This window comes from Massilia niastensis DSM 21313 (genome assembly GCF_000382345.1).
In the GTDB taxonomy this organism is placed as follows: domain Bacteria; phylum Pseudomonadota; class Gammaproteobacteria; order Burkholderiales; family Burkholderiaceae_D; genus Telluria; species Telluria niastensis.
The window spans coordinates 1-57,671 of record NZ_KB908078.1; the positions used below are offsets into that span (position 1 = coordinate 1).

Annotated in this window: 49 protein-coding genes and 1 tRNA gene (1 of these 50 running past the window's edge); 25 read left to right on the top strand and 25 right to left on the bottom strand. The window is 66.6% G+C overall.

Annotated elements, in window-relative coordinates; all coding sequences use genetic code 11:
* Positions 1-439 (bottom strand): cyclic pyranopterin monophosphate synthase MoaC (gene moaC, locus H162_RS0102345; protein WP_020651836.1); only part of this gene is annotated, 439 nt, incomplete at its 3' end.
* Positions 440-516: 77 nt separating this feature from the next.
* Here moaC and H162_RS0102350 point away from each other — a divergent pair.
* Positions 517-2,103 (top strand): M48 family metalloprotease, encoded by a 1,587-nt coding sequence (locus tag H162_RS0102350; RefSeq protein WP_026354128.1) that lies wholly within the window; start codon positions 517-519, stop codon positions 2,101-2,103.
* 7 nt (positions 2,104-2,110) lie between these two features.
* Here H162_RS0102350 and H162_RS0102355 read toward each other — a convergent pair whose 3' ends face one another.
* From H162_RS0102355 to H162_RS0102365, 3 genes are read right to left on the bottom strand one after another with little or no spacing between them, the layout of a single operon-like run.
* Positions 2,111-2,686 (bottom strand): DUF2946 family protein, encoded by a 576-nt coding sequence (locus H162_RS0102355; RefSeq protein ID WP_020651838.1) that lies wholly within the window; start codon positions 2,684-2,686, stop codon positions 2,111-2,113.
* Positions 2,687-2,694: 8 nt separating this feature from the next.
* Positions 2,695-3,705 carry a YheT family hydrolase gene (locus H162_RS0102360; protein ID WP_020651839.1) on the bottom strand — a complete coding sequence of 337 codons (1,011 nt, stop codon included), beginning with the start codon at positions 3,703-3,705 and terminating at the stop codon, positions 2,695-2,697.
* 38 nt (positions 3,706-3,743) lie between these two features.
* Complete coding sequence (locus H162_RS0102365) at positions 3,744-3,938, bottom strand: zinc-finger domain-containing protein (RefSeq protein ID WP_020651840.1); 195 nt, start codon at positions 3,936-3,938, stop codon at positions 3,744-3,746.
* Between the two features lie 205 nt (positions 3,939-4,143).
* On the opposite strand from H162_RS0102365, the gene H162_RS0102370 reads away from it, so the two are divergent.
* The 11 genes from H162_RS0102370 to H162_RS0102420 all read left to right on the top strand — a co-directional run bounded on the left by H162_RS0102370 (position 4,144) and on the right by H162_RS0102420 (position 15,280).
* Positions 4,144-4,899: an AzlC family ABC transporter permease gene (locus H162_RS0102370; protein ID WP_020651841.1), complete on the top strand. Its 756-nt coding sequence runs from the start codon at positions 4,144-4,146 to the stop codon at positions 4,897-4,899.
* Positions 4,892-5,236, top strand: a complete 345-nt coding sequence (locus H162_RS0102375) for an AzlD domain-containing protein (protein WP_020651842.1) — start codon at positions 4,892-4,894, stop codon at positions 5,234-5,236. The genes H162_RS0102370 and H162_RS0102375 overlap by 8 nt, the downstream gene beginning before the upstream one ends.
* Before the next feature lie 39 nt (positions 5,237-5,275).
* Positions 5,276-6,481 (top strand): phosphoglycerate kinase, encoded by a 1,206-nt coding sequence (locus H162_RS0102380; RefSeq protein WP_020651843.1) that lies wholly within the window; start codon positions 5,276-5,278, stop codon positions 6,479-6,481.
* A 50-nt stretch (positions 6,482-6,531) separates the two neighbouring features.
* Entirely contained in the window at positions 6,532-7,983 is a 1,452-nt protein-coding gene (gene pyk / locus H162_RS0102385; RefSeq protein ID WP_020651844.1) for a pyruvate kinase, read from the top strand.
* Positions 7,984-8,069: 86 nt separating this feature from the next.
* A complete protein-coding gene (gene fba / locus H162_RS0102390; protein ID WP_026354130.1) occupies positions 8,070-9,134 on the top strand; it encodes a class II fructose-bisphosphate aldolase in 1,065 nt (354 codons plus the stop codon).
* 155 nt (positions 9,135-9,289) lie between these two features.
* Positions 9,290-10,183 (top strand): phosphoribosylaminoimidazolesuccinocarboxamide synthase, encoded by an 894-nt coding sequence (locus tag H162_RS0102395; RefSeq protein WP_020651846.1) that lies wholly within the window; start codon positions 9,290-9,292, stop codon positions 10,181-10,183.
* Between the two features lies 1 nt (position 10,184).
* Positions 10,185-10,682 (top strand): 5-(carboxyamino)imidazole ribonucleotide mutase, encoded by a 498-nt coding sequence (gene purE, locus H162_RS0102400; protein WP_020651847.1) that lies wholly within the window; start codon positions 10,185-10,187, stop codon positions 10,680-10,682.
* Positions 10,683-10,686: 4 nt separating this feature from the next.
* Positions 10,687-11,886, top strand: a complete 1,200-nt coding sequence (locus tag H162_RS0102405) for a 5-(carboxyamino)imidazole ribonucleotide synthase (RefSeq protein WP_020651848.1) — start codon at positions 10,687-10,689, stop codon at positions 11,884-11,886.
* Positions 11,887-11,888: 2 nt separating this feature from the next.
* Entirely contained in the window at positions 11,889-12,920 is a 1,032-nt protein-coding gene (locus H162_RS0102410) for an L-threonylcarbamoyladenylate synthase (protein ID WP_020651849.1), read from the top strand.
* 262 nt (positions 12,921-13,182) lie between these two features.
* Entirely contained in the window at positions 13,183-14,544 is a 1,362-nt protein-coding gene (locus H162_RS0102415; protein ID WP_020651850.1) for an SGNH/GDSL hydrolase family protein, read from the top strand.
* 52 nt (positions 14,545-14,596) lie between these two features.
* Positions 14,597-15,280: an OmpW/AlkL family protein gene (locus H162_RS0102420; protein ID WP_020651851.1), complete on the top strand. Its 684-nt coding sequence runs from the start codon at positions 14,597-14,599 to the stop codon at positions 15,278-15,280.
* A gap of 344 nt (positions 15,281-15,624) precedes the next feature.
* Here H162_RS0102420 and H162_RS0102425 read toward each other — a convergent pair whose 3' ends face one another.
* Positions 15,625-17,727 (bottom strand): bifunctional diguanylate cyclase/phosphodiesterase, encoded by a 2,103-nt coding sequence (locus H162_RS0102425; protein ID WP_084676914.1) that lies wholly within the window; start codon positions 17,725-17,727, stop codon positions 15,625-15,627.
* Between the two features lie 334 nt (positions 17,728-18,061).
* On the opposite strand from H162_RS0102425, the gene H162_RS0102430 reads away from it, so the two are divergent.
* A complete protein-coding gene (locus H162_RS0102430) occupies positions 18,062-18,382 on the top strand; it encodes a DMT family transporter (protein WP_020651853.1) in 321 nt (106 codons plus the stop codon).
* A gap of 35 nt (positions 18,383-18,417) precedes the next feature.
* Here the strand turns inward: H162_RS0102430 and H162_RS0102435 are convergent, their stop codons facing one another.
* Together H162_RS0102435 and H162_RS0102440 are read right to left on the bottom strand one after the other, a co-directional pair.
* The gene (locus H162_RS0102435) at positions 18,418-19,626 is read right to left on the bottom strand and encodes an acyl-CoA dehydrogenase (RefSeq protein WP_020651854.1); all 1,209 of its coding nucleotides are present in this window, start codon (positions 19,624-19,626) and stop codon (positions 18,418-18,420) included.
* Positions 19,627-19,768: 142 nt separating this feature from the next.
* A complete protein-coding gene (locus H162_RS0102440) occupies positions 19,769-20,278 on the bottom strand; it encodes a flavin reductase family protein (protein WP_020651855.1) in 510 nt (169 codons plus the stop codon).
* A gap of 218 nt (positions 20,279-20,496) precedes the next feature.
* Between H162_RS0102440 and msrA the strand changes: the two genes are divergently transcribed.
* A complete protein-coding gene (gene msrA, locus H162_RS0102445; RefSeq protein WP_026354132.1) occupies positions 20,497-21,039 on the top strand; it encodes a peptide-methionine (S)-S-oxide reductase MsrA in 543 nt (180 codons plus the stop codon).
* A gap of 21 nt (positions 21,040-21,060) precedes the next feature.
* On the opposite strand, the gene H162_RS0102450 is transcribed toward msrA, so the two are convergent.
* Both H162_RS0102450 and pdxH read right to left on the bottom strand, forming a co-directional pair.
* Positions 21,061-22,269 (bottom strand): class I SAM-dependent methyltransferase, encoded by a 1,209-nt coding sequence (locus H162_RS0102450; RefSeq protein WP_026354133.1) that lies wholly within the window; start codon positions 22,267-22,269, stop codon positions 21,061-21,063.
* Positions 22,270-22,309: 40 nt separating this feature from the next.
* Positions 22,310-23,509, bottom strand: coding sequence for a pyridoxamine 5'-phosphate oxidase (pdxH, locus tag H162_RS0102455; RefSeq protein WP_020651858.1), 1,200 nt, complete (start codon positions 23,507-23,509; stop codon positions 22,310-22,312).
* A gap of 87 nt (positions 23,510-23,596) precedes the next feature.
* On the opposite strand from pdxH, the gene tcdA reads away from it, so the two are divergent.
* The 3 genes from tcdA to cysK all read left to right on the top strand — a co-directional run bounded on the left by tcdA (position 23,597) and on the right by cysK (position 26,124).
* Complete coding sequence (tcdA, locus tag H162_RS29935; protein ID WP_020651859.1) at positions 23,597-24,502, top strand: tRNA cyclic N6-threonylcarbamoyladenosine(37) synthase TcdA; 906 nt, start codon at positions 23,597-23,599, stop codon at positions 24,500-24,502.
* Positions 24,503-24,578: 76 nt separating this feature from the next.
* Positions 24,579-25,145 carry an FKBP-type peptidyl-prolyl cis-trans isomerase gene (locus H162_RS0102465; RefSeq protein WP_026354134.1) on the top strand — a complete coding sequence of 189 codons (567 nt, stop codon included), beginning with the start codon at positions 24,579-24,581 and terminating at the stop codon, positions 25,143-25,145.
* A gap of 46 nt (positions 25,146-25,191) precedes the next feature.
* Positions 25,192-26,124 carry a cysteine synthase A gene (gene cysK, locus H162_RS0102470; protein ID WP_020651861.1) on the top strand — a complete coding sequence of 311 codons (933 nt, stop codon included), beginning with the start codon at positions 25,192-25,194 and terminating at the stop codon, positions 26,122-26,124.
* A 54-nt stretch (positions 26,125-26,178) separates the two neighbouring features.
* Here cysK and H162_RS0102475 read toward each other — a convergent pair whose 3' ends face one another.
* The 4 genes from H162_RS0102475 to H162_RS0102490 all read right to left on the bottom strand — a co-directional run bounded on the left by H162_RS0102475 (position 26,179) and on the right by H162_RS0102490 (position 30,962).
* Positions 26,179-27,156 (bottom strand): cation diffusion facilitator family transporter, encoded by a 978-nt coding sequence (locus tag H162_RS0102475; RefSeq protein WP_020651862.1) that lies wholly within the window; start codon positions 27,154-27,156, stop codon positions 26,179-26,181.
* On the bottom strand, positions 27,153-27,479 hold the full coding sequence (locus tag H162_RS0102480) for an ArsR/SmtB family transcription factor (protein WP_020651863.1): 327 nt from the start codon (positions 27,477-27,479) through the stop codon (positions 27,153-27,155). The genes H162_RS0102475 and H162_RS0102480 overlap by 4 nt, the downstream gene beginning before the upstream one ends.
* 84 nt (positions 27,480-27,563) lie before the next feature.
* Positions 27,564-30,407, bottom strand: coding sequence for a M16 family metallopeptidase (locus H162_RS0102485; RefSeq protein WP_020651864.1), 2,844 nt, complete (start codon positions 30,405-30,407; stop codon positions 27,564-27,566).
* Positions 30,408-30,479: 72 nt separating this feature from the next.
* Positions 30,480-30,962, bottom strand: coding sequence for a CinA family protein (locus H162_RS0102490; RefSeq protein ID WP_020651865.1), 483 nt, complete (start codon positions 30,960-30,962; stop codon positions 30,480-30,482).
* 435 nt (positions 30,963-31,397) lie between these two features.
* On the opposite strand from H162_RS0102490, the gene H162_RS0102495 reads away from it, so the two are divergent.
* Positions 31,398-33,428 carry a sensor histidine kinase, YfiR-like protein-associated gene (locus H162_RS0102495; RefSeq protein WP_020651866.1) on the top strand — a complete coding sequence of 677 codons (2,031 nt, stop codon included), beginning with the start codon at positions 31,398-31,400 and terminating at the stop codon, positions 33,426-33,428.
* Positions 33,428-36,007, top strand: a complete 2,580-nt coding sequence (locus tag H162_RS29940; protein ID WP_020651867.1) for an EAL domain-containing protein — start codon at positions 33,428-33,430, stop codon at positions 36,005-36,007. The genes H162_RS0102495 and H162_RS29940 overlap by 1 nt, the downstream gene beginning before the upstream one ends.
* 72 nt (positions 36,008-36,079) lie before the next feature.
* Here the strand turns inward: H162_RS29940 and thiL are convergent, their stop codons facing one another.
* Positions 36,080-37,048 (bottom strand): thiamine-phosphate kinase, encoded by a 969-nt coding sequence (thiL, locus tag H162_RS0102505; RefSeq protein WP_020651868.1) that lies wholly within the window; start codon positions 37,046-37,048, stop codon positions 36,080-36,082.
* A 263-nt stretch (positions 37,049-37,311) separates the two neighbouring features.
* Between thiL and H162_RS0102510 the strand changes: the two genes are divergently transcribed.
* The 5 genes from H162_RS0102510 to H162_RS0102530 all read left to right on the top strand — a co-directional run bounded on the left by H162_RS0102510 (position 37,312) and on the right by H162_RS0102530 (position 44,192).
* The gene (locus tag H162_RS0102510; protein WP_026354135.1) at positions 37,312-39,624 is read left to right on the top strand and encodes an NADP-dependent malic enzyme; all 2,313 of its coding nucleotides are present in this window, start codon (positions 37,312-37,314) and stop codon (positions 39,622-39,624) included.
* A gap of 278 nt (positions 39,625-39,902) precedes the next feature.
* On the top strand, positions 39,903-40,943 hold the full coding sequence (gene gmd, locus H162_RS0102515; RefSeq protein WP_020651870.1) for a GDP-mannose 4,6-dehydratase: 1,041 nt from the start codon (positions 39,903-39,905) through the stop codon (positions 40,941-40,943).
* Between the two features lies 1 nt (position 40,944).
* Positions 40,945-41,886, top strand: coding sequence for a GDP-mannose 4,6-dehydratase (locus H162_RS0102520; protein ID WP_020651871.1), 942 nt, complete (start codon positions 40,945-40,947; stop codon positions 41,884-41,886).
* Positions 41,883-43,028, top strand: coding sequence for a glycosyltransferase family 4 protein (locus H162_RS0102525; protein WP_229451897.1), 1,146 nt, complete (start codon positions 41,883-41,885; stop codon positions 43,026-43,028). Before H162_RS0102520 ends, H162_RS0102525 begins: the two co-directional genes overlap by 4 nt.
* 3 nt (positions 43,029-43,031) lie before the next feature.
* A complete protein-coding gene (locus tag H162_RS0102530) occupies positions 43,032-44,192 on the top strand; it encodes a glycosyltransferase family 4 protein (RefSeq protein ID WP_020651873.1) in 1,161 nt (386 codons plus the stop codon).
* A gap of 149 nt (positions 44,193-44,341) precedes the next feature.
* Here the strand turns inward: H162_RS0102530 and H162_RS0102535 are convergent, their stop codons facing one another.
* Both H162_RS0102535 and H162_RS0102540 read right to left on the bottom strand, forming a co-directional pair.
* Positions 44,342-45,337, bottom strand: a complete 996-nt coding sequence (locus H162_RS0102535) for a response regulator (protein WP_020651874.1) — start codon at positions 45,335-45,337, stop codon at positions 44,342-44,344.
* A gap of 18 nt (positions 45,338-45,355) precedes the next feature.
* Complete coding sequence (locus H162_RS0102540; RefSeq protein ID WP_026354137.1) at positions 45,356-48,676, bottom strand: MHYT domain-containing protein; 3,321 nt, start codon at positions 48,674-48,676, stop codon at positions 45,356-45,358.
* Between the two features lie 220 nt (positions 48,677-48,896).
* Here H162_RS0102540 and H162_RS0102545 point away from each other — a divergent pair, with 220 nt between their 5' ends.
* On the top strand, positions 48,897-49,664 hold the full coding sequence (locus H162_RS0102545; RefSeq protein WP_020651876.1) for a substrate-binding periplasmic protein: 768 nt from the start codon (positions 48,897-48,899) through the stop codon (positions 49,662-49,664).
* 233 nt (positions 49,665-49,897) lie between these two features.
* Here the strand turns inward: H162_RS0102545 and H162_RS29945 are convergent, their stop codons facing one another.
* The 9 genes from H162_RS29945 to H162_RS0102590 all read right to left on the bottom strand — a co-directional run.
* A complete protein-coding gene (locus tag H162_RS29945; protein ID WP_156885445.1) occupies positions 49,898-50,734 on the bottom strand; it encodes a nucleotidyl transferase AbiEii/AbiGii toxin family protein in 837 nt (278 codons plus the stop codon).
* Complete coding sequence (locus H162_RS0102555; RefSeq protein ID WP_020651878.1) at positions 50,709-51,821, bottom strand: type IV toxin-antitoxin system AbiEi family antitoxin; 1,113 nt, start codon at positions 51,819-51,821, stop codon at positions 50,709-50,711. The genes H162_RS29945 and H162_RS0102555 overlap by 26 nt, the downstream gene beginning before the upstream one ends.
* Positions 51,822-52,192: 371 nt before the next feature.
* Positions 52,193-52,277 (bottom strand) — tRNA-Leu (locus H162_RS0102560).
* A gap of 68 nt (positions 52,278-52,345) precedes the next feature.
* The gene (locus H162_RS0102565) at positions 52,346-52,813 is read right to left on the bottom strand and encodes a hypothetical protein (protein ID WP_020651879.1); all 468 of its coding nucleotides are present in this window, start codon (positions 52,811-52,813) and stop codon (positions 52,346-52,348) included.
* Between the two features lie 237 nt (positions 52,814-53,050).
* Positions 53,051-54,772, bottom strand: coding sequence for an ArnT family glycosyltransferase (locus H162_RS0102570; protein ID WP_020651880.1), 1,722 nt, complete (start codon positions 54,770-54,772; stop codon positions 53,051-53,053).
* A gap of 114 nt (positions 54,773-54,886) precedes the next feature.
* Complete coding sequence (locus tag H162_RS0102575) at positions 54,887-55,156, bottom strand: type B 50S ribosomal protein L31 (RefSeq protein ID WP_020651881.1); 270 nt, start codon at positions 55,154-55,156, stop codon at positions 54,887-54,889.
* A 183-nt stretch (positions 55,157-55,339) separates the two neighbouring features.
* A complete protein-coding gene (rho, locus tag H162_RS0102580; protein ID WP_026354138.1) occupies positions 55,340-56,602 on the bottom strand; it encodes a transcription termination factor Rho in 1,263 nt (420 codons plus the stop codon).
* 133 nt (positions 56,603-56,735) lie between these two features.
* Positions 56,736-57,062 carry a thioredoxin TrxA gene (gene trxA / locus H162_RS0102585; RefSeq protein ID WP_020651883.1) on the bottom strand — a complete coding sequence of 109 codons (327 nt, stop codon included), beginning with the start codon at positions 57,060-57,062 and terminating at the stop codon, positions 56,736-56,738.
* A 220-nt stretch (positions 57,063-57,282) separates the two neighbouring features.
* Positions 57,283-57,671: the 3' portion of a response regulator gene (locus H162_RS0102590; protein ID WP_026354139.1), read on the bottom strand. It continues 10 nt past the right edge of the window; the window shows 389 of its 399 coding nt (coding positions 11-399); its start codon lies off the right edge, out of view; it ends in the stop codon at positions 57,283-57,285.

Here is a 57,671-nt window from a genome sequence, read left to right on the forward strand (position 1 = left end):
TCATGACCATGCCGCGGTCCACCGCCTTGCACATGTCGTAGATGGTCAGCAGGCCGACCTGCACCGCAGTGAGCGCTTCCATCTCGACCCCGGTCTTGCCGATGGTCTCGACCTGGGCGCGGCAGTGCACGCTGTTGTTCGCCTCGTCGATCTCGAAATCCACCGCGACTTTCGTGATCGGCAGCGGGTGGCACAGCGGCACCAGGTCGCTGGTGCGCTTGGAGGCCATGATCGCGGCGATGCGCGCGATCCCGATCACGTCTCCCTTCTTGGCGCTGCCCGAGCGCACCAGGGCCAGGGTGTCCGGTTTCATGCGGATGGTGCCGGCGGCCACGGCGATGCGGTGCGTGTCCTGCTTGGCGCCGACGTCGACCATGTGGGCCTGGCCGGTGGCGTCGAAGTGGGTCAAATGGTCTGCGGTCGGAGTCGAGGTGGTCATTGCAAGGTCGATATTGTCGGGTAACAAAGTGTATCGTCGAGCAGCAAGCTGTTCGCGGATGGGGGTATCATAGCACCGTGAAATCCGTCTTCCGTTCAGCCCCGGCGCGCCGCTGGCGCCCCGCATTGACTGTCCTGGCCCTGTGCACGGCGGCCGCGTTCGCCGTTGCGGCGCCGGCCGCGCCGCAAAAGCCCGACAGCACCTACCTGCCCACCCTCGGCGACACCGCGCGCGGCGACCTGTCGCCCGTGGTCGAGCGCAAGCTCGGCGAGGAAATCATGCGCGACATCCGGCGCGACCGCGATTACCTCGACGACGAGCCTATCCTCGAGTACCTGAACAATTTCGGCAACGCGCTGGTCAGCGCCGCTCCCGGCGCGCGCGGCGAAACCAATTCCGACTTTTATTTCTTCGCGGTGCGCGACGCGGCGCTGAATGCGTTCGCACTGCCGGGCGGCTTCATCGGCGCGCATTCCGGGCTGATCATCGCGGCCCAGACCGAATCGGAACTGGCGGGCGTGATGTCCCACGAGATCGGCCACGTATCCCAGCGCCACATCGCCCGCATGCTGGGCCAGCAGAAGCAGGACGTGCTGCTGCCGCTGGCGTCGATGATCCTGGCGGCGCTGGCCGCCAAGGCCAGTTCGGACGCGGCGATGGGCGTGCTGATGGGCGGGCAGGGCCTGGCGATCCAGCGCCAGCTGAATTTCAGCCGCGACGCCGAGCGCGAGGCCGACCGCGTCGGCTTCCAGATCATGGGGGCGGGCGGCTATGACACGACCGGCATGGTGGCCTTCTTCCGCCGCCTGCAAAGCGCAAGCAAGCTGTATGGCGAGCTTCCCGTCGGCCTCAGCAGCCTCAGCAGCCACCCGCTGACCCAGGAACGCATCGTCGACATGCAGGCCCGCATCCGCGAGCTGCCCAGGAAGCAGCGCGTCGACAGCCTCGATTTCCACCTCGTGCGCGCCCGCGTGCGCGTGCTGCAGGATCCGAGCGAGCAGGGCCGGCGCGAGGCCCGGACGGCCTTCGAGACCCAGCTCAAGGATGCGCACCGCCAGCAGCAGGCCGGCGCCCAGTACGGCCTGGCCTACCTGGCCCTGAAGCAGGGCGACCTGGCCGGCGCCCAGGGCTGGCTCGACAAGGCGCGCGCGACCATGAAGCCGCGCGAGGGCGTCTTCACCACCACCTCGAATGTCGGCGACGGGGCCTCGATGTTCGCCGGGCTGGCGCTCGAGATCAAGATGGCGTCAGGACAGCCTCCTGCGGTGCTCCAGCAGGCGGTGGCGGAAGCCGAGCAGGCGCGCCAGCGTTTCCCGCTGTCGCGAGCGATCGCGCACCAGTATGCCGAAGTCCTGATCGCGTCCGGCAAGCTGGACGATGCGGCGCGCTTCCTGCGTGACCAGGCCCAGCAGTATCGCGAGGAGCCCAAGCTGCACGACATGCTGGCCAAGACCTATGCGAAGCAGGGCAAGATCGCGCTGCAGCACATGGCGCTGGCGGAATCCTATGTGCTGGCCGGCGCCTTGCCGGCCGCGGTCGACCAGCTCAACCTGGCGCGCAAGGCGAGCGATGTGTCGTTCTACGACCAGTCCGTGATCGATGCGCGCGAGCGCGAATTGCAGGCGCGGCAGAAGGCGGAAAAGGAAGAAGAGAAGGAGCGCTGAGCGGGCCTCAGGAGTGCGGGCCGGGTTGCGGCGCCTTCGCAAACCCGAAGCGCTGCGGCGCCTCGTCCGCCCCGATCCGTTCCACCCCGATCCGCTTGCCGCCCCATGGCAGCGCGAGCGCACCCTTGCCGTTGTCCACCCACGCCATCACCGCCTCATCCGAAGCGGGCTGGCCGTCGAGTTCAAGGGCCCCCAGCACCTGCGCCACGTCGCGGTCGTCGAGCTGCGCGACCGTGTCGCCGCGCTGGAACAGCAGGGCGCCGCCCTCCGTCAGGAACACGCGTTCGACCTCGCCCAGCGCCTGCCCGGTCTGCAGCACCAGTCCCTGCTGGGGATCGGTGCGGGCAATGAAGGGCGTCGCTTCCAGGTTGACATACACGCGCTGCGGCCCGTTCTGGAAATACCAGTTGCCGCGCTCGTCGTGCAGGTAGTTGCGGTTGATGAAGCCCACCAGGGCGGGATTGGTCAACCGGTCGCCCGGCGCGCCGGCGCGCTGGGCCGTTTCGTCGCGCATGCGCCAGCCGCCGCGCGCGTCGAGCGCCAGCCAGCCGTAGCAGTGCGGCACGTTCGGCCACTTGGCCATTGCCTGTCTTACGATGTCGTCCATAGCGCTCCGCGGTGTTGGATGATGCGTGGTTCGGCAGCCTCCGGCGCGCGCACGCCCGCCGTGCTGTCGAAGAAGTGCAGGATGCGCTGCGGCAGCCAGTCGATCCGCCCCGGCAGCGGGCCGGCCGCGAAGCCGACATGCCCACCGTGCTCAGGATACTCCAGGGTCACCGCCTTCGACGCGCTGCTGGGCAGGTGGATGCCCGGCAGGAAGGGATCGTTGCGCGCGTTCAGCACCAGGGTCGGCACGGTGATGTCGTGCAGCACGTGGCGCGCGCTGGCCCGGTGCCAGTAGTCGTCGGTGTCGCGGTAGCCGTGCAGCGGCGCGGTCACCACGTTGTCGAATGCATACAGGTCGCGCGCCTGCAGCAGCGCGGCCTTGTCGAACAGGTCCGGGAACTGTTCCAGCTTGGCCAGGCACTTGGGCTTGAGCGTCTGCAGGAACATGCGGGTATAGAGCAGGTTGAAGCCCGCCGACAGCGCCTCGCCGCCGCGCGCCAGGTCGAGCGGGGCGGAAATCGCGCAGGCGGCATCGACGATGCCGGCGCCATGCTGCGATTCGCCCAGCCAGCGCAGCAGGGCATTGCCGCCGAGCGAGACGCCGGCGGCGTACAGGATGCCGGCATGGCGCGCGCGCAGCTTGCGCACGATCCAGTCGACTTCGTCCGCGTCACCGGAATGGTAGAAGCGCGGCGCCAGGTTCGGCTCGCCCGAGCAGCCGCGGAAATGCGGCACCGCGCCCGACCAGCCGCGTTCGGCCAGGGCCGCCATCAGCGAGCGCGCGTAGTGGCTGTGCGAGGAACCCTCCAGCCCGTGGAACAGCACCACCAGCGGCTGGCCCGGCTGGCCGTCCACGAAGTCGACGTCGATGAAGTCGCCGTCCGCGCTGGTCCAGCGCTCGCGCCGGTAGGCGACGGCCGGCCTGGCGAGGCAGGTCGCCGGGTAGATGGTCTGAAGGTGGCCGCCGGGCAGCCACCTTGGGGCGCGGTAGTGCATGATCGGCCGGCGCGGGAGGGCCGCGCCGCGGCAGTGGATCAGTGGTGCTTCAGTACGGTGCCCGGCGCCAGACGGTACTGGGTACCGCAATAGGGACACTTTGCTTCGCCGTGGTGGTCGAAGTCAAGGAAGACGCGCGGGTGCGAGGACCACAGCGGCATTGCCGGATTCGGGCAATATGCCGGCAGGTCTTTGGCCTCGAGCTCCACCACGGGCATCGTCTTTTGGTTCATCTGTTACTCTCCGTCAGGCAAGTTAGGCAAAGACAGGATTCTAACGGATTCGTCCCTCTTGCCGAAATGATCGGTAAAATAAGGAGCTGATCACAAGCAAGCCCCGCTGCGTCCTTCCCGGTGCCAACCCATAGATGCGTTTCATGCCCGACCGTTTCAAGCCTGTCGCCGCACTCGTCCTTTCCGGTCGTTGCAGGAATACCACATGATGGCCGGCGATCCGTCGAGCCAGGATGGCGCGCCTGCCGCCCTGGATGCCCACGATCCCGCCGCCTGGCGCGAAGGCTTCAGGACCGGCCTGCCGACCCTGTTCGGCATCGGCGCCTGGGGCCTGGTGGTCGGCATCGCCATGGTCAAGAGCGGCCTGAGCGTTCCCCAGGCCGTCGGCATGACCCTGCTGGTGTTCGCCGGCTCCGCCCAGCTCGCGGCGCTGCCGCTGATCGCCGCCCAGGCGCCGATCTGGGTCATCTTCGCCACCGCCTTCGTGGTCAACCTGCGCTTCGTGATCTTTTCCGCCCTGCTGGGACCGCATTTCGCGCACTTGCCATGGAGGCAACGTTTCTGGCTGGGCTATATTTCCGGCGACCTGACGGTCGCGATGTTCCTGCAAAAATACCCCACCTCCGAAAACGTGCCCGGCAAGCTGTCCTACCTGAAGGGCCTGATGTACCCGAACTGGTTCGCCTGGCAGGCCGGTTCGCTGGCCGGCATCTTCCTCGGCAGCACCGTGCCGAGCGAGTGGGGCCTGGGCTTTGCCGGCACCCTGGCCATCCTGTGCATCATGGTGCCCCTGATTATCAATAACGCCGCCCTGTGCGGGGTGGCGGTGGCGGGCGTCGTGGCGGTGCTGGCCAACGGCCTGCCGTACAAGCTGGGCCTGCTCATCGCGGTGGTGGCCGGCATGGTCAGCGCGATGCTGGTCGAGGAAACCTTCGCCAAGCGAAAGGTGCGCCATGGCTGACTGGGAAATCTGGGCCGTCATCGGCGTGCTGTGCATCGCCACGGCCGCCACCCGCAGCTCGTTCTGGATGATCGGCCACCGGGTCAGCATCCCGCCCCGGGTGCAGGAAATGCTGCGCTATGCGCCGGCCTGCGCGCTGGCGGCCATCATCGCGCCGGATATCCTGGTCGACCCCCAGGGCCGGATCGAGCTGGCGCTGGCGAACCCGAAACTGCTGGCCGGACTGGCCGCGCTCGGCTTTTACCTGTGGCGGCGCAACATGCTGCTGACCATCGTATTCGGCATGATCGTCTTTACGCTGCTGCGTGTCCTGCACGTTTTTGGCGCCGCCGGCTAATGTACAATGACGGTTTTTCACTATCCCTACTGCTGACCAATGGACGCCGTTCTCCGCTTCACCCGTCTGCAAGACCTGATCGACCGCAATGCGCTGGGCAACAAGCGCGTTTTCATCCGTGCCGACCTGAACGTGCCGCAAGATGACGCCGGCAATATCACCGAAGACACGCGCATCCGCGCCTCGGTGCCGGCGATCCGCGCCGCCCTCGACGCCGGCGCCGCCGTGATGGTGACTTCCCACCTGGGCCGTCCGACCGAAGGCGAATTCAAGCAGGAAGACAGCCTGGCGCCGGTCGCCGCGCGCCTGTCCGAACTGCTCGGCCAGCCGGTCGCACTGAAGCGGGACTGGGTCGATGGCGTCGATGTCGCCCCGGGCCAGGTAGTGTTGCTGGAAAATTGCCGTGTCAACAAGGGCGAAAAGAAAAACAGCGATGAACTGGCCCAGAAGATGGCCAAGCTGTGCGATATCTACGTCAACGACGCCTTCGGCACCGCGCACCGCGCCGAAGCCACCACCCACGGCATCGCGAAGTTCGCACCCAGCGTCTGTGCCGGTCCGCTGCTGGCCGCCGAACTCGACGCCCTGGGCAAGGCCCTGGGCCAGCCGAAGCGTCCGCTGCTGGCCATCGTGGCCGGTTCCAAGGTCTCGACCAAGCTGTCGATCCTGCAAAGCCTGGCGGGCAAGGTCGACAACCTGATCGTCGGCGGCGGCATCGCCAACACCTTCATGAAGGCCGTCGGCCTGAACATCGGCAAGTCGCTGGTCGAGAACGACCTGGTCGGCCAGGCGAAATCCATCATCGACATGATGGCCGCGCGCGGCGCCCAGGTGCCGATTCCCGTGGATGTGGTGTGCGCCAAGGAATTCGCGCCGACCGCCGTCGCCACCGTCAAGGACGTGGCCGACGTGGCGGACGACGACATGATCCTCGACATCGGCCCGAAGACCGCCGCCCAGCTCGCCGAGCAGGTGGCCAAGGCCGGCACCATCGTCTGGAACGGCCCGGTCGGCGTGTTCGAGTTCGACCAGTTCGCGGAAGGCACCAAGACCCTGGCGCTGGCCATCGCCGGATCGGAAGGCTTCTCGATCGCCGGCGGCGGCGACACCCTGGCGGCCATCGCCAAGTACCAGATTGCCGACCAGATCGGCTATATTTCGACGGGCGGCGGCGCCTTCCTCGAATTCCTGGAAGGAAAGACCCTGCCAGCCGTCGACATCCTGCTGCAGCGCAGCGCCCAGTGAGACCCTAGCGCAGCCCCAGCTGCGCTTTGTTTTTTATTACAAGGATAACCATGTACCGTGGCACCAAGATCGTAGCAACCATTGGCCCTGCTTCGACCGACTTCGATATTCTCGTCAAGATGATCCGCGCAGGCGTCGACGTCGTACGTCTGAACTTCTCGCACGGCAAGGCGCAAGACCATATCGATCGCGCTGCCCTGGTACGTCGCGCCGCCGCCGAGTGCGGCCGCGAAGTGGCCATCATGGCCGACATGCAGGGTCCCAAGATCCGCGTCGGCAAATTTGAAGACAGCAAGATCTTCCTGAACAATGGCGACCAGTTCATCCTGGACGCGAAATGGGGCGAAAACGGCGAGCTGGGCAACCAGGAACGCGTCGGCCTCGACTACAAGGCCCTGCCGCGCGACGTGCGCCCGGGCGACAAGCTGCTGCTCAACGACGGCCTGATCGTTCTGGTCGTCGACCGCATCGCCGGCCACGAGATATATACCACGGTGAAGGTCGGCGGCGAGCTGTCGAACAACAAGGGCATCAACCGCCAGGGCGGCGGCCTGACCGCGCCGGCGCTGACCGCCAAGGACATGGAAGACATCAAGACCGCGATGAGCTTCCAGGCCGACTACCTGGCCATTTCCTTCCCGAAAAGCGCGACCGACATGGAAATGGCGCGCCAGCTGGCCAACATCGCCGGCGAGCCCTTCCACCACAAGCCGATGATGATCGCGAAGATCGAGCGCGCCGAAGCGATTCCGGTGCTGCAGGAAATCCTCGACGCCTCCGACGGCATCATGGTCGCCCGCGGCGACCTGGCGGTCGAGGTCGGCAACGCCGCGGTGCCGGCGCTGCAGAAGCGCATGATCCGCATGGCGCGCGAATCGAACAAGCTGGTCATCACCGCGACCCAGATGATGGAGTCGATGATCGTCAACGCGGTGCCGACCCGCGCCGAGGTGTCGGACGTGGCCAACGCCGTGCTGGACGGCACCGACGCCGTGATGACGTCGGCCGAAACCGCATCGGGCAAGTACCCGATCGAGACGGTCGAGATGATGGCCGCGATCTGCGCCGAGGCAGAGCAATCCGAATACAACAAACTGGACGCCGATTTCATCAATGTCCAGTTCACCCGCATCGACCAGTCGATCGCGTATGGCACACTGTTCACTGCGCACCACCTGCGCGTGAAGGCCATCGTGGCGCTGACCGAATCGGGCTCCACCGCACTGTGGATGAGCCGCCACAGTATCGACACGCCGATCTTCGCGCTGACCCCGTCGCAGACGACGGAGCGCAAGGCTTCGCTGTATCGTAACGTACGGGCATTCCATCTGCTGCAAGAGGGCGGCAGCCATGCCGTGCTGCGCAAGGCCGAGGAACTCCTGATGAACGAAGGCATGGTCCGCAAGGGCGACCGCATCGTCGTTACCTGGGGTTCGCCGATGGGCCAGGCCGGCGGCACCAATGCACTCAAGATCGTGCGTGTTGGAGAAAGTTACGACTAAGAGAACCGCGAACGACCGCCGCCACTGAGCTGGCTAGCTGGTTTTTCCGGGTTCCTGACAGGTTTTTTTATTGTTTGGAGTACACCATGGCACTCGTATCATTGCGTCAACTGCTGGACCACGCCGCCGAGAACGGCTACGGCTTGCCTGCATTTAACGTCAACAACCTGGAGCAGGTGCAGGCCATCATGGCCGCCGCCGATGCCGTCAACAGCCCGGTGATCATGCAGGCCTCGGCTGGCGCACGCAAGTACGCCGGCGAAGCCTTCCTGCGCCACCTGATCGACGCCGCCGTCGAAGCCTACCCGCACATCCCGGTGGTCATGCACCAGGACCACGGGCAGTCGCCGGCCGTCTGCATGGCGGCGATCCGCTCGGGCTTCAGCTCGGTGATGATGGACGGTTCGCTCGAAGCCGACGGCAAGAGCGTCGCCAGCTATGAGTACAACGTCGAGGTCTCGAAAGAGGTCGTCAAGTTCGCGCACTCGATCGGCGTCACCGTCGAAGCCGAGCTGGGCGTGCTGGGCTCGCTGGAAACCATGAAGGGCGACAAGGAAGACGGCCACGGCGCGGACGGCACCATGACCCGCGAACAGCTGCTGACCGACGTCGACCAGGCGGCCGACTTCGTCAAGCGCACCCAGTGCGACGCGCTGGCCATCGCGATCGGCACCTCGCACGGCGCCTACAAGTTCACCCGCAAGCCGACCGGCGACATCCTGGCGATCGACCGCATCAAGGAAATCCACGCGCGCATCCCGAACACCCACCTGGTGATGCACGGTTCGTCGTCGGTGCCGCAGGAACTGCTGGCCATCATCCGCGAATTCGGCGGCGACATGAAGGAAACCTATGGCGTGCCGGTCGAAGAGATCCAGGAAGGCATCAAGCACGGTGTCCGCAAGATCAACATCGACACCGACATCCGCCTGGCGATGACGGCCGCGATCCGCAAGTACATGTTCCAGAACCCGTCGAAGTTCGATCCGCGCGACTACCTGAAGCCGGCCCGCGAAGCCGCGATGGAAGTCTGCAAGGCGCGCTTCCTGTCGTTCGGCTGCGAAGGCATGGCCGGCAAGATCAAGCCGATCACGCTGGAGAAGATGGCCGAGCGCTACAAGGCCGGCGAACTGGCCCAGATCGTCCAGTAAGCGTCGTCCGCGGCGCCAGGCGCCACCGGCTTTGACAGCGTCAAGGCCGGTGGCGCTGCAATTTGACGTAAAATTATGCATTGGGCAGGCTCCCAAGGCCTGACTTTCTCAACCGGCGGACCTCCCGCCGGTTCCGCTTTCCTGATATCCCTTCTATGAACAGCCTCTACGAATCCACTATCCAGTCCCTGCCACTGCTCGGCCGCGGCAAGGTGCGCGACAACTACGCCGTCGGCGACGACAAGATCCTGATCGTCACCACCGACCGCCTGTCGGCCTTCGACGTGGTCATGAACGAGCCTATCCCCGGCAAGGGCATGGTGCTGAACCAGATGAGCGACTTCTGGTTCGAGAAGCTCGGCCACATCGTGCCGAACCACCTGACCGGCGTGGCGCCTGAATCCGTGGTCGCCCCGGATGAAGTGGAGCAGGTGCGCGGCCGCGCCGTCGTGGCCAAGCGCCTCAAGCCGATCATGGTGGAAGCCGTGGTGCGCGGCTACATCATCGGCTCCGGCTGGAAGGACTACCAGGAAAGCGGCGCCATCTGCGGCATCCAGCTGCCCGCCGGCCTGCGCCAGGCCGACAAGCTGCCGCAGCCGCTGTTCACCCCGGCCGCGAAAGCCGACATCGGCGAGCACGACGAGAACATCTCCTTCGCCGAGATGGAAAACCGCATCGGCGCCGAACTGGCCGCCAAAATGCGCGACATCAGCATCCAGCTGTACACCGCCGCCGCCGAATACGCGGCCACCCGCGGCATCATCATCGCCGACACCAAGTTCGAGTTCGGCCTGGACGACAACGGCGTGCTGCACCTGATGGACGAAGTCCTGACCGCCGACTCGTCGCGCTTCTGGCCGGCCGATTCCTACGCACCGGGCATTTCGCCGCCGTCCTTCGACAAGCAGTTCGTGCGCGACTACCTGGAAACCCTGACCTGGGGCAAGACCGCTCCGGCGCCGGCCCTGCCGCAGGACGTGATCGACAAGACCCAGGCCAAGTACTTCGAAGCGATCGAGCGCCTGACCGGCGAAAAGCTGAAGGCCTGACATGAGCGAACAAGTGAAACCGCTGGTCGGCGTCATCATGGGCTCCTCGTCCGACTGGGACGTGATGCAGAACGCGGTCGCCATCCTGAAGCAGTTCGGCGTGCCCTTCGAGGCGAAGGTGATCTCGGCCCACCGCATGCCGGACGAGATGTTCAGCTACGCCGAACAGGCGCGCGAACGCGGCCTGCGCGCCATCATCGCCGGCGCGGGCGGCGCGGCCCACCTGCCTGGCATGGTGGCCGCCAAGACCATCGTGCCGGTGCTGGGCGTGCCGGTGCCGTCGAAGTACCTGCGCGGCGAAGACTCGCTGCTGTCGATCGTGCAGATGCCGAAAGGCGTGCCGGTGTCGACCTTCGCGATCGGCGAAGCCGGCGCCGCCAACGCGGCGCTGACCGCGGTGGCCATCCTGGCCGCCACCGACGATGCGCTGGCCGCCCAACTCCTGCAGTTCCGCGGCGAGCAGACCGCCGCCGCCCAGGCCATGACTCTCCCGGTTTGATCGTATGAGCGACACCTTGCAAGTATCCCCGCTGCTCCCGAACGCCAACCCGTCCGCCTGGCTGGGCGTGATGGGCGGCGGCCAGTTGGGGCGCATGTTCGCCCACGCCGCCCAGGCGATGGGCTACAAGGTCGCCGTGCTGGAACCGGCGCAGGACTGCCCGGCAGGGCAGGTCGCCGAGCGCCTGGTCACGGCCGGCTACGACGACCAGGAGGGCCTGGAGGAACTGGCCGGCCTGTGCGCCGCCATCACCACCGAGTTCGAGAACGTCCCGGCCGGCAGCATGGCCTGGCTGGGCGAGCGCAGCTTCGTCGCCCCGGCGGCGTCCTGCGTCTCGATCGCCCAGGACCGCATCGCCGAGAAACGCTTCTTCGTCGACTGCGCGCCGCATTCCGGCGTGATGCCGGCGCCGCACAAGACCATCGCCTCGCACGCCGACATCGACGCCGTCGGCGACGACCTGCTGCCGGGCATCCTCAAGACGGTGCGCATGGGCTATGACGGCAAGGGCCAGGTCCGGGTGCGTTCGCGCGAGGACCTGCGCGCGGCGTTCGACAGCATGAACGGCGTGACCTGCCTGCTCGAGAAGATGCTGCCGCTGGCCTACGAGGTGTCGGTCCTGACCGCACGCGGCGCGGATGGCGCATCGGTGGTCTACCCGATCGCCGAGAACGTGCACCGCGACGGCATCCTGTTCACCACCACGGTGCCGGGACCGAACGTGTCCGAGGCCTGCGCCCGCAAGGCGCAGGACGCGGCGCGCGCCATCGTGTCCCAGCTCGGCTACGTGGGCGTGCTGTGCATCGAGTTCTTCGTGCTCGAGGACGGCTCCCTGGTGGTCAACGAGATGGCTCCGCGCCCGCACAACAGCGGCCACTACACGATCGACGCCTGCGTCACCAGCCAGTTCGCACAGCAGGTGCGTGCGATGGCGCGCCTGCCGCTGGGCGACGTGCGCCAGCATTCGCCCGCCGTGATGCTCAACATCCTGGGCGACGTCTGGTTCGAGGAAGGCGGCGACACCCCGCGCGAGCCGGCCTGGGACAAGGTCCTGGCGCTGCCGGGCGCGAACCTGCACCTGTACGGCAAGGACGACCCGCGCCGCGGCCGCAAGATGGGCCACGTCACCTTCGTGGCGCCGACGCTCGCCTCCGCGCAGGACAGCCTGCGCGCGGCCTGCGCCATCCTCGGCATCGCGGAGTAGGGATGGACGAGCAGCAGATCGACCCGGCCGCCATCGCAGCAGCCGCACGCGCGCTGGAGCAGGGCGCGCTGGTGGCCTTCCCGACCGAGACCGTCTACGGCCTCGGCGCGGACGCCGAGAACCCGGCCGCGGTGGCGGCCATCTACGCGGCCAAGGGCCGTCCGCAGGACCATCCGGTGATCGTGCACCTGGCGCCCGAGGCGCCGCTCGATTACTGGGCCTGCGACATCCCGGCGGAAGCGCGGGCGCTGGCCGGCGCCTTCTGGCCCGGCCCGCTGACCATGATCCTGAAGCGCGCCCCGAACATCCCCGCCGCCGTCAGCGGCGGCCAGGACACGGTCGGCCTGCGCTGCCCGTCGCACCCGGTCGCGATCGCGCTGCTGCGCGCCTTCAAGGGCGGGCGCGGCGGCGTGGCGGCGCCTTCGGCCAACAAGTTCGGCCACGTCAGCCCGACCCTGGCCCAGCACGTGCGCGACGAGTTCGGCGCCGACGGATCGGTCGCCATGGTGCTCGACGGCGGCGCCTCGCAGGTCGGCATCGAATCGACAATCGTCGACCTGTCGCGCCTGGCCACGCATGGCCCGGTGCTGCTGCGTCCCGGGCACATCAGCGCCGAGGCGATCGCCGCGGTGATCGACCAGTTGCCGGCCGCGCCCGACAAGGCCGCGCCGCGCGCCTCCGGCACGCTCGAATCGCATTACGCGCCGCACACGCCGGTGGCGATGCAGGACAGCGCCACCCTGCGCCAGACCCTGGCCGATCTCCGGCGGGCGGGACGCAAGGTGGCCCTGATCCACTACACCGACATGCCGGCCACACATGCCGCGCTGGGCCTGCCGGCCACCCCGGATGGCTTCGCCCACGCGCTCTACGCGGCGCTGCGCGCCATGGACGGGCAGGGCGCCGATGTCATCCTGGTCGAGGCCCCGCCGCAGGACGGCGCCTGGCTCGGCGTCAACGACCGCCTGCGCCGTGCCGCGCACGGTTCGACCGGCATCGTGCACGGTCTGCTCAACAATCAAGCCAAGCCTTGATCTTCCTCAGTCAACCGGGTTGACGCAGCGCATACGCCCTGTATTCATGGGGCGTATGCGCCACACACTGTCTACTTTTGGCAAGCGTGAGATTACTATAGCTCTTCCTTTCCAGCACATCTGTCGGTTCTGGGAGGGGGGGGCCGAAGTACCGGTTTGGCAAACAATTTTGCTATACAAGCGAACTGGACACTGGCAAACTTGGTGGCGACTCGAATAGCACGGGCGTTCGTTTCACTATAATTCAATGTTAGGAGACACAATGCGTCAAACCAAACTCGCGCTGGCCTTGTTGACGGCAGCAGTGCTGGCAGCGTGCGGCGGCGGCACCAGCCCCAAGGGCGGCGACCAGACCACCAAGGTCACATTCAGCAACCAGGTGTCGTTCGGCGACAGCCTGTCCGACGTCGGCACCTATGCGGTCGGCGCGGTCAAGACCGCCGGCGGCGGCAAGTTCACGATCAACGGCGACAGCACTTCCAGGAACCCCGAGTTCACCGGCAAGGTGTGGGTCGAGTTCATGGCAGCCCAGCTGAACTTGCCGGCGCCTTGCGCCGCCCAGACCGGCCTGGAAGGCGACCCGGCGCGCGGCTTCTCGGTGCCGATCACCAACCACGCCAACTGCTTCAACTACGCCCAGGGCGGTTCGCGCGTGACCAATCCTATCGGGCCGGGCAACAAGGCCACCGGTTCGCCGATCGGCGAGATGACCCTGCCGCTGGTGTCGCAGGTCGCCAACCACCTGAGCAAGACCGGCGGCAAGTTCAGCGGCACCGAACTGGTGACCGTCCTGTCCGGCGGCAATGACGTGCTGATGCAGATGGCGGCGATCGCGGACGCCGGCACGGCGGCCGGCGCCCAGGCTTTCGCCACTTCGCTGACCCTGCAGCTGGCGGCCGGCGCGACCAATCCGCAAACCGCGGCCCAGGCCATCGGCCTGGCGATCGCGACCGAAAACGCCCGCCCGGGCAAGACCGACCAGAGCGTGGTGGCGGCTGCCGTGACCGCCGCCGCCAGCCAGCCGGGCAACCAGGCCGTCGCTGCGCCGGCCGTGCACCTGCCGATGGTCGCCAAGGCCCAGGCCGACGGCACCGCCGCCGGCACCAGGGCCGCCGGCGAGTTCGCGGCCGCGAATGCGACCCGCCTGGTGACCGAAGTGGGCCTGGCCGGCGCGCAGATGGCGGCGCTGGTGAAGACCCAGATCGTCGACAAGGGCGCCAAGTATGTCGTGGTCGCCAACCTGCCGGACGTGGCCAGCACGCCGGCCGCCAAGTCGCGTCCTGCGGAAATCCAGCAGCTGGTCGCCGCCATGGTCAATGCCTTCAACACCCAGCTGAAGGCCGGCCTGGGCGCGGACGATCCGCGCGTCCTGTACTCCGACCTGTATACCGTCAGCAACGACCAGGTGAAGAACCCGGCCCCGTACGGCCTGACCAACACTGCGGTTCCGGCCTGCGCGCCGAACGCGCTGGGCACGACCTCCCTGATCTGCACCGCCAACACCGCGTCGGCCGGTGACGTGAGCCATTACATGTTTGCCGACACAGTCCACCCGACTCCGTTCGAGAACAACCTTGTGGCGCGCTATGTTCTGAAGGACATGGCGATCAAGGGTTGGCTGTAAGGCTGCGGGCCCGTCCGCCAGGACGGGCCATCACATTGAATCAGGAGAGAAAATGAACGTTCGTTTCAACAGCATCGTGAAAGTGCTGGGCGTGGCAGCCGCGCTGGCCTGCGCGTCAAGCGCGTCGGCCCAGTCGGCCGGCCAGTGGACCGCCAAGTTCGGCGTCAACCAGCTGACCCCGAAGGTCGAGAGCGGCGACATCACCGCGCCCGCGCTGCCGGGCACCAAGGCCGACGTGGACAGCGACATCCAGCCCGTGCTGGTCTTCGCCTACGGCCTCACCGACAACATCTCGGCCGAGGCGGCCCTCGGCACGCCGTACAAGCACAGCATCACCGGCGCGGGCGCGATCGCCGGCACCGGCGAGCTGGCGACCGTCGAGGCGCTGCCGCCGACCCTGTTCCTGCAGTACCGCTTCTTCGAGCCGAACGCGATGTTCCGTCCCTTCGTCGGCCTGGGCGCGACCTACGCCTACTTCATGAAGGAACGCGGTTCGGGCAAGCTGACCGCGGTCACCAACCCGGGCCGCGGCGTGCCGACGAGCTTCAGCATCGACAACAAGTTCACCTACACGGCCCAGGTCGGCGTGGCGATGAACTTCAACGAGCGCTGGTTCGGCGATGTCTCGGTCACCAAGACCCGCCTGCGCACCGATGTGTCGTTCTCGACCGGCCAGACGCAGCACATGCAGCTCGATCCGGTCGCGGTGATCCTGGCGGTCGGCTACAAGTTCTGATCCAGGCAAGGCTGCCGCACAGGGCCCGCTTCAGGCGGGCCTTTTTTCAGGTTCAGGGTCAGGTCTGTCATTCGGACACCGAGCGAGCACCTTTGCGATATCTCAAAATGCTGGTTTGTTTATCCCAAACTCGCCAATGCTCGACTCACCGTTGTCACCGAAACCCGCGCGCAATGGACAATGTCGAAAAGAGGAAAAAGTCTCAGCTTACTTAAAACCGTTCTGAGATTTCGCAAGGGTTGTGTGTCCATGTCCGAATGACAGACCTGACCCTGAATGTCAATCTCTCAAGTTCTGATCCAGGCAAGGCTGCCGCACAGGACCCGCTTCAGGCGGGCCTTTTTTCAATGCAGCCCGCGCGCGTACTGCGCGAAATGCTCGGCGCTGAGCGCGTGCTGGAACAGGAAGCCCTGGTAGATGTAGCAGCCGGCGTCGGACAGGAACTGGCGCTGGCCGGGCGTTTCGACGCCTTCGGCGATCACCTGCAGCCCCAGGCTGTCGCCCAGCGCGATGATCGAGCGCACGATCGAGGCGTCGTTCTGGTCGGTCAGCACGTCGCGCATGAAGGAGTGGTCGATCTTCAGCTGGTCGAGCGGCAGCTTGCGCAGGTAGGCCAGCGACGAGTAGCCGGTGCCGAAGTCGTCCAGCGAGAACGACAGGCCGCGCCGCTTGAGCGTGGCCATGGTGTGCGCGGTCTGGGTGAAGTCGCTCACCACCAGGCTCTCGGTCAGCTCCAGCTTCAGGCCCGAGGGCTGCACGCCGCTCTGCTCGAAGATCCGCTGCATCATCGGCACGAAATCGGGCTCGGTGAACTGGCGCGCGCTGACGTTCACCGACAGGGTCAGGCCCGCAGTTTCCGGCGAGCGCTGCCAGTGCGCCAGCTGGTTGCAGGCGGTGCGCAGCACCCAGGCGCCGATATCGATGATCAGGCCGCTTTCCTCGGCGGCGCGGATGAATTCGGCCGGATACATCACCTTGCCGTTCGGCAGGCGCCAGCGCAGCAGGGCTTCGGCCCCGATCACGTGGCCGGCGCGGTCCAGCTGCGGCTGGTAATGCAGGACGAATTCGTTGTGGCGCATGGCGCGCCGCAGTCCGTTCTCGAGTTCGGCGCGCGCCGACCAGGCCGCCTGTATTCCCGGGTCGTGGAAACGGAAGGTATTGCGCCCCGACGCCTTGGCCTGGTACATCGCCGCATCGGCCTGGCGCAGGGTCGATTCGACGGTGTCGGTGCTGCCGCACAGTGTCGCCACGCCGACGCTGACCGACAGCGTGTAGTTCAGGTCGCCCAGCTGGAAGGGCGCCGCCATCGCCGCCACCACCTTGGCCGCCACCGTCTCGGCCTGCGCGGCGGCCGCTTCGCGGTTGTCCTCGAGCGGCTGGATCAGGATCACGAATTCGTCGCCGCCCAGGCGCGCCACCATGTCGGCCTCGCGCACGCAATGTTCCAGGCGGCGCGCGACCGCCTGCAGCAGCAGGTCGCCGGCCGCATGGCCCTGGGTGTCGTTGAGGAACTTGAAGTTGTCGAGGTCGCAGAACATCAGGGCCCCGCACTTGCGCGTGCGCGCGCTGCCGAGCAGGGCGCGGCGCAGGTGGTCGAGCAGGTTGGCGCGGTTCGGCAGGTCGGTCAGGGGATCGAAGAAGGCCAGCCGGAAGATCTTCGCTTCATTGTGCTTGCGCTCGCTGATGTCGGTGCCGATCACCAGGATCTTCTGGCAGGCGCCGAGCGCCTCGTCGGGCGCCAGCAGGGTCCAGCGGGTGTCGGTGTCGACCGCCGAGCCGTCGCGCCGCACATGGGTCAGCTCGCCCGACCACACGCCGTTGGCGAGCGTGGTCTCGTAGGCGGCGTGGTAGGCGTGGAGGTCGTCCGACAGCAGCTCGCTGAACTTCTTTCCCTTGGCCTCGGACGCGCTCCAGCCGTACAGGCGCTCGGCGCCGTGGTTCCAGTAGGTGATCCGGGAATACATGTCCATCGCGACGATCGCATCGCGTGCGCGCTGCAGGAAGGACGCCTGCTCCAGCACCATCAGGTCGGCCTGCTTGATGCGCGTGAAATCGCACATGTAGCCTTCCAGCACGCCCGGTCCCGGGGCGTTGGGGTTGAGCGCGCCCTGTTCGCAGATCCACTTGATCGTGCCGTTGGTACAGCGGATCCGGTAGGTCATCTGGAATGCGCGCCCGTTCTCGATCGCGGCCGCGACGGCGCGTTCCACGCCGAGGCGGTCCTCGGGATGGATCAGGCTGGCGTACGAGAGGCCGGGACGGGAAGTGAAGGTGCTGGCCGAGTAGCCGGTCAACCTTTCGATGCCGTCGCTGACGAATTCCATGGTCCATTCGCCATCGTTCAGGCAGCGGTAGGCGGCGCCGGGGAGATTGCTGAGCAGAAGCTCAAGCGACAGCGCCCTCGTACTTTCCGGTACGGACGCGTCCGGTGCGGGCGGTGCATTCATCATGTCTCGGGAACGAGCAGGCGAGTTACGGCCGGGTTATGTAGAACGAATACCGATGGTATCCCAAAAGTCGTAGCGCGTAATGGCCGCGCGATTGAAAACAATGGAGATTGTCAGATTAACCATGGCATGGCAGCTGGCGCCACGGCCGGACCGTGTCGGCCGGCTTGCTCGACGAGCAGATGGCGCTGGCGGGCGGCAGCAGCAAGTCGTTCACCGTCCAGTTCCAGTGGGAAGTCTGGAGTCGGGGTAGAATGACGGCTTCCTGGAGGACGACCTCCCCCTGTCGCAGGGTATTCGCTCGGGACGGCCCGCTTTTGACAGGAGGGCCGTCATGGCTTGGCTGATGCTGGTTGTCGCAGGATTCTTCGAGGTGGTCTGGGCGTATGCGATGAAGCGCTCGGATGGATTCACCCAGCTTGTCCCGTCCGTCATTACCCTGGTCACGATGGTGGCCAGTTTCGTCCTGCTGTCGCTGTCGATGCGCAGCATTCCCCTTGGGACCGCCTACACGATCTGGACCGGCATCGGCGCCATCGGCGCCTTCGTCGTGGGGATCGTCGCGCTCGGCGAGCAGCTCAGCGCCATGCGCATCGCCGCCGCGGTGCTGATCGTGAGCGGGCTGGTGCTGATGAAGCTGTCATCGGGGCACTGAAGCAGCCGGCCGGCGCCGGCTGCGTCGAATGGGGATCAGAACGCGGCGATGCCGGTCTGGGCGCGCCCGAGGATCAGCGCGTGGATGTCGTGGGTGCCCTCATAGGTGTTGACCACCTCGAGGTTGACCATGTGGCGGATGATGCCGAATTCGTCCGAAATGCCGTTACCGCCGAGCATGTCGCGCGCCACGCGGGCGATGTCCAGCGACTTGCCGCACGAATTGCGCTTCATGATCGAGGTGATCTCGACGGCGGCGGTGCCTTCGTCCTTCATGCGCCCCAGGCGCAGGCAGCCCTGCAGGCCGAGGGTGATCTCGGTCTGCATGTCGGCCAGCTTCTTCTGCACCAGCTGGTTGGCGGCCAGCGGCTTGCCGAACTGCTGGCGGTCCATGGTGTACTGGCGCGCGGTGTGCCAGCAGGCTTCCGCCGCGCCCAGCGCACCCCAGGCGATGCCGTAGCGGGCCGAGTTCAGGCAGGTGAACGGACCCTTCAGGCCGCGCACGTCCGGGAACGCGTTTTCTTCCGGGCAGAACACCTCGTCCATGACGATTTCGCCGGTGACCGAGGCGCGCAGGCCGAACTTGCCGTGGATCGCCGGCGCCGACAGGCCTTTCCAGCCCTTCTCGAGCACGAAGCCGCGGATCGCGCCTTCATCGTCCTTGGCCCAGACCACGAACACGTCCGCGACCGGCGAATTGGTGATCCACATCTTCGAGCCGCTCAGCGAGTAGCCGCCGTCGACCTTGCGCGCGCGGGTGACCATCGAGCCCGGGTCGGAACCGTGGTTCGGCTCGGTCAGGCCGAAGCAGCCGATCCATTCGCCGGTGGCCAGCCTGGGCAGGTACTTCTGGCGCGTCGCTTCATTGCCGAACTCGTGGATGGGAACCATGACCAGCGAGGACTGCACGCTCATCATCGAACGGTAGCCGGAATCGACGCGCTCGACTTCGCGCGCGATCAGGCCATAGGCCACGTAGTTCAGGCCCGGGCCGCCGTACTGCTCGGGAATCGTCGGACCCAGCAGGCCGAGCTCGCCCATCTCGCGGAAGATCGAGCTGTCCATCTTCTCGTTGCGGAACGCCTCGAGGATGCGCGGTTGCAGCTTGTCCTGGCAGTAGGCGGCAGCGGCGTCGCGCACCATGCGCTCGTCGTCGGTCAGCTGGCTGTTCAGCAGCAGCGGATCATCCCAGTGGAACTGGGCGGGGCCACCAAGGGCTTTGCGGGACGAATCGGAACGGTTCATTGTTGAAAATCCTGTCTCTGGGTTCTAGTTCGATGGCGGGCGGCGTTCGCCGCGCCGGAATCTGACCATGATAGAAATGCACCCGTGGCGCATCTTTTAAATCTGCGACAGGCATTTTCAACTTTGTCCGGGGACGGAAAGCTCAGCGCCCCGGCGTGCAGCCGAACCTGCCCGCATGAAAGAGGAGCGAGGGCTGCGGATGGAACTGGCATTCCTCGACCTCGCCCACGAAGATGACGTGGTCGCCCTCGGGATAGCGGCTGCGGTTGTGGCATTCGAACCAGGCCGACACGCCTTTCAGGATCGGCTGGCCGGTGCGCGACAGTTCGTAGTCGGCGCCCTCGAAAGGATCCGGGTTGCGGCGCGAGAAGCGCATGGCCAGCTCTTCCTGGCCGGCCGCCAGCACGTTGATCACGTAGTGGGAGTTGCCGCTGAAGATGGGCAGGCTGGCGCCGCCCGCGCCCAGGCTCCACAGGACGAGCGGCGGATCCAGCGACACCGAGTTGAAGGAGCTGGCGGTCAGGCCGCGGAAGCTGCCGTCGACCAGGCGCGTGGTGATCACGGTGACACCGGTGGCGAACTGGGACAGTGCGTGGCGGAAATGCGTCGAATCGAAGCCGCGAATCGTGGCGCGGGGAGAACGTGTATTCATTGGTACCCTGGAAGTTGGCGCCATTATGCCATCGCCCAGGCATCCATTGCCGCGCTACTCGGGTTTGGACGCACAAAATGCTACAAGGTATGCAATCTTGACCATGGCCGGTTGTCGCGCGGATGTCACGCTGCCGCCGGTCACTGCTTGTTCACTGCAGAACATACGCGTTTGCGATACATTAAGAGGTATCGCGTACTGTCAATGTCAGGTGAACAATGAGCGATCAGTCAGGAACCGAAGTGGCCATCCTTGGCGGCGGATGCTTCTGGTGTCTGGAGGCCGTTTACCTCGAAGCGCGCGGCGTGACGCGGGTGGAGTCCGGCTACATGGGCGGCCACGTGCAGAACCCGAGCTACGAGCAGGTGTGCACCGGCGCCACCGGCCACATCGAGGTGGTGCGCCTGGAGTTCGACCCGGCAGTCATCAGCTACCGCGACATCCTCGAGATCTTCTTCACGATCCACGACCCGACCACGCAGGACCGCCAGGGCAACGACGCGGGGCCGCAATACCGCTCGGCGATCTTCTTCTGCTCGCCGGAACAGGAAGCCACCGCGCGCAAGGTGATGGCCGAAATGACCTGCGTCTGGGACGCGCCCATCGTCACCCAGCTGCGGCCGCGCGAGACCTGGTACAAGGCCGAGGCCTACCACCAGGATTACTTCGCCCAGCATCCGCTGCAGGGCTACTGCGCCTTCGTGGTGGCGCCGAAGGTGGCCAAGTTCCGCAGCACCTTCGCCGCCCACCTGAAGGACTGAGCGGCGCCTGCCCGGCCCGCATCACGCGTACATGTACCTGCGCGACCACGGCAGCTGTTCCGGGTCGCTCCCCGCCTTGCCGCACACGATCTGGTAGAGGCTGATGCGGTCGTGCGCGAACGCATAGGCGCAGCCGGCCAGGTACACGTGCCAGATGCGGAAGCGCTTGGCGTCGGTGAGCGTGCGGATGCGCTCGGCGTTGTTCTCGAAATTGTCGGTCCAGATCGCGCAGGTGCGCGCGTAGTGGCGGCGCAGGTTTTCCACGTCGCGCACTTCCAGGCCGCCTTCCTGCATGGCCCGGATCACGGTGGACAGGTGCGCCAGCTCGCCGTGCGGGAACACGTATTCGTCGATGAACTGGCCGCCGCCGTAGGGCGAGGCGCCGTTGTCGACATTGGTGGTCGTGATCCCGTGGTTCATCACCACGCCGTCGCGCGCAAGCAGCGCGCGCACCTGCGAGAAATAGTCCGGCAGGTGCTGCACGCCCACGTGCTCGAACATGCCGACGCTGGTGATGCGGTCGAAGCTGCCCCCGACGTCGCGGTAGTCCTGCAGCCGGATCTCGATGCGGTCCCGCAGTCCGGCGCGCGCGACCCGCTCGCGCGCCAGCGCCGCCTGGTTCTCGGACAGGGTGATGCCGATGCAGCGCGCGCCGAAGCGCTCGGCCGCGCGCAGCACCAGCGCGCCCCAGCCGCAGCCGATGTCGAGCAGGGTCTGGTCCGGGCGCAGGTCGATCTTCTTCAGGATGTGGTCGATCTTCCTGGTCTGGGCCGTGGCCAGGTCCTCGTCGCCGTCCTCGAAATAGGCGCACGAGTAGACCATGCCCGGATCGAGCCAGGCGGCATAGAACTCGTTGGAGACGTCGTAGTGGTAGCGGATCGCCTCGGCGTCGCGCTCGCGCGTGTGGGTCAGCCGGAACTTGTCGCCCAGCCGGCTGCGCGGGCGCTCGGTGGCGACGCCGGACGCCGCCAGGGCGTTGCCGACGTCGATGATGTCGGCGGCGCGGCCCTTGACCTCGATCGCGCCTTCGACATAGGCGCGTCCGAGGCTGTACAGGGAAGGAGAGCGCAGGTAGCGCAGCGCTGAGGGGTCGGGTACGCGGATCGTGACGCGCGGCGTTTCGGACGACAGCTCGAACTGCTCGCCATTCCACAACTCCACACGCAAGGGCAAGGACAGTTTGCTGCGCAGGCCTGCGCTCCAGGCCGAAAACTTGATCTGGTCGAACACGGTCACCTCCCGAAGTGGCGGCCGGCGCAACGCTGCCGGCCTAGGGTTGCAATCGCTGGCGTGTCCAGCTGCCGTCCGCCTGCCGCTCGTACACGATGCGGTCGTGGAAGCGCGAACGCCGTCCCTGCCAGAATTCGATACGTTCGGGGATCAACCGGAAGCCGCCCCAGTACGCGGGACGCAGCGGATCCTCGCCAGCCTGCCGTGCCACCGTCTCGTAGTTTTCCTCGAGCGCGGCGCGGCTCGCGATCGGGGCGCTCTGGCGCGAGGCGGTTGCCGACAGCCTGCTCTTCAGCGGACGGCTGCGGAAATACCTGTCGCTTTCATCGTCCGAGGTCCGTTCGACGCGTCCTTCGATGCGTACCTGGCGTTCCAGTTCACTCCAGAAGAATAACAAAGCTGCAAAATTATTGTCAGCTAATTCCTGGGCCTTGCGGCTGTCGTAGTTGGTGTACCAGGTGAAGCCGCGCTCGTCGAACTGCTTGACCAGCACGATGCGCGAGCTCGGACGTCCATTCGCGGCGACGGTCGCCACGGTCATCGCGTTCGGTTCGTTGACCTCGGCCTTGAGCGCCTGTTCGAACCATTGCGTGAACTGGAGCATCGGATCGTCCAGCACCTCGTGTTCGTTCAGGCTGGCCTGGCCGTAATCCTTGCGCAGGTCGGCCACCGCCTGGCCCACCGCGGCCTTGTTCGATTCCGGCACGCCCAGCTGGGCGCGGCGGCGCTGCATCGCCGCGCCCAGCTGGGCCATCTGGGCCGGCGAGAACAGGCGCAGCGCCATCGGCGCGATGACGCTTTCCTCGCGTTCCATGTGCGAGGTGTAGCGCTGCACGAAGCGCTGCACGGCGCTGGCCGACAGCACCGCCGCCGCGCCTTCGGCGATCGCCGTCAGCTGCTCGTGCAGGTCCTGCCACATCGCGTCCATGTCCTTGTGGTCCTGCAGGATCACCGGCGCCAGCGCCTGCAGGGTGGCGGCGTCCTCGCCCTGGGCCACCGCGCGCAGCATCGGGATCAGGTCCTGCTCCTCGTCCTCGTGGTGCAGGTGGGCCGCTTTCTCGAAATACTTCAGCACCGCCGCGGCGGCCTGGCGCGCCTGCTCGTCGGCGCCGTGCTCGGGCAGATGGGACAGCAGTTTTTCCAGCGTGGCAAGCTGTTTGCGGATGCGCCCGTGGCAGTGCTTGAGCACGGCGATCGGCTGGTCGAAATCGGGGGCGGCGTCGTGGAGGAGATTGTTCATTGGCGTTTTTTTGACACGCGAAAATATTTGCTTGACGAAGAGTTATTTTAGTGCAGATGCGAAAGTTCCGTCCGCTACAATGTGAGCATGAATACGATCAACACTCATGTCTTTGCGGCAGCGCTGGAAGAGGAAGTGGACTTTGCGCGCCGCTTCGGGGGCATTGCTCGCCTGTATGGCGAGCGTGCACTGGAACGTTTCCGCGCGGCGCACGTTTGCGTGATCGGCGTCGGCGGCGTCGGTTCGTGGATCGTGGAAGCGCTGGCGCGCAGCGCCATCGGCCACCTGACCCTGATCGACCTCGACAACGTGGCCGAATCGAACATCAACCGCCAGATCCAGGCGCTGTCGTCGACCGTCGGCATGCCGAAGATCGAGGCGCTGAAGGAGCGCATCGCGCAGATCAACCCGTTCTGCAAGGTGAGCCTGGTCGAGGATTTCATCGATCCCGACAACATCCCGGCGCTGGTGGCAAACCAAGGCTTCGACTACGTGGTCGATGCGATCGACAGCGTCAAGCCGAAGGCCGCCCTGATCGCCTGGTGCAGCGCCAACGGCATGCCGCTGGTGACGATCGGCGGCGCCGGCGGGCAGATCGATCCGACCAAGGTCGAGATCCGCGACCTGGCGCGCACCGAGCAGGAACCGCTGCTCAAGAAAGTGCGCAAGATCCTGCGCGCGCAGTACGGCTTCGCGCGTGGCGAAAAGAACAAGTACCACATCGACGCGGTGTTCTCGATGGAGCCGCTGCGCTATCCGGAAGCGGGCGACGCCTGCGCGGTCGATCCGAACAGCATCACGGGCCTGAATTGCGCCGGCTTCGGCTCCAGCATGGTGGTCACCGCGACCTTCGGCATGGTGGCGGCGGGGCACATCCTGCGCAAGATGGCCGAGGCCGCGGTAGCCGACGCGAACGCGGAAGCGCTGAATGCGGCCGCGCTCGATGTCGCGGCAGCCGCCGCCGCGGTAGCCGGAGCCGCGACGACGGTCTGAAGTAGTGCAAACTGTGCAACGCGGAGAGGCCTTGCTATCATAGGATCAGTCGTTATCCTTTTGATGGAAGAACCCTATGATTCGTCGATCCGCATTCATGGCCCTGCTGCTGGCGGCTGCCGCCGTCCACGCCCAGGAGGGCGCGCAGGAGGCCGGCAAGCCGGCCACCCAGCCGCCGCCCGAGGCGCAGCAGCCGGCCACTCCTCCCGCCACCCCGCCCACCCCCACGCCTCCTTCGACTCCTTCGACCCCGGCCGCCGAGACCCCGCCGGCCGTGCAGGCCGCGCCTGCGCCGCAGGTCGAGATCCTCGACCGCGTGGTCGGCAAGGGCAAGGAAGCTTCGCTGGGCAGCAATGTCGTCGTCAACTACACCGGCTGGTTCCACAAGCCGCTGGCGCCCAAGCAGCGCGGCCGCAAGTTCGATTCCTCGCTGGACGCCGGCCGCACGCCGCTCGAGTTCCAGCTCGGCGCGGGCAAGGTCATCAAGGGCTGGGAGCAGGGCGTGGCCGGCATGAAGGTGGGCGGCAAGCGCACCCTGATCATCCCGAGCGCGCTGGCCTACGGCAAGCGCGGGGCCGGCGGCGGCGTGATCCCGCCCGATTCCGACCTGATCTTCGACGTGGAACTGCTGGATGTGAAGTAGGTGAAGTAAATCAAAAAGTAAACTGTTCGACAACCGGGAGCCTGGCATGAGAATCGCGAACGACGTCACTGAACTGATCGGCAACACTCCTCTGGTACGCATCCGCAGGCTGGGCGCCGGCAGCGGCGCCGACATCCTCGGCAAGCTCGAGTTCCAGAACCCGGCGCACAGCGTCAAGGACCGCATCGGCCTGGCCATGATCGAGGCGGCCGAGGCGGCCGGAAAAATCGGTCCGGATACGACGATCGTCGAACCCACCAGCGGCAACACCGGCATCGCGCTGGCGATGGTGTGCGCGGCGCGCGGCTACCGCTGCAAGCTGGTGATGCCCGAGACCATGAGCAGCGAGCGGCGCATGCTGCTGCGCGCCTATGGCGCCGAGCTGGTGCTCACGCCCGGCAGCGAAGGCATGATGGGCGCGATCCGCCGCGCCGAGGAGCTGGTGGCCTCCGACCCGCGCTGCTTCATGCCGCAGCAGTTCAACAACCCGGCCAACCCCGAGGTGCACCGCAGGACGACCGCCGAGGAAATCTGGCGCGACACCGAGGGCAAGGTCGACATCCTGGTGGCGGGGGTGGGCACGGGCGGCACGATCACCGGCGTGAGCGAAGTGATCAAGCCGCGCAAGCCCGGCTTCCAGGTGATCGCGGTGGAGCCGGAAGCCTCGCCGATGCTGTCGAAGGGCACCAAGGGACCGCACCCGATCCAGGGCATCGGCGCGGGCTTCGTGCCGCAGGTGCTCAATACCCATGCCTATGACGAAGTCATCTGCGTGAGGAACGAGGATGCCTTCGAGACCGCCCGCGCGGCGGCGCGCGAAGAAGGGCTGCTGGTCGGGATCTCGTCGGGCGCGGCGCTGTGGGCTGCCGTGAAGGTGGCCAGGCGGCCGGAGAATGCCGGGAAGATGATCGTGACGATCATTCCGTCGTTCGGCGAACGCTATCTCAGCACCGCCTTGTACGCCAATCTTGCCGGGTGATGTGCAGGTGGGCGGGTAGTCCCGCCCACGCCGGGTCGCCGGCGCCCCGGCCAATCAGTGCGCATGCTCCTTCAGCGCGCAATGATGGTGCGTGGTCCCTTCCTCCACCTGCAGGGTGCAGTGATGGATCGCGAAATCCTCGCGCAGGCGCTCCACCATCGCGTCGATCACCTGGTCCCCCGGATACCCGCCCGGCATCACCACGTGCGCCGTCAGCGCGGTCTCGGTGGTGCTCATCGCCCAGATATGCAGGTCGTGCACTTCCGACACCCCCGGCCACCCGGCCAGGAAGGCGCGCACCGCGCCCGGGTCGACGCCGGGCGGCACCGCCGCCATCGACAGCTGGACCGATTCGCGCAGCAGCGACCAGGTGCCGGCCACGATCACGACCACGATCACCAGGCTGACCGCCGGATCGATCCAGTGCCAGCCGGTCGCCATGATCGCCAGGCCCGCCACCACCACGCCCAGCGACAGCGCGGCGTCGGCCGCCATGTGCAGGTAGGCGCCGCGCACGTTCAGGTCGTCCTTGGCGAGGCGCATGAACAGCCAGGCCGAGAAGCCGTTGACCGCCACGCCGACCGCGGCGACGACCGACACCGTCAGGCCGGCCACCGGCGCCGGCTCGGTGAAGCGCTGCACCGCTTCCCATGCGATCGCGCCGCAGGCGACCATCAGGAGCAGGCCATTGGCCAGCGCCGCCAGGATCGAGGAGCCGCGCAGCCCGTAGGTATAGCGTCCATGCGGCGCGCTTTTCGCGAGCAGGGCCGCGCCCCAGGCCAGCAGCAGTCCCAGCACGTCCGACAGGTTGTGGCCGGCGTCCGCCATCAGGGCCGTCGAGTGCGCGATGAACCCGTAGGTGAATTCGATCGCGACGAACAGCAGGTTCAGCCCGATCGCCAGCCCGAATGCGCGGCTGTCGGTGCCCGGCGCCGGCATGTGGTGGTGGTGGTGGTGGCCGAGCCCGTGGTGGTGGCCATGATCGTGGTCGTGACCGTGATCGTCGTGGGCGTGTGCGTGGTCGTGGGTCATGCGTCCAGTCCGTTGGCGGGTTCGGCGATGTGCTCGAACATGTTGGAGAGCAGGCTGCTGATGTGCGCATCGGCGGCCGAATAGAACACCTGCTTGCCCTGGCGCTCGGCCTTGACGATGCGCGCGGCGCGCAGCAGGCGCAGGTGGTGGCTGACCAGGGAGCTGGACAGGTCGAGGGCGGCGGCGATGTCGCCCACCGCGGTCGGCTGGGCCAGGCAGGCCAGCACGATGCGCAGGCGGGTCGGGTCGCCCAGCAGGTGGAACAGGTCGGCCAGCTGGTCGACCGCTTCCTCGGCAGCCAAGGGAAGGGATTCGATCGTCATGAGTATATTCAACGTTTGAAGACTTGTTCACATGTTAGATGAATTGGCCGCGACCGGCAAGCGGCGTGCGCCGCCCGTGTCGTGTCAGCGTCCGCTGCGGCCGGCCGGCTGGCCGCCCTGGTCGTGCAGCAGCTGGCCATCGTTGTCGCGCAGCTCGGCCTGGCCCAGGCCGAGCGGCTGCAGCTGGGGCAGGATCTTGCGGCGGTCGCCCACCGCCACCACGGTCATGCGCGCCGGGTCCAGGTAGCGGCGCGCCACGTCCTGCACCTGGGCGGCGCTGACCTCGGCGAAACGGCGCGGCAGGGTGTCGTAGTAGTCGGCCGGCAGGCCGTAGACATGCAGTTCGGCCAGGCTGGCGACGATATCGCTGTTGGTTTCGAACTCGCCCGGCAGCGACAGCACCTGGGCGTCGCGCGCCGCCGCCAGCTCGGCCGGCGGCAGGGGCTGTTCGCGGATGGCGCCCAGCTCGCGGAAGATCTCGCGCACCGAGGCGCCGGTGGCGTCGAGGCGCACGCTGCCGGCGATGACGAAGGGCCCCGGCGTGCGGTCGTAGCGGAAGTCCGAGAAGATCCCGTAGGTATAGCCCTTGTCTTCGCGCAGGTTGTTGTTGAGCCGGCTGGAGAACATGCCGCCCAGCGCGCCGTTCATGACCTGCAGCGCCGCATAGTCGGGGGTGTTGCGCGCCACGCTGACGCTGCTGACGCGCAGCGCCGTCTGTCCGGCGCCGGGCTGGTCGACCAGCACCAGGCGCGCGCGCGTGCCGTTCGGCGCGCCGCCGCCGCCGGACGGCGCCCGGTCCTTTTCCCAGCCGCCGAAGCGGGCCTGGGCCAGCGCCCGCAGCTCGCCCTCGGCGATGTCGCCCGACACCACCAGCGCCGCGTTGGCGGGCACGTAGTGGTGGCGCCAGAAGTCCTCGATCTCGTCCCGGGTCGCGCTGCGGATCGCCGGCTCGGTGCCGAGCTGGCCATAGCCCTTGGGGTGCCTGGCGCCGAACAGCGCGCCGGCCGCGGCGACCGCCGCCACGTCTTCCGGATCGTCGCGCTGCTGCATCAGCTCTCCCAGCCGGCTGGCGCGCTGGCGCTCCACCTCGGCATTCGGGAAGGCCGGATGCAGCACCATGTCGGCCATGATCTCGAGCGCCTGGGCGAAGGTGGAGCGCAGCGACACCAGCGACACGGTGGAGGCGTCGATGCCGGTGTCGGTGTCGATGAAGGCGCCCAGCTGCGCGATCTCGTCGGCGATCTGGGGCGCGCTGCGGGTGGCCGTGCCTTCCTCCAGCATCTGGGCCGTGAAGCCGGCCAGTCCCGGCAGCCGGTCGGGATTGGCGGCGCTGCCGCTGCGCACCACCACCTGGGCCGACACCAGCGGCAGCGCCGGGTTGTAGTGGTGGATCACGGTCAGGCCGTTCGGCAGCTTGAAGCTGTTCCCACGGGGCAGGCTGAAACGCGGCGCCGGGCCGGGCTTGGGCGGCCTGGCGCGCCAGGCTTCGTCGGCATTGACCGGCGCGCCCGTGGCGGCGGCCTGGGAGGTCTTGGGCGCCGGCAGGCGCGGATCGTTGACCACCGGCGTGCCCGGGATGCCGGTGACGACCGCGCGCGCGCTCTGCTTCAGCCAGGCCTGCACCGCGCGCTGCACGGCGCGGGCGTCGACGCGGCGCACGCGCTCGATGTCCCTGGCCAGGTAGCCCGGGTCGCCCGTGTACTGGTTGTAGTGGTTGAGCTGGTCGGCCAGCCCGTCGCCGCCCAGCTTTTCGATCGACGCCAGCAGCGCGGTCTCGATGCTGTTGCGGGCGCGCTCGACTTCCTGCGCGGACGGAGCGTGGTCGCGCAGCTTGGCCAGCTCGGCGTCGATCGCCGTCTCCAGCTCGCGCGGCGTGTGCCCGGCGCGCGCGGTGACGTCGATCACGAAGGTCGAGGTGAGACCGTAGGAATTCTGGGCCGCGTCGACGTCCTGCGCGATCTGGCGCTCGTAGACCAGCGACTTGTACAGGCGGCTCGACTTGCCGCCGCCGAGGATGTGGGCCGCCACCGCCAGCTCGGCGTCGCCGGCCTGGTAGGCGGGCGGGGTGAGCCAGCCCATGTACACGCGCGGCAGCTCGACCCGGTCGCGCACCACGACCCGGCGCTCGCTGGTGATGGGCGGCGTGGCCACGTTCGGGCGCGCCACCGGCGGGCTGCGTTTGAAGCTGCCGAAATAGCGCTCCACCAGCGCGCGCACCCTGGCCTTGTCGATGTCGCCGGCGATGACCAGGCTGGCGTTGTTCGGGCCGTAGTAGCGGGCGAAGAAATTCCGCACGTCGTCCAGCCGGGCTCCCTGGATGTCGGCGTGCGAACCGATCACCGAGGCGTAATACGGATGGCCCTTGGGGAACAGCGCGTGCGCCAGCGCTTCCTCGACGATCCCGTAGGGCTCGTCCTCGACGTTCTGGCGCCGCTCGTTGCGCACCACGTCCTGCTGGTTCGACAGCGCCTTCTGGTCGAGCACGTCGAGCAGGTAGCCCATGCGGTCGGCATGCACCCACAGCGCCAGTTCGAGCTGGTTCGAGGGCACCGTGTCGTAGTAGTTGGTGCGGTCGTAGTCGGTGCTGCCGTTGCTGTCGGTCGCGCCCGCGCCCTCGAGCAGCCGGTCGGCCAGCCCGCGCGGGATGTGGCGGGTGGCGGCGAACATCATGTGCTCGAACAGATGGGCGAAGCCGGTCAGTCCCGGCGCCTCGTCGGCCGGCCCGACGTGGTACCACAGGTTGACCGCGACGATCGGCAGGCGCCGGTCCTCGACCAGGATCACCTGCAGGCCGTTGGGCAGCGTGTATTTGTCGAACGCGACGGCCGGCAGCGGGGCGGGGCCGCCGCCCTGGGCCAGCGCGACGACCGGCAGGCAGGCGAACAGCAGCGGGGCCAGCAGCGGCGCCAGCAGGGAGGGGAGTCTCATTCGGCTTTCCGGGTGGCGCGCGGACGCCGTCGCGCGGCGCACGCGCCATCGGCCCCGCGCACAGGTTCGCGCCTACTCGATGAAGCGCAGCAGTCCCTGCAAGGCGTGCGCGACGGTCTGCTCGCGGATCGACTGGCGGTCGCCCGAGAGCACCAGCCGCTCGGTATAGGTGGTGTCGCCGCGCGACCAGCCGAAGCACACCGTGCCGACCGGCTTGCCCGGCACCGCGCCGGACGGGCCGGCGATGCCGGTGGTGGAGACCGCGACGTCGGCATTGCTGTTGGCCACCGCGCCCTCGGCCATGGCGCCCGCCACTTCTTCGCTGACCGAGCCGAACTGCGCGATCAGGGCGTCCGGCACGTTGAGCAGTTCGGTCTTGGAGAGGTTCGAATAGGTGACGAAGCCGCGCTCGAACCAGCCGGTGGAGCCGGCGATTTCGGTGATGGCCTGCGACACGCCGCCGCCGGTGCAGGATTCGGCGGTGACCAGCAACAGTCCCTTGGCCTCCAGGGCCCGGCCTACCTTGGTAGCAAGATCGATCAGTTCGTTCGTCACGTGAGGCTCCTTTCGCGTGCTGGCCAGGCCGGCGGTGCGCCGGCGCACATGGTCGGCGGACGGGCTTGTCCGCGTACGGTCCATTCTAGCGCGACGCGGCCCTTCGTGGCGCGGCAAAGTTTCAAAAATTGCTATTCAAATCGTGGGAGACGGTTTACAGTGCTGCCGCCATGCCGGTCGTCCCATGGGGAGTCCCGTAGAGCGCACAGGAATTGTTCCGTGCGACATGATGCGCAATCGTGCTGCTATGCTGGAATGCCTGTTGGGCGCAAGCATGCGCGCCCGTTTCTGTATTTTCGTAGGATCTGAACATGCCGCACGAACCTATCGCGCGTGACCGGACGGGGCCGGCACGGCCGTGAGGACCCCTGTCGCCGCCAGGCGGGCCCCGCATGCGCCATGCGCCCGGACACCGGGGCCGCCCGTGGAGCCGGCATGAGCGGCCAGGAATCAATCCGCAAGAAGCTGGTGGCGGTGGTGATGGCGACGACCCTCACCGCGCTGCTGGTATCGATCGCGATCGTGATCGGCTATGACCTGCGCAGTTACCACCGCACCCTGGTGAGCGACATGACGACCCAGGCCGAGCTGGTCGGCCACATGACCTCGGCCGCGCTGACCTTCGACGATCCGCGCCTGGCCAACGAGAACCTGGCGCTGCTGCGCACCCGACCGCTGGTGCGCGCGGCCGCCATCTACGACGCCTCCGGCGCGCTGTTCGCCTCGTATGCCGCGGCCGGCGAGGGCGGCCGGATCGCCCGGCGCCTGACTCCGGACACGGTGCGCAGCGGCGACGGCGACCTGGTGGTCCAGCAGCGCATCGTCGAGAACGGCGATGCGCTCGGCACCGTCGTGTTGCGCGCCGAGAACCGGCTGCTGGCCCGGACCCTGGACTATCTCGGCATTGCCGCCTTCGTGACCCTGGTGGCGATGGCGATCGCCTACCTCGTGATGTGGCGCCTGGGGCGCACGCTGACCGCCCCGATCCTGGCCATCGCCGGGATCGCGCGCGAGGTGGTCGAGACGCGCGACTATTCGCGCCGCGCGCCGCGCATCAGCAACGACGAGGCGGCCGAGCTGGTCGACTCCTTCAACGCCATGCTGACCGAGATCGAGCAGCGCACCCGCGAGCTGGAGGATTCGAACAGCGCCATCGCGCGCGAGGGCCAGGAGCGTTCGCGCGCCCAGCAGGAAGTGATGCGCCTGAACGAGCAGCTCGAGCAGCGCGTCGACGAGCGCACCATGCAGCTGGCGCTGGCCAACGCCGAGCTGGCCAACGCGATCGAGACGGCGCGCAACGCCAACCAGGCCAAGTCGGCCTTCCTGTCCTCGATGAGCCACGAGCTGCGCACCCCGCTCAACGCGATCCTCGGCTTCGCCCAGATCCTGACCTCGGAAACGCTGCCCTCGACCCTGGAGCAGAAGAAGGAATTCGCCAACCACATCCTGAAGTCGGGGCGGCACCTGCTCACCCTGATCAACGAGATCCTCGACCTGGCCAAGGTGGAGTCGGGCACGGTGACCCTGTCGATGGAGCCGGTGGCGCTGGCCGACACCCTGGCCGAGTGCCGCAGCATGGTCGAGACCCTGGCGGCCGGGCGCGGGGTGCGGGTGCTGTTCCCGGACGTCGACGGCGCGGTGGTGCTGGCCGACCGCACCCGCCTCAAGCAGGTGATGCTCAACCTGCTGTCGAACGCGGTCAAGTACAACCGCGAAGCGGGCGCGGTGGTCGTCACCTGCGAGCAGGCCGCGCCGGAGCGGGTGCGCCTGTCGGTGCAGGACACCGGCCACGGCCTCAATCCCGAACAGGTCGCCAGCCTGTTCCAGCCCTTCAACCGGCTCGGCCAGGAGGCCGGGGCGCAGGAGGGCACCGGCATCGGGCTGGTGGTCACCAAGCGCCTGGTCGAACTGATGGGCGGCCAGATCGGCGTCACCAGCAGCCCGGGCGTGGGCAGCGTGTTCTGGATCGAGCTGGCCAGCACCGCGCCGCTCGCCTCGGCGCTGGCCGAGCGCGGCCCCGAGGCGGTGGCGGCGGCGCCGTCGGCGCCGCCCGAGGGCGAGCCGCACCTGCTGCTGTACGTCGAGGACAACCCGGCCAACCTGCGCCTGGTCGAGGAGATCGTGCGCTTCCGCAGCGACCTGCGCCTGCTGTCGGCGCCCGACGGCCATCTCGGCCTGTCGCTGGCCAGGGCGCACCGTCCCGAGCTGATCCTGATGGACCTGAACCTGCCGGGCATGAACGGGATCGAGGTGCTCAGGCAGCTGCGCAGCGATCCCGTCACCGCGGCGATCCCCGTGATCGCCCTGACCGCCAACGCCATGCCGCGCGATATCGAGCGCGGCCAGGCGGCGGGCTTTTTCCGCTATCTCACCAAGCCGATCGACATCGACAAGTTCACTGAAGCGATCAACAGTACGCTGGCGCACCTGCATGAACGCGGTGCCCAGGCCGAAAGGAAGGATTGATGATCTCCCTGTCCGACATCCGGCGCGCGCGCATCCTCGTCGTCGACGACGAACCGGTCAACGTGCAGCTGCTGGAGTACCTGCTCAAGACCACCGGCTACGAGAACGTGTACAGCACCAACGATCCGCGCCAGGTGGTGTCGCTGCACCTGAAGCACCGCTTCGACCTGATCATCCTCGACCTGCACATGCCGGGAATGGACGGCTTCGACGTGATGGAAGCCCTCAAGCCGCTCGAGAGCGACTCGTGGCTGCCGGTGCTGGTCGTGACCGCCGAGCCGGACAAGAAGCTGGCCGCGCTGGAGGCGGGCGCGCGCGACTTCATCGGCAAGCCTTTCGACACGGTCGAGGTGATGACCCGCATCCGCAACCTGCTCGAGGTGCGCCTGCTGCACCGCGAATCGCAGGACTACGGCAGCGAGCTGGAACGCGAGGTGCGCGAGCGCACCGCCGAGCTGGCGCGCTTCCGCGGCGCGATGGACGCGACCCCGGACGCGATCTTCCTGGTCGATACCGCCAGCATGGCGATCGTCGACGTCTCCGACGGCGCCTGCCGCATGCTGGGCTTCTCGCGCGACGCATTGATGCGCATCGACCCGGTGGCGCTGGGGCTGACCTCGCGCGAGCAGCTCGAGCGCCACCTGGCCGGCGGCGCCGGGCAGGGCGGCAAGGCGCCTGAAACCGACATCGTCGAGACCGAGCTGCTGCGCGCCGGCGGGCAGGGCTCGGTGCCGGTCGAGATCAGCTGGAAGCTGCAGGACCTGGGCGCCGGCCGCATGCTGATCGCGGTGGCGCGCGACGTCAGCGAGCGCCTGCACGCGGCCGAGCGGCTGCGCCATGCGGCCAACTACGACGCGCTGACCGGCCTGCCCAACCGCACCCTGTTCTTCGAGAACCTGGACGGAGCGATCGAGCTGGCGCAGGACAAGAACTGGAGCGTCGCGGTGCTGTGCATCACGCTGGACCGCTTCAAGGTGGTTAACGATTCGCTCGGCACCGCGCTCGGCGACGAGCTGCTGCGCCAGTTCAGCACGCGCCTGGTGCGGGTGGCGCGCCTGCGCGACACGGTCGGGCGGCTGGGCGGGGACGAGTTCGCGCTGATCCTGACCATGTCGCGCGACCAGCAGGAAGCCGTCCACATCGCCAACGAAGTGCGCGAGACCCTGCGCATGCCGTTCGACCTGCACGGCCAGGCGGCCGTGCTGACGGCCAGCATCGGCATCGCCATGTACCCGGACGACACCACCGATCCGGGCGCCCTGGTCAAGTACGCCGACACCGCGATGGTGCGCGCCAAGGAGGCGGGGCGCGACGGCTACCGCTTCTTCACCGCCGGGATGAACGTGCAGGTGCTGGCGCGCCTCGACCTGGAACTGGCGCTGCGCGGGGCGCTCGAGGGCGGCCAGTTCGTGCTGCACTACCAGCCCAAGCTGGAGCTGAACACCGGCCGCATCTCGGGCGTGGAAGCGCTGCTGCGCTGGCACCGTCCCGGCTATGGCCTGGTGTACCCGGCCGAATTCGTGCCGGTGATGGAAGAGACCGGGCTGGTGGTGCGGGTCGGCGAATGGATCATCGACGAGGCCTGCCGCCAGATGGCGGAATGGAACGAGGCCGGGGTGCGCGACGTGCGGGTGGCGGTGAACGTGTCGAGCCGCCAGTTCGCCGAAGGCGACCTGGAAGCCGTGATCAAGGACGCGCTGGCGCGCCACGGGGTCGAGCCGGGACAGCTGGAGATGGAGCTGACCGAGAGCGCGCTGATGATCAATGCCGAGCACACCACCGAGGTGCTGGAGCGCCTCAAGAAGCTCGGCATCCGGGTGGCGATCGACGACTTCGGCACCGGCTATTCGAGCCTGGCCTACCTGAAGCGCTTCCCGATCGACAAGCTGAAGATCGACATCGCCTTCGTGCGCGACATCATCAACAACCCGGACGACGCGGCGATCGCGCTGGCCATCATCAGCATGGCGCACAGCATGCACATGCAGGTGATCGCCGAAGGGGTGGAGACGCGCGCCCAGATGGCCTATCTGCGGCGCCACCATTGCGACGAGATCCAGGGCTTCCACTTCGCGCGCGCGCTGCCGGCCGACCAGCTGGGCCAGCTGGTGCTGGACAACCGCGCCCAGCCCGACAAGCCGCCGGCGGCCGACGACAAGGTGCAGACGCTCCTGATCGTGGACGACGACGTCAACGTGCTGACCGCGCTGCACCGGCTGTTCCGGCGCGAGGGCTACCGCGTGCTGACGGCGTCCTCGCCGGCCGAGGGTTTCGAGCTGCTGGCGCTGTACCGGGTGCAGGTGATCCTGTGCGACCAGCGCATGCCGGTGATGAGCGGGACCGAGTTCCTCAGCAAGGTCAAGGAGATGTATCCGGATTCGATCCGCATCATCCTGTCGGGCTACACCGGGGTGGAGTCGGTGCTCGACTCGATCAACCGCGGGGCGATCTACCGTTTCTATACCAAGCCGTGGAGCGACGCCGAACTGCGCGACAATGTGCGGCATGCGTTTCGCCATTACTGGCTGACGTATGGGCCGTATGACGACCGCAAGGTGCCGCGCGAGGGGGATGCGTAGTGGTGTGAGCTTGCGGTAGCTGCAGGGTGGGCGGCTATGCCGCCCACCCTAACGGCATCAGGGTCGCGCGTATCAGGCGGCCACGAAGTGATCCCAGCCGCGCAAGCCGAGATCCAGCGGGGCGCCCGATGCATCGACCATCCGCAACCCCAGCGCGACATCGATCGTCCCGACCCGCGTCACCGCCGTCCCCGTTTCGGCGCCCGCCGCCAGCACGGCCGCCCGCGCATGCGCCGGCGCCGTGAAGCACAACTCATAATCATCCCCGCCCGCCGCCGTGAAGCGCCGCCGCAGCTCCAGCGGCTGGCGCGCCAGCACCGGCCCCGCCGGCAGCGCATCGACATCGAGCGTGGCCCCGACCCCGGACGCCGCCAGGATATGCCCCAGGTCCCCCACCAGCCCGTCCGAGATGTCGAGCGCCGCATGCGCGGCCGGCGCGCCGGCCAGCGCCAGTCCCAGCGCCACGCGGGGAGAGGGCAGGTGCATGCGCAGCGCCGCCTGGGCGTGCGCCTCGGCGTCCAGTCCGACCTCCCCCAGGCTCCCGGCCAGCGCCAGGCGCGCATCGCCGAGCGTGCCCGAGATCCAGATGTCGTCTCCCGGCCGCGCCGCATCGCGCCGCAGCGCGTGGCCGGGAGCCAGTTCGCCGAACACGGTGATGCAGATATTCAGCGGTCCGCGCGTCGTGTCGCCGCCGATCAGCTCGCAGTCGAAGGCGTCGGCCAGGGCGAACAGGCCGGAGGAGAATCCTTCCAGCCAGTGCGGATCGGCCCTGGGCAGGGCCAGCGCCAGGGTGAAGGCGACCGGGCGCGCGCCCATCGCCGCCAGGTCCGACAGGTTCACGGCCAGGCTCTTGTGTCCCAGCATGCGCGGGTCGGCGCCGGCAAAGAAATGCCGGTCCTCGACCAGCATGTCGGACGAGATCGCGATCTGGCGTCCCGGCGTCGGGGCCAGCAGCGCGCAGTCGTCGCCGATGCCGAGCGCCGCCTTGCCGGGCCGGACGCGCTGGAAGTATTGTTTGATGAGGTCGAATTCGGAAAGCATGGGCGCAATTGTACCGTCCGCCCCAAGCCACCGCCCGCCCCGAGCCACCGTCCGCTCCAAACTGGTGCATCCGGCGTCCGGGAAGCCGAGCATGGATTGGTTTGGTGCATGGCTGGCGTCGCCGCACCAATTTAGCATCAAATACTATGCCATTGGTCTTGACAAATCAATTCGGCATTGGCTTGTTGAAAATACGTAGACTTTGACAAGTTCTCGTCTGATAGAATCGTAGGTCCCATTTGCAATAATGAAGGCTGCCCGGCATGGATTCGTCATCTGATAAGAAAGAAGAATTACGTCAACAACTGCGTGCTGCAGCGCTCGAATATCACCAGATTCCCCGGCCCGGCAAAATCAGCGTGACGCCGACCAAGGGACTGCTGAACCAGCGCGACCTCGCCCTGGCGTATTCGCCGGGCGTGGCGGCGCCTTGCGAGGAAATCGTCAAGGATCCGGCCAACTCGTACAAATACACGGCGCGCGGCAACCTGGTGGCCGTCATCAGTAACGGCACCGCCGTGCTGGGCCTGGGCAACATCGGCCCGCTGGCGTCCAAGCCTGTCATGGAAGGCAAGGGCGTGCTGTTCAAGAAATTCGCCGCGATCGACGTGTTCGACATCGAGATCGCCGAAACCGATCCGGACAAGCTGGTCGACATCATCGCCTCGCTCGAGCCGACCTTCGGCGGCGTGAACCTCGAGGACATCAAGGCGCCCGAGTGCTTCTACATCGAGCGCAAGCTGCGCGAGCGCATGAAGATCCCGGTCTTCCACGACGACCAGCACGGCACCGCGATCATCGTCGGCGCCGCGATCCTGAACGGCCTGAAAGTGGTCGGCAAGAGCATCAAGGAGTGCAAGCTGGTGGTGTCCGGCGCCGGCGCGGCCGCGCTGGCCTGCCTCGACCTGATCGTCGACCTCGGCTTCCCGATCGAGAACATCTTCGTCACCGACCTGGCCGGCGTGGTCTACAAGGGCCGCACCGAACTGATGGATCCGGACAAGGAGCGCTTCGCCCAGGACACGCCGCATCGCAGCCTGGCCGACGTCATCCCGGGCGCCGACATCTTCCTCGGCCTGTCCGCGGGCGGCGTGCTGAAGCAGGACATGGTCGCGAAAATGGGACCGAACCCGCTGATCCTGGCGCTGGCCAACCCGACCCCGGAAATCCTGCCGGAAGACGTGAAGGCGGTGCGCAGCGACGCCATCATCGCCACCGGCCGTTCGGACTATCCGAACCAGGTCAACAACGTGCTGTGCTTCCCGTACATCTTCCGCGGCGCGCTCGACTGTGGCGCGACCACCATCACCCGCGAAATGGAAATCGCGGTGGTGCATGCGATCGCCGACCTGGCGCACGCCGAGCAGTCGGACGTGGTCGCCACGACCTACGGCATCTCGAACCTCTCGTTCGGTCCGGAATACCTGATCCCGATGCCGTTCGACCCGCGCCTGCTGACCCACATCGCCCCGGCGGTGGCCAAGGCGGCCGAGGAGTCGGGCGTGGCGTCGCGTCCGATCGAGGACCTGGCGGCCTATGCGCTGAGCCTGCAGCAGTTCGTGTACCGCAGCGGCACCTTCATGAAGCCGCTGTTCCAGATGGCCAAGAGCGCCCCGCCCGAACTCAAGCGCATCGTCTACGCCGAAGGCGAGGAAGAGCGCGTGCTGCGCGCGGTGCAGGTGGTGGTCGACGAGAAGCTGGCGCGCCCGATCCTGGTCGGCCGCCCGGCGGTGCTGGAAAAGCGCATCGAGAAATTCGGCCTGCGCCTCAGGATGGGCGAGCATTTCGACATCATCAACCCGGACTTCGACGAGCGCTACCGCGATTACTGGCAGGCCTACTACCAGATCGGCATGCGCAAGGGCGTGACCCAGGACATGGCCAAGCTGGAAATGCGCCGCCGCCACACCCTGATCGGCGCCATGATGATCCACAAGGGCGACGCCGACGGCATGATCTGCGGCACCTATGGCACCACCCCGCTGCACCTGCACTATATCGACCAGGTGCTGGGCAAGCGCGCCGGCAGCAAGGTGTATGCGGCGATGAACTTCATCATCACCCAGGACCGCCAGCTCGCCATGGTCGACACCCATGTCAACGTCAACCCGAACGCCGAGGAACTGGCCGAGATCACGGTCATGGCGGCCGAGGAGATGGAGCGCTTCGGCATCTGTCCGCGCGCGGCGCTGCTGTCGCACTCGAACTTCGGCACTTCCGATACCGAGTCGGCGCAGAAGATGCGCGCTGCACTTGCACTGGTGCAACAGAAGAAGCCGGACCTGGAAATCGATGGCGAGATGCATGGCGACATCGCCCTGGACTCCAAGGCGCGCGCCAAGATCATGCCGCACTCGACCTTGAAGGGCGATGCGAACCTGCTGGTGTTGCCAAATATAGACGCTGCCAACATCTCCTATAACCTGCTGAAGACGGCTGCCGGCAACGGCATCGCGGTCGGTCCGGTGCTGCTCGGCTGCGCACGTCCGGTCCACATCCTGACCCCCTCGGCGACCGTGCGCCGCATAGTGAACATGACCGCGCTGTGCGTGGTCGACGCGGTCTCCCAGCGCTGAGTGTGACAGCCTCCGGCATGGCCTCCTGCGCCATGCCGGTTGTTTCTCCGGAAGCATTGTCACCAGCGGTCACAATTTGTCGCGCCACACATACACTGGTAACAAACCGTAAGCAGCTACCGCGCGCGACTGCTTTCAAGGCATAATGTCACAATAAAGTGTTGCTTTAATTGCACGAATTTCTAAGGTGCAAAGGGCACATCTCTCCTCTCTGTTACAATCCGGGCTTGTCACAATTGTCTGGCTGCCTGCGAGACCACCTTCAAGAATCCACGAACATGCAAACAAAACGAGCCCTCATCACCGGGATTACCGGCCAGGACGGCGCCTACTTGGCGCAATTGCTTCTGGAAAAAGGCTACCATGTGACCGGCACCTACCGCCGCTCCAGTTCCGTTAACTTCTGGCGTATCGAGGAACTCGGCGTCGCAAATCATCCGAACCTGTCGCTGGTCGAATACGACCTGACCGACCTGTCGTCGAGCATCCGCCTGGTCGACAGCAGCAAGCCTGACGAGGTCTACAACCTGGCGGCCCAGAGCTTCGTCGGCGTGTCGTTCGAGCAGCCGGTGGCGACCGCGTCGATCACCGGCCTGGGCGCGGTCAACCTGCTCGAGGCGATCCGCATCGTGAATCCGAAGATCCGCTTCTACCAGGCGTCGACCTCGGAAATGTTCGGCAAGGTGCAGGCCGTCCCGCAAATCGAGGACACCCCGTTCTACCCGCGCAGCCCGTATGGCGTGGCCAAGCTGTATGCCCACTGGATGACGGTCAACTACCGCGAGTCCTACGGCATCTTCGGTTCGTCGGGCATCCTGTTCAACCACGAGTCGCCGCTGCGCGGCCGCGAGTTCGTGACCCGCAAGATCACCGATTCGGTGGCCAAGATCGTGCTGAACAAGCTGGACGTGCTGGAACTGGGCAACCTGGACGCCAAGCGCGACTGGGGCTATGCCAAGGAATACGTGGAAGGCATGTGGCGCATCCTGCAGGCGGCGCAGCCGGACACCTTCGTGCTGGCGACCAACCGCACCGAGACCGTGCGCGATTTCGTGACCATGGCCTTCAAGGGCGCGAACATCGGCATCGAATGGAGCGGCAGCGCCGAGAACGAAATCGGCCGCTGCGACCGCACCGGCAAGGAACTGGTGCGCGTGTCGCCGAAGTTCTACCGTCCGGCCGAGGTGGACCTCCTGATCGGCGACCCGGCGAAAGCCAGGCGCGAGCTGGGCTGGGAGCCGAAGACCACGCTCGAAGAGCTGTGCCAGATGATGGTCGACGCCGACCTGCGTCGCAACGAACTGGGGTTCTCGTTCTGATATGGACCGCATGGCAACGGATGATATTCTCGCCGTCAGCGGCGGGAAGGAAGGCGAGGGCCGGCGCGCGCTCATCACGGGCCTGCGCGGCTTCACCGCCCGTTACCTTGCGCAGGAGCTGAGCGCCGCCGGATACCGGGTGTTCGGCACCGTGATGCCGGGCGACGAGCTTGGCCCCGACATCCACCCGGTCGACCTGTGCGACCGCGCCGCCGTCGCCGCGATGGTGGAGGAGGTGCGGCCCGACGTCGTGGCCCACCTGGCCGGCATCGCCTTCGTGGCCCACACGAACGTGGAGATGATCTACAAGGTCAACGTGGTCGGCACCCGCAACCTGCTGGAAGCCCTGGCCGCGGGCCAGCACCGGCCCACCAGCGTGCTGCTGGCTTCCTCGGCCAATATCTACGGCAACGCCAGCGTGCCCGTCATCGACGAGAGCGTGGCGCCGGCGCCGGCCAACGACTACGCGGTCAGCAAGCTCGCCATGGAGTACATGGCGCGCCTGTGGATGGACAAGCTGCCGATCACGATCGCGCGTCCGTTCAACTACTCCGGCGTGGGCCAGTCCGAGAATTTCCTGCTTCCCAAGATCGTCTCGCATTTCCGCCGCAACGAGCGCCGCATCGAACTGGGCAACCTGGCGATCGCGCGCGACTTCTCCGACGTGCGCATGGTGGCGCGCAGCTACCGCCGCCTGCTGGCGGTGGCGCCGGCCGGCGAAGCATTCAACGTCTGCTCCGGCACCTCGCATTCGCTGGCGAACCTGATCGACATGATGAGCGAGATCGCCGGCTACCACATCGACGTCCAGGTCAACCCGGCCTTCGTGCGCGCCAACGACGTGCTCCAGCTTAGCGGCAGCAACGGCAAGCTGGCCGCCGTGATCGGCCAGCTCGATCCGACGCCGCTATCCGACACCCTGCGCTGGATGTACCAGGCGTGAGCAAGGGCGGTCTCACTGTCGGACTCGGGACGACGATGATCGAACCGGGCCTGACCGGAGGCCGCCTGGATGGGATCGGCGTCTACACCTCCGCGTTGCTGCGTCACCTGCCCCGGGCCGGCTGCGCCATTCAACCCTATTCGTGGCCGCGCCCCGGCAGTAAGGGGGCCGGCATCGGTGTCGGCCGGCCGATGCCGCAGTCCTTCGAAAAGGCTTCGCTGGTCGACCTGGCCACGCCGGGCATGCACCGCGTCCACATGCCCGTCGACCTGTTCCACGTCACCGACTACCGCGTGGTGCGCATGGACTGCCCGGTGGTGGCGACCCTGCACGACGCCTTGCCGATCAAGTATCCGGAATGGTGCAACCCGCGCCTGCGCAGCCTGAAGAACTGGCTGCAGCGCAAGGCGGCGGCCAAGGCCGACCATGTGATCGCGCTGTCGCAATTCGCGATCGCCGAACTGGTCGAATGCTTCGGGGTCGACGAACGCCGCGTGTCGGTGGTGCCGTGCGGCGTCGACGACGAATGGCTGCAGGCGCCCGAGCCAGGCGCGGTGGCGGCGACCCTGGCCGCCCATGGGCTCGCGCCGGGTTACTTCCTGACCGTCGGCACCCTGCAGCCGCGCAAGAACGTCGGACGCCTGCTCGAGGCCTGGCGCCTGCTGCCGGACGCCGTACGCGCCGAGCGCGCGCTGGTGATCGTCGGCGCGCGCGGCTGGCGCTGCGAGGAGCTGGTGGCCCGGATCGAGGCGGCGATCGCCGCCGGCGAGAACGTGGTCTGGCTCGACTGCCTGACCGACGGCCAGGCGCTGCGCCATATCTACGCGGGCGCGGGCGTGTTCGTCTTTCCTTCGCTGTACGAGGGCTTCGGGATCCCGGTGGTGGAGGCCTTCGCCTCGAACGTGCCGGTGGTGTCCTCGAACGCCAGCTCGCTGCCCGAGGTGACCCGGGGTGCGGCGCTGGACGTGGACCCGCTCGACACCGGCGCGCTCCGCGATGCGATGCTGGCCCTGGCGCGCGATGGCGCCGAACGCACGCGCTGCATCGCGCTTGGGCGCGCGCGCGCCGAACAACTGACCTGGCAGGCGACTGCGCGCCTGAGCGCGGAAGTATACCGTGCCGTCCTTTCGCAACAAGCCTGAACTATGCGCGTCCTACACTTCTACAAGACATATTATCCGGACTCGGTGGGCGGCATCGAACAGGTGATCCGCCAGCTGTGCGTCGGTACCGGCCGCCTCGGCGTGTCCAACACCGTGCTCTCGCTGTCGCGCCACGACAAGCTGGTGCCGTTCGAATTCGAAGGCCACCAGGTGCACCGCGTTCCGCTGAACGTGGAGATCGCCTCGAACGCCATCTCGCTGCAGTCGATCGGCGCGCTGGCGCGCCTGGCGCGTCAGGCCGACATCGTGCACTACCATTTCCCGTGGCCGTTCATGGACCTGGCCCACTTCATGGCGCGGGTGCGCAAGCCGAGCGTGGTGACCTACCACTCCGACATCGTGCGCCAGCGCCACCTGCTGCGCCTGTACCAGCCGCTCAAGCACCGCTTCCTGGAAAGCGTGGACACGATCGTCGCGGCCTCGCCCAACTACCTGGCCTCGTCGCCGGTGCTGGAGCGCTACCGCGACAAGACCCGCGTGATCACCTACGGCCTGGACAAGAACACCTATCCGCAGCCCGATCCCGACCGCCTGGCGCACTGGCGCGCGCGCGTGGGTCCGAAGTTCTTCCTGTTCGTGGGCGTGCTGCGCTACTACAAGGGCCTGCACGTCCTGCTCGAGGCGGCGGCCGGCACCGATTTCCCGGTGGTGATCGTGGGTACCGGGCCGGTCGAGCAGGAGCTGAAGGAGCAGGCCGCGCGCCTGGGCCTGAAGAACGTGCTGTTCACCGGCGCGCTGGACGAGCCGGACAAGATCGCGCTGCTGACCCTGTGCTACGCGATCGCCTTCCCGTCGCACCTGCGCTCGGAGGCGTTCGGCATTTCGCTGCTCGAAGGCGCGATGTACGGCAAGCCGATGATCTCCTGCGAGATCGGCACCGGCACCACCTATATCAATATCGATGGCGATACCGGCCTGGTGACGCCGCCGTCCGACCCGGCGGCGCTGCGCGCGGCGATGCGCATCCTGTGGGACAACCCGGAACTGGCGCGCCAGATGGGCCGCCGCGCCGAGGCGCGCTACCAGGAAGTGTTCACGTCGGAGCAGATGGCCGCCGACTACACGGCCCTGTACCACGAGCTGGCCACCGGCCGCGTCACCCCGGGCGAACCGAGCGCGCCGCTGGCGCCGGCCCAGGCCTGAGCGTTTTCCAGGGCCGAGGACCGTCGTAGGGTGGGCGGGTTTTCCCGCCCACGCGGCGATGGTTGGCGGCGAGGTCATCGAGCCCGATATCGGCACCGATAACGATCACCGCGTGGGCGGAGAATCCGCCCACCCTACATGACTGTCAGTCAGGGGTGCTCGGCCCAGCGCGCCTGGATCGCGCGGATCGCCGGCATCTGCTCGGTGAACAGGTCGACCAGGGCCGGATCGAAGTGGCGGCCTTTCTGCTGGTGCAGGAAATCCAGCGCCTCGTCCTCGCTCCAGGCCTTCTTGTACGGGCGCACCGAGGTCAGGGCGTCGAACACGTCGGCGATCGCGACGATCCTTCCTTCCAGCGGAATCGCATCTCCCGCCAGTCCGTTCGGATAGCCGCTGCCGTCATACTTCTCGTGGTGGGTCAGCGCGATGTTGCGCGCCAGCGCCAGCATGCCGCCGCTGTGCTCGCCGATGATCTCGGCGCCGATCGTCACGTGGCTCTGCATGATCTTCCATTCTTCCGGGTCGAGCGCGCCGGGCTTCTGCAGGATGCGGTCCGGGATGCCGATCTTGCCCACGTCGTGCATCGGCGCGGCGTGCAGCAGGTCGTCGGCCTCGACCTCGCCCATGCCGGCGGCGATGCCGAGCACGCGCGAGAAGTGGCTCATGCGCAGCACGTGCAGGCCGGTCTCGTTGTCCTTGTACTCGGCCGCCAGGCCCAGGCGCTGGACGATCTCGAGGCGGCTCGCACGCAGCTCCTCCATGCGCACCAGCGACAGGTGGGTGCGCACCCGCGCGCGCACGATCGGCGGGCTGACCGGCTTGGTGATGTAGTCGACCGCGCCGGCCTCGAAGCCTTCCAGTTCGTCGTCGGCCTCGGTCAGCGCGGTCACGAAGATCACGGGGATCGCGGCCGTCGCCGGGTTGGCCTTGAGCGCGGCGCACACTTCGTAGCCCGACATCCCGGGCATCATCACGTCCAGCAGCACCAGGTCGGGAGACTCCTGGCGCGCCAGCTCGAGGGCGCGCGCGCCGTCCTTGGCGAACAGCAGGCGATAGTGGTCCTGCAGGATCTGGCGCAGCAGCTGGAGGTTGGTGGCTTCGTCGTCGACCGCCAGGATCAGCGGCCGGGTGTTCGGTTGGGGCATGCGGGTTTCCTGTGTTGCTTATTCTTCGAGCGCGGCCATGACCGCCTCGAGGTGCCCGAGGGCGAGGTCGAAGTCGAAGTCGGCGATCGCCACCTGGACCTGGGCCACGCGCGGCGCGCTGGCGTGGCCGGCCAGGGCCGCCGCCAGGCTGGCCAGCGCGGGGTCGTTCAGGGCGCCGCGGCGCAGCGCTTCCAGCAGCACGCCGCCGGCGCGGCGCGCGCGCGCCAGGTCGACCGTGACGGCGGGCGCGCCCGGCGCGGCGGCCTGCGGGATGCCGGCGCCGATCGCGGCCAGCGCCTCGGCCAGCGCCCGGGTCGAGGCCTCCAGCGCGGCGCTGGCCCTCTGTTCGTCGGTCGGCACCGCATTGGTCGCCTGTTCCAGGGTCGCCAGGGCGTCCGACAGCTGTTCCAGCCCGACGTTGGCGGCCACGCCGCGCACCTTGTGGGCCAGCATGCGCAGTTCCAGGTGCGAGCCGCCGGCGGCGTGCACCTGCAGGGTCTCGCCCAGCGCGCCGTACTGGCGGCCGAAGTGTTCCAGCGCCTCCAGGTAGGCGTCTTCCTTGCCGCTCCAGCGGTGCAGGCCGGCGCGCCGGTTCAGCACTTCGCGCGCCAGGCCCGCGATGCCCGGCCCCGCCGTGCTGTCGCCCTGCTGGGCGATGCCGAGCACGCGCGCGATCTCGTGCGACAGCGCGAACCAGTCGACCGGCTTGCTGGCGAAACCGTCCATGCCGGCGTCGGCGCTGGCCTTGCGGTGCTCGGCCAGCACGCTGGCGGTCATCGCGATCACCGGCACGCGCGAACGGCCGTCGGCCAGCTCGTGGGCGCGGATCCGGCGCGTGGCGCTCAGGCCGTCGAGGGTCGGCATCTGGAAGTCCATCAGGATCAGGTCGAACTCCTGGCTGGTCGCCAGCTCGACCACGGCGGCGCCGTCGGTCACGGCGGTCATCGTGTGGCCGCGGCGCGCCATCAGGAGCTGCATCAGTTCCAGGTTCTGCGGCACGTCGTCGGCCACCAGCACGCGCAGCGGCGGCAGCACGGCGGCGCTGCGCACGCGCGGCGCCTGCTGGACCAGGCGGGCCAGCACCAGCGGCACCCGCACGTGGAAGGTGGTGCCCGCGCCAAGCACGCTCTCGGCCCAGATCCGGCCGCCCATCAGCTCGACCAGCTGCTTGCAGATCGTGGTGCCCAGGCCGGTGCCGCCGAAGCGGCGCGTCATCGAGGCGTCGGCCTGGGTGAAGGGTTCGAAGATCGCCGACAGGCGTTCCGGCGCGATGCCGATGCCGGTGTCGCTGACCGCGATGCACAGCTGGTCGCCTTCGGCCGACACCTTCAGGCCCACGGTGCCCCTGGCGGTGAACTTGATCGCGTTGTCGATCAGGTTGGTCAGCACCTGGCGCATGCGCAGCTCGTCGCCGCGCAGGCCGGTCGGCAGCGCCGGGTCGTAGTTGATGTCCAGGTGCAGGCCCTTGGCGCGCGCGTTCGCGGCCAGGGTCGAGGACAGCTCGTCGATCAGCGAGAGCAGGTTGTAGTCGTTCTGCTCCAGCTCGACCGCGCCTTTTTCCAGCTTGGCGGTATCGAGGATTTCATTGAGCAGGCGCAGCAGCGCCTTGCCGGCGCTGCGGATGGTGTCGATGTGGCGGCGCTGTTCCTTGTCCAGCTCGCCGTCCAGCAGCACGTCGGTGAAGCCCAGGATCGAGTTCATCGGAGTGCGGATCTCGTGGCTCATGTTGGCCACGAAGGTGGCGCGCGCGGCGGCCGCCTGCTCGGCCTTTTCCTTGGCCTCGCGCAGCGCTTCCTCCATCTGGCGGCGCTCGGTGATGTCGAGGATCACGCCGTCCAGCCATTCGACCTCGCCGCCCTCGTTGCGCACGCCGGTGCCGTTTTCCCACAGCCAGCGGGTGCCGCCGTCGGCGTGCAGCAGGCGGTACTCGACCAGGTAGGGGCGGTCTTCGTGCAGCGCGCGCTCGACTTCGTCCGACACGCGCCGGCGGTCGGCTGCGTGGATCAGCGCGCCGAAGCTGCGGCGCGGCGGATTGCCGAGGAAATCGGCGGCCGGGAAACCGGTGACGCGCTCGACGGCGTCGCTCATGAACACCATCGGCCATTCGCCGTCGATCAGGCTGCGGTAGGAGATGCCTGGGATGTTGCCGATCAGGGAGCGGAACTGCTGTTCGCTGGCGCGCAGCGCCTGCACCATCGCGCGGCGTTCGCTGATGTCGGTGATGAAGCACACGAACAGGTCCTGGTCGCCGAGCTTCGCATGGCCGAGCGCGCGCCGCACCGGCACCTGGCTGCCGTCCTTGCGCAGGCCGATCACTTCGCTGCTGCGCGCGTCCGGATCGAGCTGGCCGTCGCGCAGCACGGCCAGCAGGCCGTCCTGCGCCGAGTGATCGCGATCGGCGATCAGGACGCTGATGCTGCGTCCCACGATCTCGTCGCGGCGCCAGCCGAAGATGCGTTCGGCCGAGGCGTTGAATTCGGTGATGGTGCCTTCGCGGTCGACCGTGACGACGCCGTCGACGGTGGTGGTCAGGAGCGCGCGCATCCAGGCTTCGCTGCGCGACAGGTCGAGGTACATCTGGCGGTAGCGCAGCAGGCCGTTGGCGGCCACCACGAACAGGGTGAAGGCGACGGTGATGACGGTGATCGCCAGCGCCAGGAAATCGGAATTCGAGCCGCCCTGGCCGTCGGGGGCGGCCTGGCCGGCGAAGCGCGCCGCCGCCATGCCGGTGTAGTGCATGCCGGCGATCGCGCAGCCCATCACGACCGCGGCGATCAGGAGGCGGCGCGATTCGCTGAGCGACTGGAAGCGCGACAGGCCGAAGCGCACCCCGAGCGCCAGCGTGGCGAGCACGACCGCGACGACGATGGACAGGGCGAACATGGCGGGATCGTAGTGCAGGGTCAGGCTCATGCGCATGCCGGCCATGCCGGCATAGTGCATCGCGCCGATGCCCGCGCCGACCAGTACGCCGCCCACCAGCAGGCCGTTCCTGCCGAGTTCCTTGCGCGAAATGAGCGACAGCGCAACGGCGGATGCCGCGATGCTGGGCAGGCTGGACAGGATCGTGGTCAGCGGATCGTAGACGACCAGGGTGCACAGGTTGAACGCGAGCATGCCGATGAAGTGCATCGCCCACACGCCGGCGCCGAGCGCGAGGCTGCCGGTTCCCAGCACGATCATCCGGTGGGCGCGGCTGGCGCTGGCCTGGCCGGCGATCTGCAGCCCCATCCATGAGGAAAAGATGGCAATCAGCAGCGACAGGGCAACCAGGCGCGGTTCATAGACGCCGTAGGTCAACAGGGACGGATCGGTCGGTACTGAAAATAGTTGCAACATGTTGAATTGACGGGCGATTTGCCTTGGGATGGCTTGGCAGTATCTCACTTTCGTTCTGGAAAATGTTGTTGAGTCCCAGAAGCTTTACATTTGACATGCATAATTGTCGTGAATGCGCCACCATCAAAGCACGCGTTGCAGAAAAATTGCCCTGAAGCTAAGCTAGCCATGAAGCCAAGCAAGCTTGCCGCGACAGGGTGTGGCATTGGAAGGGGTGTGCATGTTCAAACGACTCGTTACCGTCGTCATCGCGCTGGGCATGGCGCATGCGGCGCCGGGTGTCGCCGCGCCGGATACGGCGTCGGGTGTCGCCACGCCCGGTACGGCTCCGCGCCTGTACCTCACGACCGAGGCGTCGGCGCCGTCGAGCATGCTCGACAACGGCCGGGTGACCGGCATCGCCACCGACAAGGTGCGCGAAGCGATGGCCCGCGCCGGCGTCACCCATGACATCGCACTGCTTCCCTGGAAGCGCGCCTACACCGCGGCGCTGCAGCGGCCCGACGCCTGCGTGTATTCCACCACCCGCACCCCCGAGCGCGAGCACCTGTTCAAGTGGGCCGGCCCGACCGACACCGCCCAGTGGGTCCTGATGGCGCGCGCCGACCGCAAGCTGCGGCTCGACAGCCTGGAGCAGGCGCGCGGCCTGCGCATCGGCACCTACAACGGCGATGCGCGCGACCAGTACCTGCGCGCGCGGGGCTTCCAGGTCGACGCCGCGCCGAACGACCTGATCAATCCACGCAAGCTGCTGCTGGACCGTATCGACCTGTGGGCGGCCAGCCTGCGCGGCGGCAGCGACGTGCTCGCGCGCCATGGCTGGGAGTCGCGGATCATCCCGGTCCATGTGTTCAAGCGCATCGAGCTCTACCTGGCCTGCAACCGGGCCGTGCCGGACAGCGTGGTCGCGCGCCTGAACGCCGCGTTCGCGGAGATCGCGCGCGACGGCACGGGAAGGCGCATCGAGCGCAGCTACGACAGGAGTTAGGTCGGACGCGCCAAGCAATTGCCGGCTGGCGCTTCATGTTATCTGCCGGAACAACAAGAACCCGTGCTCTCGATGAAAGGCACGGGTTTTGTCTTGCGTTCGGTGCAAGCGGACTGAGCAAAGGACAAGCAAATGCTATTCGCTGCAAAGTCGGGATGAATATTCGTTCTCAGCCTTATGTTCCGTGAGTGGGCCCCATAGACGCAGCAAAGCAAGCGTAATTTTTGCTTGGACTAGATTGTAAGATTTTTCAAAAAATTCTCGAGCAGTGTTTCGATGTTCTGCATCGAAAGCGCCGACCCCTGAACCATTTGCCCAATGAAGCGGTCCTTCTTCATCGGTTCTCTGGTGAAAATTGTGCAAACCTGTCCGCACGTCGCGGCTGATACCTCTCTGCGGGCATCGCGCCCCAGAAGTCCAGCGCCTGCGAGTTCAACGTCGTATTCCGCGGCCTCCATCAGGTCCAATCCGTCAGAATACAGGCGGTCTATTTGGCCAGCCTGATGATAGTTCCGCATCAAGTACAACACGTCAGTCGCGTGCTTGTCGTTTGAGGGTTTGTCATTCCACGCCAGTAGCTTCAGGATCGCGATTGCTGGAACAGATGCGACGCGGACCGAAAATCCAGTCTCAATCTCGACCAACGGGGCCGATTCAAATGCATCCTTGTATCCGGCGACGTTCATTACGAAATCGCCGCTGGGAGGCCATGCAATTTCGCCGTTCTGTTCCACACCGTCGAAGGGGACCAAGTCGAGCGGGTAGATCACGTTTTTCTTATAGATCAGCCGATGTTCCTGATTGCCAAGCTCGAAATCACCGATGGCGAGCAACGCCTGCTTGAGTTGGGTAAATCCGTCCCAATCCGCGACGCCAACCGCGAAGTCCACATCCTTCGTGGCTCTCGTGCGCTCGATGCCGTGTACGTGCCAGAGCAGCGTATCTCGTGCAGCGGCGCCGATCAAGAAGAAGTCCAGGTCGAGCTTGTTAGCGACGTTGAAGACGTGACGCATGATCGCGACCATCTCCTCCGGCAGCGGGCGTTCAGGACTGACTTTGTACTCGTTCACAGATCACCTTTCTTAATTGTTGTGCAATTTCCAGGTTCCGGCTATTCGAACTCGAAATCAGGTCGGCGTAAATCAGCGGGTCTGGAGCGCAGGGAAAGGATTGCAGTGCCAGGCTGTTCCAGAACATATCGACGATTTCGATTGGCCCGTCAGGATCTGCGCGCAGCTTGAGAGCCTGCACCAGCTCTGGCATCACGCGGGGGTCTCGCATGTTCACGTAAAGTGTCAGCTCACCAGGCGCAATCGAATATCCAAGTTTCGACGCTGCAGCCTCGCTACCGATCGCGATAGGCGTTTCGGCACCAGGCGCGGCCTGGTGGGGCTGCTTGCTGAAGAGCTGCAAGTGTGCGCCGGCGGTACCGCCGAGCTCGACCTCGTACAGCGCGGGCGACACGTGGCGCAGGGCGTACTCCATCGAGGGCGGCCGCATACGGCGCTTATGAAGTTTCGGGCGGATGCGTGCCAGATAACCTTCCGTCCAAACGTCCAGCCAGCGCTCTGGTCTCGACAACACACGGCGTCTGGAGCGGGTAGCGGCATGGAAGCCGAGCTCGCGCAAGGTTTCCAGCGCTTTCCCCGCCGCGCCGTGTGAAATTCCTGCCGCCTCACCGATTTCCCGCACGGGCTCGTTGAGAAGCTGAGGACGCGTCAGTATGGCAAGCATTACCCGCAGGGTAGCCGGCGTCACGGTCGGGTCCTTGAACGAGATATTTTGCGCTTCTCCTTTTTGCCCAAGGATAAACACGAGGAGCTTTTCATCCTTCAGGAAGCAATTGCCGGCGGCGTCTGCGAACATGACATTGTTCTCTCGACAGTACTGCGCGAGTTCAGCAGATAGTTGTCCGGTCCCGAGCACCACGTCGGGTGCGTGCCGCTGCTTAAAACCCAGAATTTGATCTCGGCGGTCGACGGTTGCCTTCACGTCGATTGGCAATAGCAGCGGCTGTTCGGTACTGGTAGCAATCTGCAGGACGTCGTCAAAGGGCTCGTCCTCGCCTCCAGGGCCGCGCAGCTCCACGATCAGTCCGGTCGATCGACGCAGGCTGTCAACAATTTCGTGAAGAAGGTGATCTTCAATTTTTAGCATGGATTGTCCAAATATTGAATTATGTCCACGTAACGTGGACTTTCATTATGTGGTTACGTCCACATAGATGCAAGTGTCCACGGTACGTGGACAGGCCTTACTAGGGTGTTTTGGTACCGAGTAGCCCGATGTTGCCTCCTGTGGTGGTCGGGCCATCGTGGCAAAGTGGGTTTGCGGCATTGGTGAGCCTCAACTCGCGGGCAACTATGCGGAATACGCCTGACGGACGCGAAGCTGAATGCGGCGATGCTGTCAATAGTGGCGGGAAGAGGTGCTACTCCCTGGTGTTGTGGATTGCCCGAATTTCCCAGAGAGGGCCGAGGGGCTTAAAGGAGAAGCGGGGAGATTACGGGTGTTGCGCTGCTGGTGGGTGGTGCCTCCGGCCGGAATCGAACCGGCACGCCTTTCGGCGCTTGATTTTGAGTCAAGTGCGTCTACCAATTCCGCCACAGAGGCCCAATAGCAGGCGCGCATCTTAGCACATGCCTTGCGCAACTGACCAGTAGGCCTGCAAAAATGACACGCTAGCGTGCGATCCGGTGCTGCAGCAGGCGCAGGCTGCCGACCGGGCCGATCACTTCCAGCGCATGGGGCCGCACCGCGACCGTGATCGCGCCTTCCTGGGCGCGCAGCCATGGACGCGGCCGGTGGTAGCGGATGCTGGCGTTGTCGCTCACGCTCTTGCGGTAGCCCAGCGCGGCCATCGCTTCGTCGAGGGTGCCGATCATGTAGTGGGCGTCGAAGCGGGTGCGCATCTCGAAGCGGCCCGGGCCGAGCATCCAGACCGGCATCAGCCCGCCGGCCAGCGCCGGCAGCACGATGTAGGGCAGGGGCGTGCCCGGATCGATCAGGTGCAGGACCAGCACGAGCACGGGCAGGCCGGCCAGGAGCGTCAGCGCCCAGGGAAGCGACTGGCGCCAGGTGCTGAGGCGCCTGAGGAAGCCGGGTCGTTCGCGGATGCGCACAATTTCAGAAAAGGTAACGCTCTTCATGATGGTCTCCTCACCGCGCGTGAAGGGCTGGGCCACTTGTCGTAATTCATTATTGTGACGAGCGCGGCCGGTGCAAAGTTGAGTCCGCTCAAAAGTGCCGGTTGTAGGGGATAGATTCTCACATCGCGCCGACATGCCGCGCACTGGTGAATGGAAAGGGTTCGTGTCCAAATAAAACAGGCCGCACGGAAATTCGTGCGGCCTGCCTGGCTTGCCGATGCGCTGTTCGCAGCGCCGTCAGCGGGGACGGCGGAACAGGCGGAAGCGCTCGTCGCGGTCGGAGGCGCGCCGTCCTTCCCATAGCGGCACCGGGTTGCGCACGCCGTACTTGCGCATCATCTCGGCGTCGTCGCGCGTCTTCACGCTGTCCTGCAGCAGCACGTAGTCGCAGCTGCCGCCGGCCAGGCTGACGAAAGGCAGGCGGCCGTAGAACGCCAGCGAGGCGCGCTGGGCCGGGCCGACATTGGTGTCGATGCAGCCGGTATCGGCCGGCAGGCGCGCGGCGATCTGCTGGGCCACGCCGGCATAGCTCTTGCTGTAGTTGAGGTCAGGCAAGAACAAGGTCATCAGGAGCACCCACAGCAGGATCAGGCCGCCGGACGACAGCACCACGGCGCGCCACAGCACCGAGGGCTGGCGCGACAGGCGCCAGTGCACCAGCATGACCCAGCCGATGCTGGCCGCGGCCGCCACCATGAAGGCTACGATGCCGACCTCGGGCTTGAAGCCCGGCACCAGCTTGAGCGCGTTCTTGGCCAGCTGCGCCGGCCAGCCGGTCAGCTTGGCGATCCAGAACAGCCAGACCAGGGCGCCGAGCATGGTCAGCACCATCACCGAGAACCAGTCGATCGCATTGATCGAGCCGCGCTTCATGGTCGGCAGGCCGAACGCGGCCATCAGCGCCAGCGGCGCCAGCATCTTGAGGAAGTCGCCGTTCTCGGGCTCCGGGTCGCACAGCAGCATCAGGGTCAGCGCCAGGAAGAAGAACACCGGCAGCACGATGTGCAGCAGGCTGTTCTGGCGGCGCCAGGCCCAGACCGCCCAGATCGCGAACGGCCAGGCCGGCCAGAAGAACCAGATGCCGATGCGGAAGAAGGCTTTCACCGAGGTCCAGCTCGGCAGGCCGAACTGGGCCGCGTTCCATTCCATCCAGTCCGCCGCCGGCGACATGCCGTAGGGCTCGACAATCATCGCCGGGAGGAACCAGGCCAGGCTCAGGCCGAAGGCGACGGCGATCGCGATGCCGATCTGGCGCAGGGTGGCGCCGGTGGTCAGGTCCAGGTAGCGGGTGCAGGCGAACAGCGCCGCGATCAGGGCCACCGGGGCCAGGAAGCCGCGCGTCAGGGTCAGGGCGCCCAGCGCGACGCCGATCAGCACGGCGTTGCGGGTGCTGGTGTGCTCGACGTAGCGCACCGCCCGGTACAGGAAGTAGGACAGCAGGGCGCCCTGCAGGGTCGGCGCCAGGGTCAGGTGGCTTTGCAGCAGCAGGCCGAGGCAGCCGAGGTAGATCAGCACCGCGGTGTCGCCCAGGGTGCGGCCGTAGTCGTCCGGCTCGGGCTGGCCGCCGAAGGCCAGGCGCAGCGGCTGGGCCTCGGCGCGGCGGCCCAGGTGGAAGGCGGTGTACCACAGCGACACCGCGCCCATCACGAAGATGCCGATGGTGGAGACGCGCGCGGCCAGCACGTCGCCCAGGATCCAGCCGAACAGCTTGATGCACAGCGCGCCCAGCCAGAAGGCGAGCGGGCCTTCCTCGGCGTTGGCCAGGCCGGCGATGTTCGGGTACAGCCAGTCGTGCAGCCCGCCGTGCGCCATGGTCCACATGATGCCGAAGCTGCCGGCGTCTTCCTTCCACAAGTCGCGGCCGATCAGCCCGGGCAGGATGTACAGCATGCCCAGCGCGAGCAGGGCCCAGCGGGGCAGCGCCAGGGTGGCGGCGGCGGGAAGGCGGACTGGTTTCATCGATAAGTCTGATGCGTGAAAATAATCGCGTAGTATAGCCGCGAAAAAAAAGAAGCCGGCGAAGCGGCTTCTTTTGTGGAAACCCAAAGGTTTCCGATCGATGCTGTGGGCTGATTAGCCGTTGGCGACCGAGGTCTTCGAGCCGACCGAACCGAACTTCTGGCGGAACTTCTCGACGCGGCCAGCGGTGTCGACGATCTTGTGCTTGCCGGTGTAGAACGGGTGCGATTCAGCGGACACCTCGATCTTGATCAGCGGGTATTCTTTGCCTTCGTGGGTGATCTTTTCGCGGGTAGCGATGGTCGAACGGGTCACGAATTTGAAATCGCAGGACAGGTCGTGGAACACGACTTCACGGTAATCTGGATGGATATCGGTCTTCATAATTGCCTCTGATTGAGTTGGTAGCCAAACAGCACTTCGTCGGTCGCCTTGCTTCTTGACCCGATTGCCGATCACTTGCCAGGGGTTGACTGAACCGGCGATTATAAGGCGATTCGGTGTTCCAGGCAATGTAAACGAAAAAAGGCGGCCCGAAGGCCGCCCTGGCGCGAGCGCTGCGTGGCCTTAGCCGCCGCGGCGCATCATGTCGAAGAATTCGACATTGTTCTTGGTCGCGCGCATCTTGTCGAGGATGAACTCCATCGCTTCGATCTCGTCCATCGAGTACAGCAGCTTGCGCAGGATCCAGATCTTCTGCAGCTGGTCCGGCTTGATCAGCAGTTCCTCGCGGCGGGTGCCCGACTTGTTCAGGTTGATCGCCGGGTAGACGCGCTTCTCGGCCAGGCGGCGCTCCAGGTGCACTTCCATGTTGCCGGTGCCCTTGAATTCCTCGTAGATCACGTCGTCCATGCGCGAGCCGGTCTCGATCAGCGCGGTCGCGACGATGGTCAGCGAGCCGCCTTCCTCGACGTTGCGGGCGGCGCCGAAGAAACGCTTCGGACGCTGCAGCGCGTTGGCGTCGACACCGCCGGTCAGGACCTTGCCCGATGCCGGGATCACGGTGTTGTAGGCGCGCGCCAGGCGGGTGATCGAGTCCAGCAGGATCACGACGTCCTTCTTCATTTCGACCAGGCGCTTGGCTTTTTCCAGCACCATCTCGGCGACCTGCACGTGGCGGGTGGCCGGTTCGTCGAAGGTCGAGGCGACCACTTCGCCGCGCACCGAACGCTGCATCTCGGTCACTTCCTCGGGACGTTCGTCGATCAGCAGCACGATCAGGGTCACGTCCGGGTGGTTCGCGGTGATCGCGTGCGCGATGTGCTGCAGCATGACCGACTTGCCCGACTTCGGCGAGGCGACCAGCAGGCCGCGCTGGCCCTTGCCGATCGGCGAGATCAGGTCGACGATGCGGCCGGTGATGTTCTCGGCGCCGTTCATGTCGCGCTCCAGGCGCAGCGGCACCTGCGGATGCAGCGGGGTCAGGTTCTCGAACAGGATGCGGTGCTTCGAGGCTTCCGGCGACTCGCCGTTGACCTTGTCGACCTTCACCAGTGCGAAGTAGCGCTCGCCATCCTTCGGGGTACGCACTTCCCCTTCGATCGAGTCACCCGTATGCAAGTTGAAGCGGCGGATCTGCGACGGCGAGATATAGATGTCGTCGGTCGAGGCCATGTAGCTCGCGTCGGGCGAGCGCAGGAACCCGAAGCCGTCCGGCAGCACCTCGAGCGCGCCGTCGCCGAAAATCTGTTCGCCAGACTTCGCGCGCTTCTTCAGGATCGCGAACATCAATTCTTGCTTGCGCAGGCGGGCTGCGTTGTCGATATCGAGGCCGATCGCCATTTCCAGCAGTGCGGAAACGTGCATCGCCTTCAGTTCAGATAAATGCATGTGTGTGGGTGTCCCGTGACGGGAAAGTAAAGGTAGGGGAGGGAACTGCGTGGGTTAATTAGCTCGGAAGGGCCGGTGGCCGTCCCGTCCAGGGATGACGGCAGCGCGGGCGCGCTGCCGTCGCTAAATCGTATCAGATGTTGCTGTCGATGAAGGAGGTCAGTTGGCCTTTTGCCAGTGCGCCGACCTTCTGGGCTGCGGCCACACCATTCTTGAACAGGATCAGCGTCGGGATGCCGCGGATGCCGAACTTGGCCGGTATGGCCTGGTTCGCGTCGACGTCCAGCTTGGCGATCGTCAGCTTGCCTTCGTATTCCTTGGCGACTTCTTCCAGGATCGGGGCGATCATCTTGCAGGGGCCGCACCACTCGGCCCAGAAGTCGACCAGGACCGGGCGCTCGGACTTGAGCACGTCGGCTTCGAAGGTTGCATCGCTGATGTGTTTGATGTTTTCGCTCATGTTTTCCTCAATGAGAGGTAGGGATCAATTAACGCCTGGAGACCATAGTCCTTGGAAGTCTCAACCGGCTGCCGTGCACTGCTAAATATTGCTGCTTCACAATGGTGGAGGCACTGTGCGCAAAAATCAATAAGGAAGAACGGCTAGAGGATGTCAGGCGGGGAATGAGGCGAATAATACCCCATTTTTTTAAAAAGTGTTCATCGGTTTGTACAAAATCTCAACATTCCAGCGCGCGCCGCAATTGCTCGGTGCCGATCGGCTTGCGAAAGCCTCCCGAGACCCGCAATCCGAGGGCGCGCGCCAGCTCGCCGGCGGCCTCGCGCAGGCTGTCGTCGAGGGCCGACAGCAGGATCACCCGGCCGGAAAATCCCTGGCCGGCGGCGGCCTGCAGGAACTCGATGCCATCCATCTCGGGCAGCATCAGGTCGCAGATCAGGATGTCCGGCGCATGCTCGTCCAGCCGCGCCAGCGCGCTGCGCGCGTCGAGCTCGGTGGCCACATGGTAGTCGCCGATCCCGGCCAGCATCTCTTCCAGCACCTCGAGCACGAAGCGGTCGTCGTCGAGCACGAGCACGCGCTGGGACGAGGAGGGCAAGGCGGTGGGGG

Coding starts and splice junctions, on each gene's coding strand:
- H162_RS0102355 (WP_020651838.1), bottom strand. CDS start 2,686: ATGGCCAAGTGGCCGAACGTGCCGCACTGCTACGGCTGGCTGGCGCTC.
- H162_RS0102360 (WP_020651839.1), bottom strand. CDS start 3,705: ATGCACTACCGCGCCCCAAGGTGGCTGCCCGGCGGCCACCTTCAGACC.
- H162_RS0102365 (WP_020651840.1), bottom strand. CDS start 3,938: ATGAACCAAAAGACGATGCCCGTGGTGGAGCTCGAGGCCAAAGACCTG.
- H162_RS0102370 (WP_020651841.1), top strand. CDS start 4,144: ATGATGGCCGGCGATCCGTCGAGCCAGGATGGCGCGCCTGCCGCCCTG.
- H162_RS0102375 (WP_020651842.1), top strand. CDS start 4,892: ATGGCTGACTGGGAAATCTGGGCCGTCATCGGCGTGCTGTGCATCGCC.
- H162_RS0102380 (WP_020651843.1), top strand. CDS start 5,276: ATGGACGCCGTTCTCCGCTTCACCCGTCTGCAAGACCTGATCGACCGC.
- pyk (WP_020651844.1), top strand. CDS start 6,532: ATGTACCGTGGCACCAAGATCGTAGCAACCATTGGCCCTGCTTCGACC.
- fba (WP_026354130.1), top strand. CDS start 8,070: ATGGCACTCGTATCATTGCGTCAACTGCTGGACCACGCCGCCGAGAAC.
- H162_RS0102395 (WP_020651846.1), top strand. CDS start 9,290: ATGAACAGCCTCTACGAATCCACTATCCAGTCCCTGCCACTGCTCGGC.
- purE (WP_020651847.1), top strand. CDS start 10,185: ATGAGCGAACAAGTGAAACCGCTGGTCGGCGTCATCATGGGCTCCTCG.
- H162_RS0102405 (WP_020651848.1), top strand. CDS start 10,687: ATGAGCGACACCTTGCAAGTATCCCCGCTGCTCCCGAACGCCAACCCG.
- H162_RS0102410 (WP_020651849.1), top strand. CDS start 11,889: ATGGACGAGCAGCAGATCGACCCGGCCGCCATCGCAGCAGCCGCACGC.
- H162_RS0102415 (WP_020651850.1), top strand. CDS start 13,183: ATGCGTCAAACCAAACTCGCGCTGGCCTTGTTGACGGCAGCAGTGCTG.
- H162_RS0102420 (WP_020651851.1), top strand. CDS start 14,597: ATGAACGTTCGTTTCAACAGCATCGTGAAAGTGCTGGGCGTGGCAGCC.
- H162_RS0102425 (WP_084676914.1), bottom strand. CDS start 17,727: ATGAATGCACCGCCCGCACCGGACGCGTCCGTACCGGAAAGTACGAGG.
- H162_RS0102430 (WP_020651853.1), top strand. CDS start 18,062: ATGGCTTGGCTGATGCTGGTTGTCGCAGGATTCTTCGAGGTGGTCTGG.
- H162_RS0102435 (WP_020651854.1), bottom strand. CDS start 19,626: ATGAACCGTTCCGATTCGTCCCGCAAAGCCCTTGGTGGCCCCGCCCAG.
- H162_RS0102440 (WP_020651855.1), bottom strand. CDS start 20,278: ATGAATACACGTTCTCCCCGCGCCACGATTCGCGGCTTCGATTCGACG.
- msrA (WP_026354132.1), top strand. CDS start 20,497: ATGAGCGATCAGTCAGGAACCGAAGTGGCCATCCTTGGCGGCGGATGC.
- pdxH (WP_020651858.1), bottom strand. CDS start 23,509: ATGAACAATCTCCTCCACGACGCCGCCCCCGATTTCGACCAGCCGATC.
- tcdA (WP_020651859.1), top strand. CDS start 23,597: ATGAATACGATCAACACTCATGTCTTTGCGGCAGCGCTGGAAGAGGAA.
- H162_RS0102465 (WP_026354134.1), top strand. CDS start 24,579: ATGATTCGTCGATCCGCATTCATGGCCCTGCTGCTGGCGGCTGCCGCC.
- cysK (WP_020651861.1), top strand. CDS start 25,192: ATGAGAATCGCGAACGACGTCACTGAACTGATCGGCAACACTCCTCTG.
- H162_RS0102475 (WP_020651862.1), bottom strand. CDS start 27,156: ATGACCCACGACCACGCACACGCCCACGACGATCACGGTCACGACCAC.
- H162_RS0102480 (WP_020651863.1), bottom strand. CDS start 27,479: ATGACGATCGAATCCCTTCCCTTGGCTGCCGAGGAAGCGGTCGACCAG.
- H162_RS0102485 (WP_020651864.1), bottom strand. CDS start 30,407: ATGAGACTCCCCTCCCTGCTGGCGCCGCTGCTGGCCCCGCTGCTGTTC.
- H162_RS0102495 (WP_020651866.1), top strand. CDS start 31,398: ATGAGCGGCCAGGAATCAATCCGCAAGAAGCTGGTGGCGGTGGTGATG.
- H162_RS29940 (WP_020651867.1), top strand. CDS start 33,428: ATGATCTCCCTGTCCGACATCCGGCGCGCGCGCATCCTCGTCGTCGAC.
- thiL (WP_020651868.1), bottom strand. CDS start 37,048: ATGCTTTCCGAATTCGACCTCATCAAACAATACTTCCAGCGCGTCCGG.
- H162_RS0102510 (WP_026354135.1), top strand. CDS start 37,312: ATGGATTCGTCATCTGATAAGAAAGAAGAATTACGTCAACAACTGCGT.
- gmd (WP_020651870.1), top strand. CDS start 39,903: ATGCAAACAAAACGAGCCCTCATCACCGGGATTACCGGCCAGGACGGC.
- H162_RS0102520 (WP_020651871.1), top strand. CDS start 40,945: ATGGACCGCATGGCAACGGATGATATTCTCGCCGTCAGCGGCGGGAAG.
- H162_RS0102530 (WP_020651873.1), top strand. CDS start 43,032: ATGCGCGTCCTACACTTCTACAAGACATATTATCCGGACTCGGTGGGC.
- H162_RS0102535 (WP_020651874.1), bottom strand. CDS start 45,337: ATGCCCCAACCGAACACCCGGCCGCTGATCCTGGCGGTCGACGACGAA.
- H162_RS0102540 (WP_026354137.1), bottom strand. CDS start 48,676: ATGTTGCAACTATTTTCAGTACCGACCGATCCGTCCCTGTTGACCTAC.
- H162_RS0102545 (WP_020651876.1), top strand. CDS start 48,897: ATGTTCAAACGACTCGTTACCGTCGTCATCGCGCTGGGCATGGCGCAT.
- H162_RS0102555 (WP_020651878.1), bottom strand. CDS start 51,821: ATGCTAAAAATTGAAGATCACCTTCTTCACGAAATTGTTGACAGCCTG.
- H162_RS0102565 (WP_020651879.1), bottom strand. CDS start 52,813: ATGAAGAGCGTTACCTTTTCTGAAATTGTGCGCATCCGCGAACGACCC.
- H162_RS0102570 (WP_020651880.1), bottom strand. CDS start 54,772: ATGAAACCAGTCCGCCTTCCCGCCGCCGCCACCCTGGCGCTGCCCCGC.
- H162_RS0102575 (WP_020651881.1), bottom strand. CDS start 55,156: ATGAAGACCGATATCCATCCAGATTACCGTGAAGTCGTGTTCCACGAC.
- rho (WP_026354138.1), bottom strand. CDS start 56,602: ATGCATTTATCTGAACTGAAGGCGATGCACGTTTCCGCACTGCTGGAA.
- trxA (WP_020651883.1), bottom strand. CDS start 57,062: ATGAGCGAAAACATCAAACACATCAGCGATGCAACCTTCGAAGCCGAC.